52 protein-coding genes and 2 pseudogenes (1 of these 54 running past the window's edge) are annotated in these 57671 nt (G+C 67.1%); 25 read left to right on the top strand and 29 right to left on the bottom strand.

What is annotated here, in order from left to right; genetic code table 11:
* Positions 1-1369, top strand: the 3' portion of a protein-coding gene (locus tag FHN55_RS17100) for a bifunctional diguanylate cyclase/phosphodiesterase (protein ID WP_139713540.1). Its footprint begins 908 nt before the window's first position; the window shows 1369 of its 2277 coding nt (coding positions 909-2277); its start codon lies beyond the left edge, outside the window; it ends in the stop codon at positions 1367-1369.
* Between the two features lie 15 nt (positions 1370-1384).
* Positions 1385-2752, top strand: coding sequence for an APC family permease (locus FHN55_RS17095; protein WP_139713539.1), 1368 nt, complete (start codon positions 1385-1387; stop codon positions 2750-2752).
* Here the strand turns inward: FHN55_RS17095 and FHN55_RS17090 are convergent.
* The gene (locus FHN55_RS17090) at positions 2688-3632 is read right to left on the bottom strand and encodes a LysR family transcriptional regulator (protein ID WP_139713538.1); all 945 of its coding nucleotides are present in this window, start codon (positions 3630-3632) and stop codon (positions 2688-2690) included. The genes FHN55_RS17095 and FHN55_RS17090 overlap by 65 nt on opposite strands.
* Before the next feature lie 72 nt (positions 3633-3704).
* Here FHN55_RS17090 and FHN55_RS17085 point away from each other — a divergent pair, with 72 nt between their 5' ends.
* Positions 3705-4694: an EamA family transporter gene (locus FHN55_RS17085; RefSeq protein WP_139713537.1), complete on the top strand. Its 990-nt coding sequence runs from the start codon at positions 3705-3707 to the stop codon at positions 4692-4694.
* Positions 4695-4719: 25 nt separating this feature from the next.
* On the opposite strand, the gene miaB is transcribed toward FHN55_RS17085, so the two are convergent.
* Positions 4720-6222: a tRNA (N6-isopentenyl adenosine(37)-C2)-methylthiotransferase MiaB gene (miaB, locus tag FHN55_RS17080; RefSeq protein ID WP_218974769.1), complete on the bottom strand. Its 1503-nt coding sequence runs from the start codon at positions 6220-6222 to the stop codon at positions 4720-4722.
* A 71-nt stretch (positions 6223-6293) separates the two neighbouring features.
* Here miaB and FHN55_RS17075 point away from each other — a divergent pair, with 71 nt between their 5' ends.
* A complete protein-coding gene (locus FHN55_RS17075) occupies positions 6294-7055 on the top strand; it encodes a tyrosine-type recombinase/integrase (protein WP_257571093.1) in 762 nt (253 codons plus the stop codon).
* Between the two features lie 96 nt (positions 7056-7151).
* A complete protein-coding gene (locus tag FHN55_RS17070; protein WP_180357913.1) occupies positions 7152-7523 on the top strand; it encodes an Lsr2 family protein in 372 nt (123 codons plus the stop codon).
* 175 nt (positions 7524-7698) lie between these two features.
* Here the strand turns inward: FHN55_RS17070 and FHN55_RS17065 are convergent, their stop codons facing one another.
* The 14 genes from FHN55_RS17065 to FHN55_RS16995 form a co-directional block, all read right to left on the bottom strand.
* Complete coding sequence (locus FHN55_RS17065) at positions 7699-8247, bottom strand: hypothetical protein (protein ID WP_139713534.1); 549 nt, start codon at positions 8245-8247, stop codon at positions 7699-7701.
* Between the two features lie 66 nt (positions 8248-8313).
* Positions 8314-9498 (bottom strand): hypothetical protein, encoded by a 1185-nt coding sequence (locus tag FHN55_RS17060; protein WP_139713533.1) that lies wholly within the window; start codon positions 9496-9498, stop codon positions 8314-8316.
* Positions 9495-11339, bottom strand: a complete 1845-nt coding sequence (locus FHN55_RS17055; protein ID WP_139713532.1) for a hypothetical protein — start codon at positions 11337-11339, stop codon at positions 9495-9497. The genes FHN55_RS17060 and FHN55_RS17055 overlap by 4 nt, the downstream gene beginning before the upstream one ends.
* Positions 11340-11506: 167 nt before the next feature.
* On the bottom strand, positions 11507-11797 hold the full coding sequence (locus FHN55_RS17050) for a hypothetical protein (protein WP_218974767.1): 291 nt from the start codon (positions 11795-11797) through the stop codon (positions 11507-11509).
* Between the two features lie 397 nt (positions 11798-12194).
* A complete protein-coding gene (locus FHN55_RS17045; protein WP_139713530.1) occupies positions 12195-12611 on the bottom strand; it encodes a hypothetical protein in 417 nt (138 codons plus the stop codon).
* A 704-nt stretch (positions 12612-13315) separates the two neighbouring features.
* Positions 13316-14872, bottom strand: a complete 1557-nt coding sequence (locus FHN55_RS17040; protein ID WP_139713529.1) for an HK97 family phage prohead protease — start codon at positions 14870-14872, stop codon at positions 13316-13318.
* Positions 14865-15932 (bottom strand): phage portal protein, encoded by a 1068-nt coding sequence (locus FHN55_RS17035; RefSeq protein WP_180357912.1) that lies wholly within the window; start codon positions 15930-15932, stop codon positions 14865-14867. Before FHN55_RS17035 ends, FHN55_RS17040 begins: the two co-directional genes overlap by 8 nt.
* 193 nt (positions 15933-16125) lie before the next feature.
* The gene (locus FHN55_RS17030) at positions 16126-17583 is read right to left on the bottom strand and encodes a terminase large subunit domain-containing protein (RefSeq protein WP_139713527.1); all 1458 of its coding nucleotides are present in this window, start codon (positions 17581-17583) and stop codon (positions 16126-16128) included.
* Entirely contained in the window at positions 17580-17828 is a 249-nt protein-coding gene (locus FHN55_RS17025; protein ID WP_139713526.1) for a hypothetical protein, read from the bottom strand. The genes FHN55_RS17030 and FHN55_RS17025 overlap by 4 nt, the downstream gene beginning before the upstream one ends.
* Positions 17829-18066: 238 nt before the next feature.
* Positions 18067-18339, bottom strand: coding sequence for an HNH endonuclease (locus FHN55_RS24315; RefSeq protein ID WP_139713525.1), 273 nt, complete (start codon positions 18337-18339; stop codon positions 18067-18069).
* Between the two features lie 85 nt (positions 18340-18424).
* Positions 18425-20695, bottom strand: a complete 2271-nt coding sequence (locus FHN55_RS17015) for a hypothetical protein (RefSeq protein ID WP_180357911.1) — start codon at positions 20693-20695, stop codon at positions 18425-18427.
* Positions 20696-21317: 622 nt separating this feature from the next.
* On the bottom strand, positions 21318-21563 hold the full coding sequence (locus tag FHN55_RS17005) for a hypothetical protein (protein ID WP_139713524.1): 246 nt from the start codon (positions 21561-21563) through the stop codon (positions 21318-21320).
* 317 nt (positions 21564-21880) lie between these two features.
* Complete coding sequence (locus FHN55_RS17000) at positions 21881-22411, bottom strand: hypothetical protein (RefSeq protein WP_139713523.1); 531 nt, start codon at positions 22409-22411, stop codon at positions 21881-21883.
* Positions 22412-23015: 604 nt separating this feature from the next.
* Positions 23016-23342, bottom strand: a complete 327-nt coding sequence (locus FHN55_RS16995) for a hypothetical protein (protein ID WP_139713522.1) — start codon at positions 23340-23342, stop codon at positions 23016-23018.
* Between the two features lie 1378 nt (positions 23343-24720).
* On the opposite strand from FHN55_RS16995, the gene FHN55_RS16990 reads away from it, so the two are divergent.
* On the top strand, positions 24721-25527 hold the full coding sequence (locus FHN55_RS16990; protein WP_257571091.1) for a YqjF family protein: 807 nt from the start codon (positions 24721-24723) through the stop codon (positions 25525-25527).
* Positions 25528-25667: 140 nt separating this feature from the next.
* On the opposite strand, the gene FHN55_RS16985 is transcribed toward FHN55_RS16990, so the two are convergent.
* The 5 genes and pseudogenes from FHN55_RS16985 to FHN55_RS16965 all read right to left on the bottom strand — a co-directional run bounded on the left by FHN55_RS16985 (position 25668) and on the right by FHN55_RS16965 (position 29944).
* Positions 25668-26273 (bottom strand): DNA-3-methyladenine glycosylase I, encoded by a 606-nt coding sequence (locus tag FHN55_RS16985; RefSeq protein ID WP_139713521.1) that lies wholly within the window; start codon positions 26271-26273, stop codon positions 25668-25670.
* Positions 26274-26276: 3 nt separating this feature from the next.
* The gene (locus FHN55_RS16980; RefSeq protein ID WP_218974766.1) at positions 26277-26738 is read right to left on the bottom strand and encodes a regulatory protein RecX; all 462 of its coding nucleotides are present in this window, start codon (positions 26736-26738) and stop codon (positions 26277-26279) included.
* Between the two features lie 90 nt (positions 26739-26828).
* A pseudogene (recA, locus tag FHN55_RS16975) lies at positions 26829-27847 on the bottom strand (recombinase RecA); the annotation flags it as partial.
* 190 nt (positions 27848-28037) lie between these two features.
* Positions 28038-29393, bottom strand: coding sequence for a M20/M25/M40 family metallo-hydrolase (locus FHN55_RS16970; RefSeq protein ID WP_139713518.1), 1356 nt, complete (start codon positions 29391-29393; stop codon positions 28038-28040).
* Entirely contained in the window at positions 29390-29944 is a 555-nt protein-coding gene (locus FHN55_RS16965) for a CGNR zinc finger domain-containing protein (protein ID WP_139713517.1), read from the bottom strand. The genes FHN55_RS16970 and FHN55_RS16965 overlap by 4 nt, the downstream gene beginning before the upstream one ends.
* Positions 29945-30011: 67 nt before the next feature.
* On the opposite strand from FHN55_RS16965, the gene FHN55_RS16960 reads away from it, so the two are divergent.
* Positions 30012-30980: an EamA family transporter gene (locus FHN55_RS16960; protein WP_139713516.1), complete on the top strand. Its 969-nt coding sequence runs from the start codon at positions 30012-30014 to the stop codon at positions 30978-30980.
* Here FHN55_RS16960 and FHN55_RS16955 read toward each other — a convergent pair.
* Together FHN55_RS16955 and FHN55_RS16950 are read right to left on the bottom strand one after the other, a co-directional pair.
* Positions 30966-31649 (bottom strand): serine protease, encoded by a 684-nt coding sequence (locus FHN55_RS16955; protein ID WP_218974765.1) that lies wholly within the window; start codon positions 31647-31649, stop codon positions 30966-30968. The genes FHN55_RS16960 and FHN55_RS16955 overlap by 15 nt on opposite strands.
* A gap of 41 nt (positions 31650-31690) precedes the next feature.
* Positions 31691-32089, bottom strand: a complete 399-nt coding sequence (locus FHN55_RS16950) for a hypothetical protein (RefSeq protein WP_139713514.1) — start codon at positions 32087-32089, stop codon at positions 31691-31693.
* Positions 32090-32265: 176 nt separating this feature from the next.
* On the opposite strand from FHN55_RS16950, the gene FHN55_RS16945 reads away from it, so the two are divergent.
* From FHN55_RS16945 to FHN55_RS16915, 7 genes are read left to right on the top strand one after another with little or no spacing between them, the layout of a single operon-like run.
* Positions 32266-33105, top strand: a complete 840-nt coding sequence (locus FHN55_RS16945; protein WP_139713513.1) for a nitrilase-related carbon-nitrogen hydrolase — start codon at positions 32266-32268, stop codon at positions 33103-33105.
* Positions 33102-34532 (top strand): dihydropyrimidinase, encoded by a 1431-nt coding sequence (gene hydA / locus FHN55_RS16940; RefSeq protein WP_139713512.1) that lies wholly within the window; start codon positions 33102-33104, stop codon positions 34530-34532. Before FHN55_RS16945 ends, hydA begins: the two co-directional genes overlap by 4 nt.
* Before the next feature lie 25 nt (positions 34533-34557).
* Positions 34558-35592 (top strand): TIGR03842 family LLM class F420-dependent oxidoreductase, encoded by a 1035-nt coding sequence (locus FHN55_RS16935; RefSeq protein ID WP_139713511.1) that lies wholly within the window; start codon positions 34558-34560, stop codon positions 35590-35592.
* Positions 35589-36455 (top strand): ABC transporter permease, encoded by an 867-nt coding sequence (locus FHN55_RS16930; protein WP_218974764.1) that lies wholly within the window; start codon positions 35589-35591, stop codon positions 36453-36455. The genes FHN55_RS16935 and FHN55_RS16930 overlap by 4 nt, the downstream gene beginning before the upstream one ends.
* Positions 36456-36463: 8 nt before the next feature.
* Positions 36464-37228 carry an ABC transporter ATP-binding protein gene (locus tag FHN55_RS16925; RefSeq protein ID WP_218974763.1) on the top strand — a complete coding sequence of 255 codons (765 nt, stop codon included), beginning with the start codon at positions 36464-36466 and terminating at the stop codon, positions 37226-37228.
* Complete coding sequence (locus FHN55_RS16920; protein ID WP_139713509.1) at positions 37225-37986, top strand: ABC transporter permease subunit; 762 nt, start codon at positions 37225-37227, stop codon at positions 37984-37986. The genes FHN55_RS16925 and FHN55_RS16920 overlap by 4 nt, the downstream gene beginning before the upstream one ends.
* Positions 37983-39149, top strand: coding sequence for an ABC transporter substrate-binding protein (locus tag FHN55_RS16915; protein WP_139713508.1), 1167 nt, complete (start codon positions 37983-37985; stop codon positions 39147-39149). Before FHN55_RS16920 ends, FHN55_RS16915 begins: the two co-directional genes overlap by 4 nt.
* Positions 39150-39155: 6 nt before the next feature.
* Here the strand turns inward: FHN55_RS16915 and FHN55_RS16910 are convergent, their stop codons facing one another.
* Positions 39156-40115: a GlxA family transcriptional regulator gene (locus tag FHN55_RS16910; protein WP_257571087.1), complete on the bottom strand. Its 960-nt coding sequence runs from the start codon at positions 40113-40115 to the stop codon at positions 39156-39158.
* Positions 40116-40209: 94 nt separating this feature from the next.
* Between FHN55_RS16910 and FHN55_RS22850 the strand changes: the two genes are divergently transcribed.
* A complete protein-coding gene (locus FHN55_RS22850; protein WP_180357910.1) occupies positions 40210-40374 on the top strand; it encodes a hypothetical protein in 165 nt (54 codons plus the stop codon).
* Between the two features lie 5 nt (positions 40375-40379).
* Positions 40380-41234: a bifunctional 2-polyprenyl-6-hydroxyphenol methylase/3-demethylubiquinol 3-O-methyltransferase UbiG gene (locus FHN55_RS16905; protein ID WP_139713507.1), complete on the top strand. Its 855-nt coding sequence runs from the start codon at positions 40380-40382 to the stop codon at positions 41232-41234.
* Here the strand turns inward: FHN55_RS16905 and FHN55_RS16900 are convergent.
* Together FHN55_RS16900 and FHN55_RS16895 are read right to left on the bottom strand one after the other, a co-directional pair.
* Complete coding sequence (locus tag FHN55_RS16900; protein ID WP_139713506.1) at positions 41209-41739, bottom strand: hypothetical protein; 531 nt, start codon at positions 41737-41739, stop codon at positions 41209-41211. The genes FHN55_RS16905 and FHN55_RS16900 overlap by 26 nt on opposite strands.
* Positions 41736-41969: a DUF3046 domain-containing protein gene (locus FHN55_RS16895; RefSeq protein WP_139713505.1), complete on the bottom strand. Its 234-nt coding sequence runs from the start codon at positions 41967-41969 to the stop codon at positions 41736-41738. The genes FHN55_RS16900 and FHN55_RS16895 overlap by 4 nt, the downstream gene beginning before the upstream one ends.
* A gap of 90 nt (positions 41970-42059) precedes the next feature.
* Between FHN55_RS16895 and FHN55_RS16890 the strand changes: the two genes are divergently transcribed.
* From FHN55_RS16890 to FHN55_RS16870, 5 genes are all read left to right on the top strand, one after another.
* Positions 42060-42419, top strand: a complete 360-nt coding sequence (locus FHN55_RS16890; RefSeq protein WP_218974762.1) for a DUF3817 domain-containing protein — start codon at positions 42060-42062, stop codon at positions 42417-42419.
* Positions 42420-42595: 176 nt separating this feature from the next.
* Positions 42596-43456, top strand: a complete 861-nt coding sequence (locus FHN55_RS16885; RefSeq protein ID WP_139713504.1) for an ABC transporter ATP-binding protein — start codon at positions 42596-42598, stop codon at positions 43454-43456.
* Positions 43453-44316 carry an ABC transporter permease gene (locus tag FHN55_RS16880; protein WP_139713503.1) on the top strand — a complete coding sequence of 288 codons (864 nt, stop codon included), beginning with the start codon at positions 43453-43455 and terminating at the stop codon, positions 44314-44316. The genes FHN55_RS16885 and FHN55_RS16880 overlap by 4 nt, the downstream gene beginning before the upstream one ends.
* Complete coding sequence (locus tag FHN55_RS16875) at positions 44274-45503, top strand: sensor histidine kinase (RefSeq protein ID WP_139713502.1); 1230 nt, start codon at positions 44274-44276, stop codon at positions 45501-45503. The genes FHN55_RS16880 and FHN55_RS16875 overlap by 43 nt, the downstream gene beginning before the upstream one ends.
* Positions 45500-46153 carry a response regulator transcription factor gene (locus FHN55_RS16870; protein WP_139713501.1) on the top strand — a complete coding sequence of 218 codons (654 nt, stop codon included), beginning with the start codon at positions 45500-45502 and terminating at the stop codon, positions 46151-46153. The genes FHN55_RS16875 and FHN55_RS16870 overlap by 4 nt, the downstream gene beginning before the upstream one ends.
* Here the strand turns inward: FHN55_RS16870 and FHN55_RS16865 are convergent.
* From FHN55_RS16865 to FHN55_RS16855, 3 genes are read right to left on the bottom strand one after another with little or no spacing between them, the layout of a single operon-like run.
* The gene (locus FHN55_RS16865) at positions 46110-46556 is read right to left on the bottom strand and encodes a hypothetical protein (RefSeq protein WP_139713500.1); all 447 of its coding nucleotides are present in this window, start codon (positions 46554-46556) and stop codon (positions 46110-46112) included. The genes FHN55_RS16870 and FHN55_RS16865 overlap by 44 nt on opposite strands.
* A gap of 5 nt (positions 46557-46561) precedes the next feature.
* Positions 46562-48520 carry a primary-amine oxidase gene (locus FHN55_RS16860; RefSeq protein WP_139713499.1) on the bottom strand — a complete coding sequence of 653 codons (1959 nt, stop codon included), beginning with the start codon at positions 48518-48520 and terminating at the stop codon, positions 46562-46564.
* A gap of 26 nt (positions 48521-48546) precedes the next feature.
* Positions 48547-50025, bottom strand: coding sequence for an APC family permease (locus FHN55_RS16855; RefSeq protein WP_139713498.1), 1479 nt, complete (start codon positions 50023-50025; stop codon positions 48547-48549).
* Between the two features lie 137 nt (positions 50026-50162).
* Here FHN55_RS16855 and FHN55_RS16850 point away from each other — a divergent pair, with 137 nt between their 5' ends.
* From FHN55_RS16850 to FHN55_RS16835, 4 genes and pseudogenes are all read left to right on the top strand, one after another.
* Positions 50163-51611, top strand: a complete 1449-nt coding sequence (locus FHN55_RS16850; protein ID WP_180357908.1) for an APC family permease — start codon at positions 50163-50165, stop codon at positions 51609-51611.
* Entirely contained in the window at positions 51608-52348 is a 741-nt protein-coding gene (locus FHN55_RS16845; protein WP_139713496.1) for an IclR family transcriptional regulator, read from the top strand. Before FHN55_RS16850 ends, FHN55_RS16845 begins: the two co-directional genes overlap by 4 nt.
* 36 nt (positions 52349-52384) lie before the next feature.
* Positions 52385-57268, top strand: coding sequence for an ATP-dependent helicase (locus FHN55_RS16840; RefSeq protein ID WP_139713495.1), 4884 nt, complete (start codon positions 52385-52387; stop codon positions 57266-57268).
* A gap of 71 nt (positions 57269-57339) precedes the next feature.
* Positions 57340-57671: pseudogene (locus tag FHN55_RS16835) on the top strand (hypothetical protein); the annotation flags it as partial.

The raw sequence follows: 57671 nt of genomic DNA, 5'->3' as shown, positions 1-57671 counted from the left end.
CGTGGGGGTGCTCCTGCTCGGCGGCGTCCGGATGACGGTCCTGACCGGTGAGGTGGCCCAGCTCGTGGACGAGCGCCGGCTGGCGGTCACCGACCCGCTGACCGGCCTGCAGAGCCGCCGGGGCCTGCGCGAGGCCCTCGACCACCCCGGCGGGGGGGCGCTGCTGCTGCTCGACCTCGACGGCTTCAAGGAGGTGAACGACCGCTGCGGCCAGGCCGTGGGCGACGAGGTGCTGCGGGTGGTGGCCGACCGGCTCCGCCGCGCCAGCAGCGGCCCGCGGGTGGTGGCGCGCCTGGGGGCCGACGAGTTCGCCCTGCTGCTCCTGGGCGCCGACGCCCCCCGCGCGGCGGAGACCGCCGGACGGGCGCTGGCCGCCGTGACCCTCCCGGTCGTCGTGGGGGACCGCCTGGTGCGCGTCGCGGCGAGCGCCGGCCTCGCGACCCGCGAGCCGGGGCACTCCGCGGAGGAGGTGCTCCGGCGCGCTGACGTCGCGATGCAGCAGGCCAAGCGCTCCGGCGGGGGCCTGGAGCGGTTCGACGAGGCCCTCGACGCCGGCGCGCGGCACCGCGAGCGACTCCTGGACGACCTGCGCGCGCTGCTCGGCGCCCCGGCGTCGCAGACGACGGCGGGACGCGTCGTGGCGCACTACCAGCCGCAGCTCGACGCCGACGGCACCGTCAGCGGCGTGGAGGCGCTGGTGCGCTGGGAGCACCCCGAGCTGGGGCTCCTGCAGCCCGTCGCCTTCATCGACCTGGCCGAGGAGCACGGGCTGCTGCCCGAGCTCACCGAGCGGGTGCTGCGCCAGGCGGTGGCCGAGGCCGCGGCGTGGCGCGCGCAGGGCCACGACCTGCGGGTGGCGGTGAACCTGTCGGCGAGCTGCCTGGACTGGCCGCGCCTGCTCGACGTCGTCGACGACGTGCTCGACTCCCGCCTGGTGCCCGCGGAAGCGCTGGTGCTGGAGGTGACCGAGACCGGCCTGGTCAGCGACGCCGCCCACGGCCTGGAGGTCGCGGCGCAGCTGGTGGAGCGCGGGATCGAGCTGTCCATCGACGACTACGGCACCGGCTACTCCTCCCTGGCCCACCTGAACCACCTGCCCGCGCGCGAGCTGAAGCTGGACCGGGCGTTCACGCGCCGCCTCCTGGAGGACCAGCGGACGGCCACCATCGTGCGCGCCACCATCGACCTCGCCCACGACCTCGGCATGCGCCTGGTGGCCGAGGGCGTGGAGGACGACGCCACGCTCCAGGCCATCACGGCCATCGGCTGCGACGTCACCCAGGGGTACTGGCACAGCCGCCCGCTGCCGGCCTCCGAGCTGACCAGCTGGCTCCACCAGCGCTCCCGGGGGGCGATCACTCGGGCCTGACCCGAGGCTGGACGCATGTCCAGCCGAGCGACGTCCGCGAACGACAGCCAGCTGCGGCGCACCGTCACCGGGCCGCTGCTGTTCCTGTTCATCCTGGGCGACGTGCTCGGCGCAGGCGTGTACGTGCTGGTCGGCGAGGTCGCCGGGGCCGCCGGGGGTGCGGTGTGGGTGCCGCTCGTCGTGGCGCTCTGCCTGGCGCTGCTCACCGCCTCCTCGTACGCCGAGCTGGCCACCAAGCACCCCCGCGCCGGGGGTGCCGCCGTGTACACCACCCGCGCGTTCGGCCCGCTGGTCGGCTTCGTCGTGGGCTTCTGCATGCTCGCCTCCGGCGTGGTGTCGGTGGGGGCGCTGGCCCTGGCGTTCGGCGGCGACTACCTCGCCGCCTTCGTGGACCTGCCGGTGTGGCTCGTCGCCGTCGTCTTCCTGCTGGCCCTGGCGGCCCTGAACGCCCGCGGCATCCGCGACTCCCTGCGCGCCAACGTCGTCATGACGTGCGTCGAGGTGGGCGGGCTCGTGCTGGTCGTCGTCCTCGGGGTGGTGGTGCTCCTGCGCGACGGCGGCGACGCCGCGCGGCTGACCGCGCTGGGGACCGCCGAGCACGGCCCGGCCGCCGCGGTCCTCGCCGGCACGGTGCTGGCCTTCTACTCCTTCGTGGGGTTCGAGACGTCGGTCAACGTGGCCGAGGAGGTGCGCGACCCGCGGCGCTCCTACCCGCGCGCCCTGTTCGGCGCGCTCGCGGTGGCCGGGCTGGTCTACCTGGCCGTGGGGGTGGTGGCGAGCCTCGTGGTCCCCACCGACGTGCTCGCCGGCTCGTCCGGGCCGCTGCTGGAGGTGGTGCGCGAGGCGGGCGTCGTGCCGCTGGTGGTCTTCGCCGCGATCGCGCTGGTGGCGGTCGCCAACGGGGCGCTCCTCACGGGGATCATGAGCTCGCGGCTCGCCTACGGCTTGGCCCGTGACGGCGCGCTGCCCGCCGCCCTCGCGCGGGTCCTCCCGAACCGGCGCACCCCGTGGGTCGCCATCGTCGTCACCACGGCGGCCTCGCTGCTGCTGGCGCTCACCGGCACCGTGGCCGACCTCGCCGCCACGCTGGTGCTGCTGCTGCTGGTCGTCTTCACCGCGGTGAACGCCGCCGTGCTCGTGCTGCGGCGGGAGGGGCCGGGCGAGCGCGAGGACGACCACTTCACCACGCCCACGGTCCTGCCGGTGCTGGGCATCGCGTCGTGCGTGCTGCTCGCCACCCAGGTGGAGGCCGGGGTGTGGCTGCGGGGCGGTGTGCTCCTGGCCGTGGGGGTGCTGCTGGGCGTGCTCTCGACCTCGCTCAGGCGCCGCCAGCGCCGCCAGCCCCACCGGCCAGCTCGGCCGCCAGCGCCGTCAGCTCGGTGAGCACGCGGCGCACCACGGGGCGCTCGGCGGTGTCGGCGCGCACCAGCGCGTCCACCTGCCGTCCGGCGCGCACCCCCAGCAGCGGGAGCAGCCGGACGCCGGGGTGGCGCCCGCAGGTGTAGCGCGGCAGCAGGGAGGCGCCGTGGCGGGCCGCCACCAGCTCCAGCACCACGTGGAAGTCGTTGATGCGCGAGACCACGCGCGACGGCTGCCCGCCCTCGGGTCCCGCTCCCCTGACGGTCCGCAGCACCTCCGCCACGGGGAAGCCCTCCTTGACGGCGATCCAGCGCTGGCCGGCCAGGTCGGCGGGACGCACTCCCCCGTGCTCCGCCGCGACGGCCACCAGCGGGTCGCCCACGGGGACGGCGACGTCGAGGGGCTCGCGCAGCAGCGGCACCACGCGCACGCCGGGGCTGCCCACCCAGGCGCGCTCCCCCTCGGGCCGGTGTGCGATCACCACGTCGATCCGGTCGGTCAGCGGCGCGAAGTCGTCCAGCGGCACGTCCTCGTCGGTGCACTCCACCTCCACGCCGCTGCCGGCCAGCCGCGTGAGCAGGCCGGGCAGCAGCAGCTCGGCACCGGAGGAGAACGCCGAGACGCTCACGGAGCCGGTGGAGGCCTCCTGCGCGTCGCGCACGGCGGTCCGGGCCCGCTCGAGGGCCACCGCCACGTCGTCGGCGGCCCCGGCGAGCGCCAGGCCCGCCGCGGTGAGCCGCAGGCCCCGGCCCGCGCGCTCGGTGAGCGGCACGCCCGCCTGCCGGGTCAGCGAGGCCAGGTGCTGCGAGACCGCTGACGGGGTGAGGTGGAGGACGGCCGCGGCACGCGTCACGCCGCCCTGCGACCTCACCGCCCTCAGCGCTTCCAGCGCCCGCACGTCCATGCAGTCAGACTGCACGCCCGGTGTGCCAGATGTCGATGGACTTCACAGTGGTGTCACCGCCACGGTGGACGGGTGCCGCTCTCCGCCCGCCTCCTCGCCCTGCTCGTCGCCGTGACGTGGGGCCTCAACTTCGTGGCCATCCACCTCTCGCTGGAGCAGTTCCCGCCGCTGGCGTGCGCCGCCCTCCGCTTCGCCGTCATCGCGGTGCCGGTGGTGCTCTTCGTGCCGCGCCCCCGCGGCGTGCCCGTTCGGTGGCTGCTCGCCTACGGCGCGGGCTTCGGGGTGGCGCAGTTCGTCTTCCTCTACACGGCCATGGCGGTCGGGATGCCGGCCGGGCTCGCCTCGCTCGTGCTGCAGTCGTCGGCGCCCTTCACCGTGGTGCTGGCCGGGGTGCTGCTGCGCGAGCGCCTGTCCGGCCGGCAGGTGGCGGGCGTCGTCGTCGCGGTGGCGGGGCTGGGCGGCATCGCCGCCTCCCGGGCCGAGCTCGGAGGGGCGGCGACCCTGCTGCCCGTGCTGCTCACCCTGCTCGGCGGGCTGGGGTGGGCGTTCGGCAACCTCGGCTCCCGGCTGGCCTGGCGGGACCGGGTGGCGCTCGGGCAGCCGCCGTCGGCCACGGAGTCGCTGCGGCTGGTGCTGTGGGTCTCGGTGGTGCCGCCGCTGCCGCTGGCGCTGGCGTCGCTGGTCCTCGAGGGGCCGTCGCGGACCGGCGACGCCTTCACGGGGCTCGGCTCGCCGACCGGGCTGCTCGCCGTCGCCGGGCTGGCGTTCACGGTGCTCGTCGCCACGCTGGTCGGCCAGGTGGTGTGGTCGGCGCTCATGGCCCGCCACCCCTCCAGCTCGGTGGCGCCGTTCTCGATGCTCGTGCCGGTGGTGGGCATGCTCGCCGCGCACGTGCTGCTGGGCGAGGCGACGCCGTGGCGCGAGGTGGCGCTCGGCGCCGTGGTCGTGGGCGGGGTGCTGCTCGGTGCCTCCCGGTCCCGGGGTCGCGCCGTGGCGCCGACCGCCCCCTCCCCCTCGACGGTCAGGGACGTCGAGCTCGCTTCCCGCACGCGACGTCCTTGATCGTCGCGGCGGAGGAGGAGCGGGGTCAGGCGACGGGAACGCGGAGGGTGGGCAGGCCCAGCCCCACCGTGCGGCCACCGGTGCTGGCGCCGCTGCCCTGGGCGGGCACGCCGCAGGAGGCGAGCTGGCGGCGGTCGTACGCGTCACCGCCGCGCGTGCGCCTCACGGCCAGCGGCGTCCCCGCCGGCACGTCGGCGACGAGGTGGTGCGGCGCCGACTGCGTGACCCGGACGGTCACCGCGTCACCGGGACGGGGCCGGTCCGCCTCGGCGAGCCCGTCGGGCAGGCCCACGTGCACGAGCCGGTTGTCCCGGGCGCGGCCCGAGACGCGCTGGCTGGCGCCGTCCTTCTTGCCCTTCGCCTCGGCGACGAGCACCTCGACCTCACGGCCCACCTGGAGCGCCGCCTCGGACTCCGAGATCCGCTCCTGGAGGGCGATGAGCCGCTCGTAGCGCTCCTGCACCACGGCCTTGGGCAGCTGGTCGGGCATCGTGGCGGCCGGCGTGCCGGGCCGCTGGGAGTACTGGAACGTGAACGCGCTGGCGAAGCGGCTCGCCTCGACCACCCGCAGCGTCTCGGCGAAGTCCTCCTCGGTCTCCCCGGGGAAGCCGACGATGACGTCGGTGCTGATGGCCGCGTCGGGGATCTGCGCCCGCACGCGATCAAGGATCCCGAGGAACCTCTCCGACCGGTAGGAGCGGCGCATCGCGCGCAGCACCCGGTCCGACCCGGACTGCAGCGGCATGTGCAGCTGGGGCATCACGGTCGGCGTCTCGGCCATGGCGGTGATGACGTCGTCGGTGAACATCGCCGGGTGGGGGCTGGTGAAGCGCACCCGCTCGATGCCGTCGACCCGGCCGACCGCCCGGAGCAGGTCGGCGAACGCGCTGTTGCCGCGCCCCCGCTCGAGCCCCTCGCCGAAGCCGCCGAGGCCGGTGCCGTAGGAGTTGACGTTCTGCCCGAGCAGCGTCACCTCGACCACGCCGTCGGCCACCAGCGCCTCCACCTCGGCGAGCACGTCGCCGGGGCGGCGGTCCTTCTCCTTGCCGCGCAGCGCCGGCACGATGCAGAACGTGCAGGTGTTGTTGCACCCCACGCTGATGGACACCCACGCGCTGGCGGCGGACTCACGGGCCTGCGGCAGCGTGGAGGGGAAGACCTCCAGCTCCTCCAGCACCTCCACCTGCGCCTCCGCCTGCACGCGGGAGCGCTCCAGCAGCGCGGGCAGGGCGTGGGTGTTGTGGGTGCCGAAGACGACGTCCACCCACGGCGCCTTCGCCAGGATCACGTCGCGGTCCTTCTGGGCCAGGCACCCGCCGACGGCGATCTGCATGCCGGGCCGGCGCGCCTTGACGCTGGCGAGGTGCCCGAGGTTGCCGTAGAGCCGGTTGTCGGCGTTCTCCCGCACCGCGCAGGTGTTGAGGACGACGACGTCGGCCTCGCCCGAGCGCCCCGCCTCGTCGTCGGCGCGGGAGTACCCGGCGTCCTCGAGCAGCCCGGCCAGGCGCTCGGAGTCGTGCGCGTTCATCTGGCACCCGTAGGTCTTCACGCTATAGGTGCGTGGGTTTTCCTCCACCCGCACAGCATACCGGAGGAATCGTGGACACCGTTCTCTCTTATGCCACAGCCGTTCTCAATTCGCGGCTACTGCGGCAGTCAACCGTTGAGTCCTACCTAGAGACTATCAAGTACCTAGGGCTTGAAGACGTGTCCATGAATGATTTCACACCACAGTTACTACACCGAACTCTGCTGTCTGTGACCAATCCTAATTCTAGAAGGAAGCACATCATTGCTCTAAGGTCATTGTTCTCTGACATTGACTGGATTAAGCAGTTTCGCATTCCAAAGGCTACGGCTAGAGTCTATGACCTTCCCTCAGAAGAGACACTACGTTTCACTCTTGCTCTGTGCCCTTATGAACTGTATGGATTGATGATGATGTATGCAGGGTTAAGAAGTGGTGAGGCATGTGCTATCACTCGTAAAGACGTGAAGGGTAATGTGCTCAAGGTGTCCGCACAGCGGTATGACAATGGCACTCTTACTCAAGCAAAGACAACCGGTGAAGTCATCATTCCTAATTGGCTAGCAGACCGTATTAAAGTGATGGAAGAGCGCACTGTCACGAGTGGTCAAATTAGAGAGTCTTTCAGGCGGTATGGTGTGAAGACAGGTATCCACCTCTCCCCGCACATGTTGAGGCATTGGTATGCAACTATGATGGTGAACCGGCGCATCAACCCTGAAATTGCTAGAAGGCAAATGAGGCACAGTGACTTGAAGACCACCCTTAACTTCTACGCACAAGTCTCCAAGAATGACATTGACGATGTTGTCAAAGACTTGTTTGAGCGTTAGTGTATGAGCGGCAAGTCAGGATGGTGTATTGAAGAGTCACACCGTTCGTGCCGATACTTTCCCTGTACCTGTCCCTGTCATAAGGAGCATCCTGTTATGGCTCGTCGCATCGTTCTCACTGATGACCTGACCAACGAAGAGGGCACCGAGGAGAACCCCGTTCTTACGTGGCACTTCTCCTACGGCCCGTCCAACAACCAGAAGCGCTACACCGTGGACCTCACCACTGAGAACTACGGGAAGTTGGAGGATGCCCTCAAGCGCTTCGTGAACGTCGCTACGGAGGTTGAGGACGCTCCCGCTCCCCCGCGCTCTGTGTCTGGTCCCCGTCGCACCACGGGCCGTCCTAGCGCCGACAAGGAGCGTCTGAACTCCATCAGGGAGTGGGCCAACGCCAACGGCTACACCGTGGGTGACCGTGGGCGCATCAAGGCCGAAATCGTGGACGCTTACGACGCTGCCCACTGACTTAGTACAGACAAGCCCCCTAGCAAAACGCTAGGGGGCTTGCTGTTTATTAGGAGGGGTGTAGCAAGGTTAGTCTGTGTAGGACCAACCGATGAGGACACCCGTTAAAAAGCATAGAACAAACCATGCAATCACAAAGGCACCTCTCTTCCTCAACGCTTAATGCGTCAAGTCTTTATGCAATGCGGCGAACTGTCATGCTGGCGCTGACGAAGTTGTGAGTCGCATTGTTGTTCACAACCATTTGCAAGTAGGCACCTGCTGCAAGCGCAAGAGAACCAGTCACCAAGTTACGAACAGTTCCACCGGCAGGTGATGCTTGCTGTGTGCCGTCAAGGAATGCTGATCCTGCAATGCTGACGAACGATGTGTGTGCTGATCCTGACTGCATGGTGCACAGACCCTGGACGGTGTAAATACCAGCAACAGGGACAGTGATTCTGTCTGAGGTCGCAGACAAGCCACCATTGAGTCCAGAGGATGAGAAGTTACCTACGGTGTAGGTACCGGGTGCTAGACCATTGGAAGCACCGGCTGAAACTCCTCCTCGTGGAACGTTGGCATCAAAAGGATCAAATCCAATGACTGCCCAGTTTCCTGCCGAGTTACGGCCATACAGGTTGCCGTTGTACCACGCTACCTTGGTTTCAGCGGGTAGTGAATTGAGTTCTGACTCAGAAGAGGTGAACACAACAACTGCCTGATTCATAAGGTAGGTGTTCACGTCACTGGCTGTCAGGATTGAGTTGTCAGCGAAGGTCTTTCTAATTATTGCCATAGTTGTTTCTCCTTAGTTTCCCCTTATGTAAGGTATGAGTTGGAGTGTTGTTCTCCACTTCTGAGGTGTGACCTTGTGGTCGATGCTGATGATTTGGTACTCACCAACAAGAGAGAATGACTGGTTGTAGTAACTGATCCTGATAACTTGATACAGGTCGATCAGTGCTTTGCTCAGTTGCTTCGTGCAGTCAATGCTTACCGACTTAACCTCTGGTAAGGCGATAGCGTACTTATCAGCCATTGCTTGTGCCGCCGCTTGTGCATCAGCAGTGAAACGGAAGTTTGTCTCCACGTCTGCTTCTGCTAATCCATTACGTCCGATGCTTGCTCCGTTCTGGTACGGACCAATGGTTGTTTCTGTGGACCCAATGGTGTTCTTGAAAATGATGCTGTTGAAGAGGGCTTGAGAGTCATACCCCACTTCTAACGGCATTAAGAATGATCCGTCTGTGAGGTCAAGGGACACTGGCAATGTCTTTGTCGTATCAAAGTTGCCCCCGCGTACCTGTAAATTACCGGCACGGTTGACGAACATGTAGCCACCGTCAGTGTTCAATGCTCGCTGTAAGTGATTAAGAACGCTGTCCTCTTTGGCGTAGTCTCCTAATTGCTTTGCGCTTCCTGTCACGGCGTATTGAATACCTAGAGAAGCAAGCAAGTCATCGACTCGTGGACCAAAACCTTGTTGTAACAAGTTACTCTTACGGGTTTGGCTCAACTTGTTCACTACGTCCACAGCATTAATGGTTACTCTTGGTCTACCGCTCCAATCGTATGACGACTGAGCAGTCCAAATGTTGCCCACGAAGACCACACTGTTTTGCAAGAGCACTCTGATAGGTACTCCACGGTGAATGTAGTTGTTGATAGCGGGGTCATAGTTAGGACCAATAAGTGATACCGCCATTGTTCCTACTTCTAACTCTTCACCCGGCTGATTACCACGCTTTGCGCCTCTGTGTGCATTAAGGCTTGTGGCATCACTTGCTAGGTCTACCCATTGGCTGTTGGCGTCATAGCCACCACTAGGCGACAGGATGCCTTGATTAAGGCGTGACTGACCTAGGACGAAATACTTGTTAGTACCTGACTCATAATTACCAAGTCTTCCCTGTCCTAGTCGAGACTCACCTAGAACGAAGTAGGCGGTATCGACTAGGGACACCTGGATTTTCAGTTGGTTTGTTGTAATCATCGACCGTTTGCTCTCTCAAACTCTTCTAATGCGCCTCTGGTGAAGCGGGCGTACTCCATAGGGTCACCGGCGACAACTCCCTCAAATGAGAGGTTGTAGGTGTTACCCCCACGCATAGAGCCTGACCCATCAAAGCCTGCACCAGACAATGACAACTTAGGCTCAAAGCCACCACTGACAACATTAGCCATGTTGGCGGCAGCCTTTCTCAATCCACCAACCTGATTGAGCCCTTGCTCTAGACCTTGAACGGTGTACTTACCGATGGTCTTAAAGACTCTGGAAGGTGAACGAATACCAAGAGCAGACTTAGCACCTGAGACAACGTTTCCTACAGCGTTCTTCACTGCTGATACGGCTGCACCTACTTTGTCTTGGATACCTCCGATGAATCCTTGGATCAATTGACCACCGGCTGAACGCAAGCGTCCACCTAGGTCACCCATTGCTGAGACGATTCTTCCTGGGATTTCACGGACAACACCGATGATTTGTGCGATTTTGCTGACGATGATTGCATTTGCCTGCTGGAAGGCGTCTTGGAAGCGGTTCTTGATTTCGATGACTCTCGCCACAGTTGTGAGAACGTTGACGATAGCGCTAGCGATGAACGACTTGATCGAATTAAAGACACTCATAGTGACTGAGACGATGGAAGTCCATGCAGAAACGATGAAGTTCTTTACAGCATTGAAGGTTGCTGATGTAGCGCTCTTCAACCAGTTCCATACACCGTTGACGATGTTACGGAAAGTCTCACTGTTTCTGTACGCCAGAACGAACGCTGCAACTAGCGCCGCGATTGCCACAACCACCAGACCAATGGGGTTGGCAGCCATAGCAGCGTTCAAGAGCCACTGGACGGCTGTGTAGGCCGCTACAGCGGTTCTAGCGAGGGTGGTGGCCCTCAGCCACGCCAACATGCCTCCGGCAGCCTGTACGGCCATTACAGCGCTGTGTGCGGCCATGATGAGAGTCAGTGCTCCCACGGCTGCGCCGAACGCCAGGATCGGAGTCTTGTTGTCAGCCAGGAACGAACCGAACGACTTGATAGCCGGTAGGCCGCTGCTGTTGAGGAACGACACGAACCCCGTCAAGGCCGGTAGCAAGCCCTGGCCTAGTGCTGTCTTGGTGTTCTCCCACTCAGCAGCGAGGATTCTCTGTTGGTTGGCTAGTCCCCCACTGGTGCGCTCAAAGTCTCCCTGAGCGTCACTGGTCTGCTTGAGGATGGCTGACTGAGCCGCTAGCACCTTCTGCTGTGGTGTTAATGCTTCCTTAGTGGTCCTGATCAGACCTAGGGCCATTGCTTCTTGTCTTAATGTGGCGTCATCAAGGAGGACACCGTACTGACGCATAGGCTCCGCCTCACCACGGAAAGCAGCACCTAGAGCCTCAATGGCTTGTTCTGGTGTGGTGTTGTTGAAGGAAGCAAGGTCGGTTGCTAACTGAGTGTTCTGTGTAGCGAATGCTGCTAGGTCTGTCCCGGCCAGTCCTGCTGCCTTACCGAAAGTAGCGAAGGTGGCTGAGGCATCAAGGGCTTGTTGCTTGCTTTGACCTAGTGATGTGGCTGCTGTCTCAGCGAACTGCATAACAGCATTAGCACCATCAGTGCCTAGGATTTGTTGTGTCTTAGCGACTGTCTCATTAAGGTCTGATGCACCTGTTACAGCATCCTTGAAGAATGTTGCTACTCCCCCACCGGCTGCTAATGCGATACCACCGGCAAGAGCGCCCTTGAGTGTGTCTCCTACTTTGCTTGCAGCAGTAGAGAAACCACTCAGTTGAGTGTTTACATCATCAATGCCACGTCTTATGTTCTGAACGTCTGCTACAACGTTCACTGAAATTGTATTTGCCAACCAACCTTGCCTCCCTTACTTTTTCTTGTTCATTTCTTTCCATACCTGCACTCCTATGTTGTGTTCCAGTACGGTCAAGTTGTCGTATTCCTCTAGTGGTCGTCCTGTTGCGAAACAGAACTTCCACCGTTCTCTGATGTACTGCTCTTCTACTGCTTGCTCGCTTTTGGGTCTGCGTCCTCTGTGTCGTCGGTGTAGTTCAATGCGTCTAACGTTTCAGTTAGAAGAGCACCGGCTTCATCAAGAGTCAGGTCACATGCGTCATCGAATGAGTAGGTCTTGCCTAGACGCTTTTGACCAATCCATACCAATGCGGCTGTGAACTCCGCTTCTGGGCTACCCGCCTGTCCTACCTCGGACATGCCGATACCAGTCTTTCTTTCAATTGCGTTCCACTCGGATAGTTTGAGTGACTTAGAAAACTTCTCCATTTTGTTCATGCTTAACCCCTCCCAGAGTCTTAGTTAATTAAGTCCTAGCGTCTGAATGAGTCTTTGCAACTCAGCCTCTAAGGTGTCTGCTAGGTCACCTTGCTTATTACCTAATGCATCCGTAAGGAAGGGGTGAGGCTCAATGTTGTTGTAACCTCCATAGTGGATAACTCCCGCGTATGGGAGCCTCCCCCCTGCCCTTACGATGCTTTTGTTCTTTGTGTTGCTTGGTTTGATAGTTGCAGCCAAAGCACCTGACTTCTTAGGGGCTAGAACCTTGGCCTCATCGGCAACCATGCCACCTATTTTCTTGAATGATGATTTCAAGTCAGAGACTTCAACACCAAACTTCTCTAGGCTCTTGATGGTTTCCTTAAGACCTTTGACCTCTAACCCGGTAGGCATGTCAGGCAGTAACCTTTGTTGGTTCTGCGTCTAACTTGATTTCGATTTCGTAGGTCCAAGTTGTGTCTGCGTCTCCACCGATGCTTGGCTTACGTCCAAGAGACACTGTGCCTGTGTAGTGAGGCTTGGTGACTGTTGGTGTTGCATTACCGTGAGGTCCGTAGACGAAAGCGATGTTGGTTGCTCCCGCATTGGCCCAAAGGTAGGTGTGCAGAGACGAAGTAGCGGCGTCTGTTGACTGAACAGCCTCACCACGGAAGTACCAGTCTGTTGCTCCACCAGCAGCAGCGTCAGCAAAAGTAGTTACGTCTGCGTCTGCTTCTTCTGATTCAAGAGTCAGAGTTGTTAAGTCCTGTGAGTAGTCAGTGTTCGCCAATTTGAATACAAGGGCCTTACCCTTAATTCTTGCGTTAGGCATTATTCATTTCCTCCAATGTGTATTGTTGTACTGATGCTTACTGTTGCTGTTAGGAACGTATTTGACCCTTGAGTTTGCAGGGTCGGAGCGCTAACACCATCAATGTTCCAGTCCCCTAGTTCATAAAGGACTGTCTCAACCATGTCCTCTAACTTGTCTAAGTTAGAGGCTGTTAAGTTACCTGCGATGCACAGCACTTCTAATGAATAGGTGAATGCTGTTGCGTCATACCCCGGCACCTTGCTTAGTTGTGGGTCAACACTGACTAAGACGACTACCGGAGGGTGTACCTGATCGGGTACTGAGTACTTCACTGACAACCCCGCGTTTTGCAGGGTTTCAGCGACCTCTTTTCTTGCTGTGGTTGTGGCAGCCATGTCAGAAAGGCACCACGTACATAGCAAGGATCGGACGTACCTGTGTGAGTGGGTCGCGTGGACCCCTGACGGGAATGGACCCACCCTCAAAGGCTACGAACTGGCTGTTGCCACTAGGAGCACTGCGGCGGTTGAACAACTCATTGCCAACTTCTAATGTCATCCTGTCCATGATGTTCTGAGGCACAGGGCGGAACGCTCTTGCTGTTGCTAGTTCAAGCATGACAAGAGCGTCATCCCATGCACTTTCAATAAGGTCATCATGGTCTTCTGAGTCAACGCCCATGTAGTTTTTTAGGTCGGTCCATTCCATGTCAGTTACCTACCTCAGAGTGTTACGTCTGCCTTTACGATTGCTGATGGGTTAGAAACACCTACAGCAAGGTATCCGTAAAGGGAGAAGTCTTTGGTTAGGTTAATAACGTTTTCATCGCTTAGGCGAACTGGTGCGCCTGGTTGTTCGAAAACAGTGATTGCGTCAGTACCGGCGATGACACAAGTACCGCTTGCAGCAACGTCATCGATGACAACAGGAAGACCAGCGATAGAACCTGTGACAGTTGCAAGAGACGCAGAACCAACAGTGTTAGAACCGTCACCATTGATAGAGAACAGTGGGCGACCACCAGCGTCTACCAAAGTGAAAAGACGGTCATACACGTCAGCAGAAACAAGAACGAAAGCCGCTGTGCTGTTTCCACCTGTCTTGATTGCTCTACGAGCAGCGAGAATCATGCGTAGCCAGCCCTGTGCGTTGTCATTGGCAAGAGTGGCTGTCTGTCCTGTAGCAGCGGCTAGAGCGGCACGTACAGCACCGTTAGTGGCCTTCGCGTAAGACTGAGCCTGTACCTGTAGAACGGTGTCTAGGTAGGCAACGTCAGAACGCTCAATGGCCTGACGGCTGAGGCTTGAGTATCCACCGTAAGTCTTGACGGAAGCGGTTTGTGTACCAACTTCAACTTCGATGTACGCAAGGTCTGCGCCTTCTGTTGCTTGTAGAGCAACGTCACCAGTGTGACCAACGAATACAGGGTATTCAATGGTGTTACCAGTTGCAGGAAGTGGGCTCTTGTTCCAAAGGTTAAGAACGTCACGATTCTCTTCAACTACCTTGAGTGCTCTGTTGACCCATGTAGTTCCTGAACCTGCATTAGCGTCAGCAGTAGTAGCACCTGTGTAGGCGCGGAACTCTGCCTTTGCTGACTCTTCTCCACTAGCAAGAGCCTTAAGGAATTCTCCACCAGAGCGGAAGTGTGAACCGCTTACTTCTGGCTTGTTGTTTGATCCTAGTACTGCGAATTTACGCTCAAGGTCGCTGAAGCCTTCTCTTAATTCAGCAACTTCCGAAGCGATTGTGTCTGTGTCAGACATAGTTGTTTCCTCCGATTTATTATTAGTTTCAGCACGTACTTCAGCGACGGCTGCATTGCTATAGGCAGGACGTGGAACAACGGATACCTCAAGTAAACGTGCCTTTGTTCTGACTATTACCCCATCAGGGTCAGTTCTGTGTTTGAGTGATTCAAACCCTGCTGAGAAACTCTTGAGTACCTTGTCTTTAAGCAATTGGTAGACTTCTCTACCTTTGTCTGTCTTGCTAATCAAGGCACGGATGAATAGACCATCATCAGTTTCTTCAACCTCTGTGATGGTTCCAATGGGAGTAGCACTTCTGTTGAGTGTCTTATCCGCATTGACGTATTCGTGATTGTAGAAGAGTGGGTCACCGGCTTCTGTGTCCGAGAAAGCCCCACGCTCAAAGCGTTCCTTGTAACTACCAATGTTGACTGTCTGATTAAACGGAACAGCAAGACCGGTAACGACGTATTGGTCTTCTACTTCTTCTGCTGACCTAATTTCAAAGTCGATTGCTCTGTCAGCCATTGTCTTCTGTTGATTCCTCCTGTACCGGCATCCCAGGTGCAGGAGTCGGCTTCATGTTTTTTAGTTCGTCAGGCATTGGTCCCCAACCCTCACTGATACGAATTTCCTCAGTGGTTAGGACACCCATGTTTTTGTACTTCTCATGTACGTCAGCGCGTGTTCTGTCGTCTGCACGTAAGAAGCCCTGTACTTTGAACCGCGCTCTTTGGCCTCTTGGTAGTACGTCAGTAAATGCTTCCTCAATTTCTCTGAGGTAGGCAGTTAGTGTGTACTTCAAGAATGCTGTGTCTACTTGCTCCATGTTTTGATACGTCATGGCATTACCGTTGATTTCAGCAAGTAGGTAATTAGCAGGAATACCAAAGAGTCTTGCGATTTGTGTGATAGTGAATGCTTGGTTCTCTAGGAACTGTGCGTCTGCTGGGGATAGAAGGATGGGGCTGTATGTCATCCCATTTCCTAGTACCGCAACCCCGCGCTTTGCCTGGTTCGCTTCCCAACGCTTGCGATACTCGTCGGCTTGCTCTCCGTCGATGTAATCCTTAGCGGCTAATACACCGGTTGGAATTGAGCCTTCTGTGAACCAGTTGTCTGCGTACTTACGCATTTCTAGAGCGCCGCGTAGTTCAACACGTACCGCTTGGATGGGGCCTAGCCCATAGTCACTACCGAACACCTCCATTAACTTGAGGTGTTTGATTTCCCATGCTTGGAAGGTGACAGGCTTTGTGTAGCCGCTGTAGTGGTAGACCTTCTTACCGTCTTCGTAACCGATGACGATTGAGGAAGGATTAAGAACCTCAATGTTCTGTACTGGTGCGCCTGCGTCGTCTTTGAGCAGTCTCCAATAAGCGTTACCGTTACCGGCAAGGCTCATCACCGTACGCTTGAGGAAGGATGACAATGAAAGGTTTACGTCAGGTCTAGCAACAACGGCAGGAACGTTCTTCAGTTCACTGATACCGCGCCATACACCTAGTTCTAGTTGACTGACTGATGTGCAAAGAATGTCTACCGAACGGTAAACCGCACTCATAGACAGTGCTGTCTCTACAGACACGTCTTGGCTTGCTGGGACTGGTGGCGGTACTACGCCAGGAAGGGGTGAGTCTCCCCCTGCTGATCCCACAGAGCCCTGAGAACGGACGCTGCTGGTGTTCCAGTCTTCTCCGTTGATCCAGTCTAAGGATTTCTTCCAGAAACTTCTTTCGTCATTAGCCATTTTGTTTAATGTAACATAACTATTCTTTATGTCAAACGAATAGTTGAATGTCCTCTCCCTTTTGAATTTCGGCTACATGGACCGACATAACCGTTGCTATGAGAGCATCAATTTCACTTGATGAGTCCGCTCTACTGATACGCCAGGCATCCCCAACGTTCTTTCTTACCCCGCGTGGTACCTGTTGCTTGAGGATGTCCTCATTGCGGGTGTTCAACTGTCCTCTACTGATTAGGCGGTAAGCAGTGATACATGCTTGTGCGAACTCACTTGGAGACAAAATGTAAGCCTTCATACCGCGCTCTTTGAGTGCTTCACCTAATCGTCTGAGGGTGTAACCGTCTACGACGAAGGTGCAGGAACCGTACCTTCTTAATTCTAAGCAGCGCTTTAACAGTTGCTCGTGGGTAGGCTTAACGAAGCACGCAATGATGCTTGTATTTACCTTGTCGCCCTTCTTTTGACTAACACTGATGGTCGCGTACTCCATGTTGGCGCTGGCATCAATGGCATAGACGTAGGGACCACCTAGGTTTCTGTCCACTCCCCCGCCGACACAGCCATGCCACAGGTTCATGGGTAGCCAGGAGTTGACTGACGCCACGAAGCGGTTGAGGACGTAGCGCTGACGGTCAACCTCTGGGTAGTCCCTCGCAAGGGTCTTGATGAGGCTCACAGGGGTACGTCCTGACGCCACAGCGGGGTTGGCTGCTCTGATGGCGTCGTCGTCCTCTAGAGACGAACCCTCCGGGGCCTCCCAGACGAAGCCACCGAACCTTTGTAGGTCAGGGTCATCAGGCTTGAGCAGAGCGTCGTTCAACGTCTCGTAGTGCTTCTTCAACAGTTCTGAGTTGTCATCACCGGCTGTAGTGATGCCAATGATGATGCCGTCTTTCTTGGTCTTAGTGCCTTCCATAGCAGCAGACCACAGTTTGACGGGAGTGATGTGTACCTCGTCGTACAGGCACATGGTGATAGGGAATCCTTGAATCGCCTTATCACTGGCAGGCTTGACGATGTACTTACCGGGACCGTCAACACGGCTAATGCCACTAGTCTTGGTGACCTTGACCTTGCTCTTGAACTGCTTGACGTTATTAAGGGTGAAACCAACCCTGTTGTAAATAACCTTGGCTGTCTCAACGCTGTAGGCCAGGGATACGACTCTTGGTGAGTATTCGTGGAACAACAATCCATACACACCGAAAATGGCACCTAGAACGCTCTTACCGTTTTGTCTACCCATGCTGATGATGACTTGACGGAAACGTAGGCGTCCCCTCAGTTCCTCTACCGGCCAGTCATCGGGGTAACGCTCCAACACATGACGAATGAGCCACTTCTGCCAATCGTCTAAGTGGAACTTGCCTTCAACCTCTTCTTCTTTCCAGTACTTTTCAACAATGCGAATGAGGCGGTCACCATCAGTGACGAAATCCTCAGTACCAGTTAGAGAAGGTGTAAAGCGTGTAGGTGTCCATACGTTCATGAGAAGAGAAGGTCATCGTCCTCTTCTGCAACGTCGTCCTTAGTTGCCTTTGGAGCCTTCAACCGGCCCCATGTAACGCCAAACGTATTGGCTAGAGCGCTTTGAACCGCTCCGTCTTGCTCTAATTGCTTATCGAGGCTCTGAGCAATGGTCTTGAGGTGGATAACCATCGGGTCATCAGCGTCAGTCAACCATGTTGCTGTCTTTAGGAAGCGTTTTACGCTCTTTTCGTAAGGTCCAACCACTTTTCCATCAAAATCCTTTCAAATGTTTGTATTTATTGTAACCCTAAAAGGGTCATTGAGGCGGGGTGTGCAGGTCTTTCTCAAAGGAATGACTTTCGATCCGAATGTTGCGATGTGATCGAAATTAGTTTGAGAGTTGAGGCGGGGTGTGCAGGTCTTTCTCAAAGGAATGACTTTCGATCCGAATGTTGCGATGTGATCGAAATTAGTTTGAGAGTTGAGGCGGGATTACTTCTGGTCAGTGTATGCCGTTTGGGAACCACTTTGTGTCATACCAGTTCTTACGTATCAATACATGATTACTCTTACGGCCATTACATGTACGACAAGCGGTGATGAGGTTCCACTCATCATCAGTACCGCCATTGTCTAGTGCTGTGATGTGATCGACTGTTAGGTCTTTGTCGTATGTGCAACCACCGAAGTTGTATTGACATGTATTACCATCCCTATCCTTAATGGACTGTGCTAGGGCTACCCACTCTTTACCCCGCCTGCTTTGGTTGCTCATGGGGCACCCCTCTTTCTAGAGGTACCCCCCAGTGCTTTCTGTATTAGACGTAGTAGGTGTATTGCTATACGTACCCCCGCCAGTCTCATGACAGTCTCACGATTTGCATACTTGCTCTCTCTAATGTGCAAGCAGCATCCCCGTAGTAGACGAACAGCCTCAATTGATCCCCCGCGTTGAAGCGCGCCATGCGTCTGTAGTCGATGTAACGACGTTGGCTGGCAGGGATGATTGTCCATTTGAAGTGAGGTCCATCCTCTGCGGCAGTGTGGATGCCGATGCCTACAGACGCCCCTGTAGTTCCTTCGTCATCCCTGAGGCGGAAGTCACCAAGGCACATGTACAGTCCCGAAGTTGGCACTGTGTAGAGGTACGTTGTCGCGTCATAGTTGTTGCCAACGTCTGATACCTCATTGTTGAGAGGTAGCACAGCAAACCCATTGTTGGGGAAAGCAGTTGTCGTTACTCTATTGACGTCTACAAAGGTGTTTGCGTAATCACTTCCTGTACCCGCCGGTCCTTGGACACCTTGAGCACCCGTCATACCTGTGACTGAGAGAGTCCATGCTGTGAAGGTGCCCGAACCACCAGCCTCAGTCACGTTGATGGTGATCGAGGTACCTGACAGAGCGGTTACTTGCCCTCTCATGAAGTTGGCAGGTGTTCCCGTGTTAGTAATGAGAACCCATTGACCTACCGTTGCTCCTGTCATTGCGGCAGCAGTGGTGAATGTCTTTGATCCTGTACCAATGGCATTCGATGTTGACGATGTTGATGTGAGTACTGTTCCAGCACTGCCCGTTGACCCGGCAGCACCCTTGGCCCCGGTGAGGCCGATGGTCCAACTACCTAGCGTTCCTGTTCCACTTGTCTCAACAACGTTGATGACCAACGATGTACCTGAGTAGGACGTAACGTTTCCTGCCATGTAGGTAGTGGCATTGGCTGTTGATTGCACTCTTACGTAGTTTCCCGCAGCAAAAGCCAAACCGGATGCTACGGTGAACGTTTTTGAGCCTGTACCGATAGTCACGCTCGATGATGATGTGGCGTTGTAATTGAGCGCAGCGGCTGTGTTAGAACCTACATCGATGACTGTTCCGTCAGGTTGACGGTATTTCAGTACACCGGCATCGGAGTAGACGATCACTCCCCCGGTTGGATTTGTTGTAGGCACTGTGTTGGCATTCTTAAGACCAATGACACCGTTACCGCCTCCAAAGTCAGTTGAGGTACCGACTACTTGGAGGTTCTGTAGGTAAGCCTGTCCACGAACAACTAGGTCACCTGTGCGGTTGATGTTTGTTCTCAATGCTCCTGAGTTGTTCTTGAACTGCAACAGGTCAGCACTTGTTGTGCTGTTGGCTTGAATCACGACACCTGGCAATGAGTCGTCTGTTTGACGTACTTCTAACTTTCCACCCGGTGTGTTGAGCCCTGTACCAATACCCATTTTTCCATCAGACTTGACGGTTACGAGGAAGGCACCGTTGTTTCTCAGTTTGAGTAAGTCACCTGTAGTACCGCCTTCTGTGGCATCGATGACAATTCCTTGTGCTGCTGTGCCTGTTCCCTTGAGGTCGATGCTCAATGCTGCTGCATTAGCGTCACTGGTACCTGATGCTGGCTTGACGTGACTGACCTTGATGGTTCCTGTGTCGATTTCTCTACCGGTGACTTGCATGGATGAGAACTGTTCGTTGATTGATGACACATTAAGGGCACTGATGTTGTCCCCGGCTGTGGCGTTCTGTATTGCAGCGATGGTGTGGTCACCTGATGCTGTACCTGTGTAAACGGCATTGAGTTTGCTTGACCATGTTGTCGCATAGTTTGTTGAGGATGACTTGATGAGGAACTGATTTGTCGTCCCCCCGGCTGCTACGCCTGGCCCTGCTGGACCGGTATCACCTGTGTCACCCTTGGCACCGGCTGTTCCGGTGTCCCCCTTGATGCCCTGGTCACCCTTTGGCCCTTGTGAGCCTGTGTCACCTTTCGGTCCCTGAGCACCTGTAGCGCCTGTGTCTCCCTTAGCGCCTGCTGGCCCCTGCTCGCCTGGTGTGCCTGGAAGCCCCTGTAGGCCGCGCTCACCTGTCAGACCCTGTGGTCCAGTGTCTCCGGTGTCTCCCTTGGGTCCAGTGGCTCCTGTGTTGCCTGTAGGGCCTTGTGGACCAACTGGTCCTGGCTCCCCCTGGTCACCCTTTGGTCCGGGTAGGCCAACACTGTCACCGGGATCACCCTTGAGCCCTTGACGGCCGGTAGGGCTGAGGCTGTAGGTGCTTGAGGCTCCACCTGTTGCATAGTCAATGTCGATGGATAGTGCTGTTCCATCGTTGTCAGTGACTGTTCCTGTCATGTAGCGGTTTGACGCTGCTGTTGATGTTAGACGTACATAGTCACCCACTGAGTAAGCGCTTGGACCTACGAAGAGTGTTCTGACTACCCCTGATCCATTGCCTACGGTGTTTGTTGATGTGACGTTGTATGAGAGAGCGCTTTCGCCCTTTGTTCCCGCCGGACCGGCTGGCCCTGGGATTCCTTGAACGCCTTGTGGCCCTGTTGATGTGATGTTAACTATGGGTCTGTTGTCTTGGAATACTAGTGTGTAGTCGCTCATACTGAGTACCCGCTTCTGACGTTTAATTCACCGAAGAGCAAGCGAGTGGTGTTGAGTAGTGCGTCCTTGATTTCTAGTGTGTATGCGCTCTTGCCTAGAGGCCATGTGACGTTTGATGTAGGTGGAATGTTGAAGGTGATCCATCCGTCAACGCCCGGCGCTCTGGTGGAAGTAAGACGAACCTGTCCGCTTCCTCTTTCCAGAACTGAGAGCACTGCTGTAAATGTTGTGAGGTCTACTGGATTACCTAGGTTGTCTAGGTATTGAACTGCAAGGTTGAAATTGGTCCCTGCGTCGTGTACTAAGTCTTTTCTTTGTGCTGGCATTTCTCTTCCTTAACCCCGGCCCCCTTCGTGGCCTGTCAGGCTTTCTTGTATCGGTGGTTCTTTGCAGCCTGTAGGGCTGCTTCTAATGATTCTTGCTTTCTTAGTTGTTCGAGTTCTATGGCTAACAGCCAACTCTTAATGTCAATAGTAGCAGTTTGCTCTTGTTGCTTAAGCCACTCTCTGCGCTCTTTCTCATTGCGCGCTGCGGCTCCCTGTATGACTTTCTGATTCTTTTCAATGTATTGACGTACAGCGTCTGCTGCACCAGGAAAGCCGCTCATAGAGCGGCCTTCTGCTTCTGTGTCTCACAGTAAGCGTGGAATGCTTCTGTGTCCTTACGCCATGTGTAATTGTTGTACGCTTCCTTAGCCTTGCTGCCTACTACTGCTCCCGCACCGACAATCACCATGCCTAGCGCGTATGCTCCAATCACTACCACGTTGCTTCCTCCTAATGTTCAAAGGTTTCCCTCTTAATGGTTCTATTATGGCACTATCACTTTCTAATGCAAATTATCGTCTGTCTTGTTTGATTTGTTTGATGAGCATCCATGCAAACACTAGGTTCATGAACACCGCCAGGAAGACCAATACTTCAATCATGCTGCCTCCCCAACAAAGAAACTATTCATGGGTCTTTTCTCAAGGGCCACCATGCTGCTACCGTTGGACCACCACGGTTTTGTTGTTTCGTCATCCCATCGTGCCCACCCCAACAATTGAACTTCTCTGCCGACGCGGATTAAGCCGGTTTCAGAGTGTTGTTCGTAGGGGATGAAGGGCTGAACGACGATGTAACCCTGATCCTTCTTACGTAGTGGGATGGGCGATACTTCTTTGTTCGCCCGGCGGACCTCAATGTCCATGCCTTGCCACTGTATGTCTGGTCTACCTTTTAACTTGCTGTACTCACTGCGTGGAACGAAATCAATCCATACGTCTCTGTCATTGTAGGGGGCACCTAACCATTTAAGTACCGCCATTTCTGCCAGTACCCCTAGCCTGTTGGCCTGTTCTGTTGAGAGGTTGAATGCTTGCTGTCTGTACTCTGCGATGTGATGCCCGTTCTTGTTTTCTTCTGTTCTCTTGGTTCCGATGAGTGCTGCTAATGCTAGTTCTTCCTTGTTCATTGAAATTATCATGGTAACGCTCCGTAATAAATTTCAAGGGTCCACCGCCAAGCATCCCCTTGATGAGTTCATTATGAAGCATCACTTGTTAAAAAGCATAATTTTTACCAGCGAACGAAACCAGTCCATGTTGTTTCGTGATTGTGGGTCCGGTCTGTGAGGCGCTGGCACTGTGTGCAGAAGTGCTCTTCGATGTGTCTGTCTATCAACATGTGTGATCCTCTCTAATAGAAAAAGGACCAGGTGGCTAGCCTGGCCCTTGATCGGCGGTGTAATACGGAGCAATGACTGATACTTTCTTTGCTACGACTTAGTGTATACCCTTTCTTCTTCTATCACAAACAACCGCCTTCGTTACGTTGGTATTGCTGTACGCCACACAGGGCACCGTTTAATAAACTTTGGGAAGGAGGGTGCCAACCTTTTTAGTTGAGCCTCTGAGCGGCCTTCTAGGGCCTCTGGTGGCATGTTCTGCTTCATGTCCTCTACCTCTCTCCACAGCAAGTAGTCCTCTTCACTCTTGAACGTCATCCACTCTCCATGAGTTACGTACTCTCGGACGGTGTATGACCCTCCCCCATGACCTACGCACATGCTGCCTCCCTTAGTCTGGTAACTCTTGCAACCTTTCTCTTAGACCCGCATCGGGGTGTACCGCTTCTGATACCTCTCCAATTGTTCTAACCTTCTCATTAATGAGCAACTGTCCTGTCTTCAGTTCCCAATACCGTTCTTCCCACAGTTCCGAACGTTCCCGCTCCTCTTTCAACTGCTGTCTAAGGTCTTTCATGTCCTCTCTTAGTTCATCCCTTAGTTCTGATGCTAGGTCTGTCTTTGCTTTCTTCTTACCTAACCAGTGTTCGATTATTTTAAGTCCTACCCCGCCGAACACCGTACCTAGTACTGCTAATACTGCTGGCTCCACTCTCATTTACACCCCCTATAACCGTCTACTTAGTATTCTAAGCGACTATTCCAGGAAGGTATTTAGGCACAGTTGTCCATTAATTCTTACACCAACCACTATTGCAACCTATTATTCAATACACCCCAACTAGGGTTGCGAAGCAACCAATTTGATGAAGTGAGAGTGTGTGTGAGAAGAGAGTGAGAGAGAATTTAAGAGAGAGTAAGAGGTAATGTTTTAAGAGAGTAAGAGAGAGTATTTGATTTTAGGCATAATTCAATCCCCCCCCAGCGTGCCTAGAGAGGATACATAGAAAGAAACCGCGAAAAACGCGGGATCAAAACCATGTATCAGTATCCTCTCGTAACTGAGTAGACCAATGCCGCTGTAAGTGCCTCGTTATCACACGCGCTTACACTCTGGTGCCAACACTTTGGTGTGTTGATTCTTCTAATGTTGTTCAAGTTAGTGCATGGGATTTATTGATGTGACCCGTCTAACTACTGGCTGGCTGATCAGTACGTCATTGTCTGTCAGTAACGTTCAAGTCCGTGTTAGAAGAAGGGTAAGAAGACCACTTAAATGAGTGAGACATTGGCATCACTCAAGTCTGGACTTGAACCCACCCTGTTGTTGACCGGTTCAGGGGCCGGAATACTTCAACACCGTTTGTCATCCATTGGGCTAGGGTCACATTATTTCAGTGAAACAGTGGTCTTGCTATGACACTAAGTATACGAGCACCGATTTTAGGTGTCAACTAATTAGGCATGAAAAACCCCCACGGTCCCTAGCCCAAAAGTTACCCGTGGGGGCTGGTACTAAGTATAGCACCAAACTTGCGAAATCCTCCCCGGCTATGCTTTCCCACGAACCGGGGGGACTTCTAATGTTAATGATACCCGTAGTATTATTATGTGTACATCACACTTAAGGAGTTATTATGTTATCCACAAGAGAAGAATCATACTTCCACTACACACACGCATTAGAGAACACAGACCTCACACCTACACAAAGAATGCTAGGTGTGGCCCTTGCAAGACGCTTCTACATCACCGGAAACAATGCACCCAGCATCGAAGAACTAGGTAATGCAGTAGGAGTGAAGAACCTAGCCGTTCATAGGGCAAAAAGTGTCCTAGAGGCTCAAGGTTGGATCACTGTCACCAGACGGGGGCTCACTCTAACTAACGAATACACATGCCACATTCCAAATAACTAACACACGCGGCTAAATCCGGCAGTCAATACCTTGTGTTAGGATCGGTACGATCCACAGGAGGAAAACACACGATCCAGGCGCTCGGAGTCGTGCGCGTTCATCTGGCACCCGTAGGTGCGGACGGCGTACGTGCGCTCGGCAGGCTGAAGCAGGACCACCCGTCGAGGATAGGTCGCTGTGAGCAGCACCCCGACGCCTCCGACCGAGGCGGTCGCCGACGCCCCCGCCCTGCACGGCCCGGTGATGATGGAGCAGGCCTGGCGGGACGCCGCCTTCCTCCACTGGGCGGTGCCGCCGGAGCGCGTCGCGCACCTCATGCCACCGGGCGTGCGCCCCGACACCCACCCGTCCTCGCCCGGCGCGACCTACGTGGCGCTCGTGCCGTTCCGCATGGTCGGCGCCGGCCTCGGGCCGCGGGAGGTCGGGCCCGCGGTGCCGTGGGCGGGCACGTTCCTCGAGACCAACGTGCGCCTGTACTCGGTCGACGACACCGGCCGCCGCGGCATCGTCTTCGTCACCCTGGAGTGCTCGCGGCTGGTGGTGGTCGCCGGCGCGCGGGCGGCGTTCGGACTGCCCTACCGGTGGTCGTCCATGGCGTTCGGGCGCAGGACCGACGGCGGCGAGCAGCGCGTCGCCTACGCGCTGCGGGGCCGGGGACGCCGCTCGGGGGTGCACCAGCGGCTCGAGCTGTCGCTCGGCCCGCAGCTCTCCCCCTCCGACGCCCACGACGACGACGGGCTCCCGCGCTTCCTGACCGCTCGCTGGGGCCTGCACCAGCGGCACGTCGGCCGCACCTGGTACGTCCCCAACGAGCACGGCGCGTGGCCGCTGCGCACGGCGTCCGTGGAGGCCTTCGAGGACTCGCTCCTGGCCGACCTGGGTCTCGCCGACCTCGCCGGGCGCGAGCCGGACTCCGTGCTCTTCTCCTCCGGCGTGGTGACGCGCTTCGGGCTGCCCGGGTCGGCGCGGACGCCGCGTCGCTGACCCGGGCAGGTCACGGCTCGGTCACGCGGTGGTCTAGATCCTGCTGTGCGTGGTCCTCGACCGCCTCGCCGTGTGGACGGAGCGGCGGCTCTCGCGGTCGCGCAGGACGGCGGAGCGCGTCGCGCCCGCCGAGGAGGCCGTCACGAGGGTCTGACGAAGGCGCGGCGTGCGAGGTCGACCTCCTCGCGCGCCGCGCAGCCCGGTGCGTGGTCGTTGACCAGGCCCATCGCCTGGTGGAACGCGTAGGCGGTGGTGGGCCCGACGAACCGCCAGCCGCGCTTCTTGAGGTCCTTGCTCATCGCCGTCGACTCGGGTGACGTGGCGCGCACCTCGAAGGAACGCCCTCCGCCATCCGACGGCTCCCAGCTCCAGACGTAGGCGGCGATGCTGCCGTGCTCGGCCACCAGCTCCCGGGCCCGCGCCGCGTTGTTGACCGCCGCCTCGATCTTCCCGCGGTGCCTCACGATGCCGGCGTCACCGAGGAGCCGCTGGACGTCCTGCTCGTCGAACTCGGCGACCACCTCGTGGTCGAAGCCCGCGAAGGCGGCGCGGAACGCCTCGCGCTTGCGCAGGATGGTCAGCCAGCTCAGACCGGACTGGAAGCCCTCCAGGCAGACCTTCTCGAAGAGGCGCCGGTCGTCGCGGACCGGGAAGCCCCACTCGGTGTCGTGGTACGCCGCGTAGTCCGGCGTGGAGGCGCCCCACGAGCAACGGGGCACCCCGTCGGCGCCGACGACCACGTCCACCGCTCAGTCCTCCTGCTCGAGCTGCTCCGACTCCGAGCGCACGGCCTCGCGCACCACCCTCATCACCAGGCCCTGCGGGTACCCCTTGCGGGCCAGCATCCCGGCGAGGCGCCGGGTCTGGACCTCGGGGGCCAGCGAGCTCATCGACCGCAGCCGCCGCTCGACGAGCCCCCGCGCCGAGGCCTCCTCGGCCTCGTCGTCGACCTGCTCCAGCGCTGCTGCCGCGGTGGCGTCGTCGACGCCCTTGGCGCGCAGCTCGTGCGCGAGGCCTCGCCGGCCCAGGCCCCGGGTGAGGCGCTGGGACCTGACGAGGACCTCGGCGTACGCGGCGTCGTCGACGAGGCCCACCTCGGTGAACCTGTCGAGCACCTGCCCGGCGGCCTCCTCCGGGACGCCCTTCTCGGCCAGCTTCTGCTCCAGCTGCGCCCGGCTCCGGGGAGCAGCGGTGAGCTGGCGGAGCACCACGTCCCGGGCGACGGCGACGGGATCGCCGCCGCCGCCCTGACGCGTGCTCAGAAGTCGACCTTGGCCTCGGCCGGCAGCTCGACGGTGTCGGTCACCGCGGCCTGGCCGATGCCGAGCTTCTCCTTGATCTTGCGCTCGATCTCGTCACCGAGGTCGGGGTTGTCGCGCAGGAAGGTGCGGGCGTTCTCCTTGCCCTGCCCGAGCTGGTCGCCCTCGTAGGTGTACCAGGCGCCGGACTTGCGGATGAAGCCGTGCTCCACGCCCATGTCGATGAGGCCGCCCTCGCGGGAGATGCCCACGCCGTAGAGGATGTCGAACTCGGCCTGCTTGAAGGGCGGGCTGACCTTGTTCTTGACGACCTTGACGCGGGTGCGGTTGCCGACGGGCTCGTTGCCGTCCTTCAGCGTCTCGATGCGGCGCACGTCGAGGCGGACGGAGGCGTAGAACTTCAGCGCCTTCCCACCCGTCGTGGTCTCGGGCGAGCCGAACATCACGCCGATCTTCTCGCGCAGCTGGTTGATGAAGATGGCCGTGGTGCCCGCGCTGTTCAGCGCACCGGTCATCTTGCGCAGCGCCTGCGACATGAGGCGTGCCTGGAGGCCGACGTGGCTGTCGCCCATCTCGCCCTCGATCTCGGCGCGGGGCACGAGGGCCGCCACGGAGTCGATGACGAGGATGTCGAGGGCCCCGGAGCGCACGAGCATGTCGGCGATCTCGAGGGCCTGCTCACCGGTGTCGGGCTGGGAGACCAGCAGGGCGTCGGTGTCGACGCCGAGCTTCTTGGCGTACTCCGGGTCGAGCGCGTGCTCGGCGTCGATGAACGCGGCGATGCCGCCGGCCTTCTGGGCGTTGGCGACCGCGTGCAGGGCGACGGTGGTCTTACCGCTGGACTCCGGGCCGTAGATCTCCACCACGCGGCCGCGGGGCAGGCCCCCGATGCCGAGCGCGACGTCGAGCGCCGTCGACCCGGTGGGGATGAACTTCATCGGCTCGCGGACCTCGTCGCCGAGGCGCATCACGGTGTTCTTGCCGAACTGCTTGTCGATCTGCGCGAGCGCGAACTCGAGCGACTTCGACTTGTCGTTGGTCTTGGTGGCGGGTGCGGCCACGAGGATCACCCCTGTCGACGGGCACCCGGACCGGCCGGGCGCTGCTGCGGTGCGTTCGGGGACGACGCTAGGCGCCACCACCGACAGTCCGTCGCCGCGAGGCCGCGCCCTGTGGACGGACGGCCCTCCGCTGCGATCACAGGGCCCACCCTACTCCCGCGGACCGAACGGGCGTTCGACATCGACGCGCTCACGGCAGGCCGCGCAGCAGCGCCGTGGTCCACGCCACCCCGTCGTGGAGGTCGGCGGCGGCGACGTGCTCGTCCACGCCGTGGATCGACGCCCGCTGCGCCCGGCTCATGCGCAGCGGGGTGAACCGGTAGACGCGCTCGCTCACCGCGGTGAACGCCCGGGAGTCGGTGGCCGCCATGACGACGTAGGGCGAGCTCACCGCGTCCGGGTAGACCTCGGCCGTGCACCGCTCGAGCAGCGCGAAGGCCTCGTCGTCGTCCTGGCCCGTCGAGAAGGGCGAGGTGGGGCTGGGCTCGCCGGGCTCGACGACCTCCACGTCCACGCCGCAGCCCGCCACGACCCGGCGCACCCTCTCCACCACCGCACCGACGGAGTCCCCGCTCATGATGCGGGCGTTGACGCCGACCCAGGCCTCGTCGGGGACGGCGTTGACGGCGTCGGAGCCGCGCATCGCGGTGAAGGCGAGGGTGGTGCGGACCATGGCGGCGCTCTCCGGCCCGGCGAGGACGAGCAGGCGGCCCACCGCCACCGGGAACCGGGCCGCCAGGGCGCCCAGCGGCTGCGGCAGCACCCGGCGGAGCAGCTCCCGCGTCGCCGCGGGCAGCTCGACGGGCCCGAGCACCGCGCGCCGCTCGGCGCGCTCCAGCGCGACCACCGCCCGGGCCAGCCGCGCCACCGGGCCACCGCGGGCGGGCGTCGAGGCGTGCCCGCCCCGCCCGCGGGCCACGAGCCGCAGCACCGTGCTGCCCTTCTCGGTCACCCCCACCACGGCCAGCGGTGCCCTCACGCCCGGCAGCGCTCCCCCGGCGACGGCGCCTCCCTCGTCGAGCACCGCCCACGGGCGGACGCCGCGCTCGCGCAGCACCTCGACGGCGGCGACCGCCGAGGCGCCACCGGTCTCCTCGTCGGACCCGGAGGAGAGCCACACGTCGCGCGCAGGCACGAAGCCCTCGGCCAGGAGGGCCTCGACCGCGGCGAGCACCACGACCAGCGGGCCCTTGTCGTCGAGGGTGCCTCGGCCCCAGACGGACTCACCCTCGGCCGACGGTGCGAGCACCCCGGCGAAGGGCGGGTGCGTCCAGGCCCCCTCCGCCCCGGCGGGCACGACGTCCTGGTGGGCCATGAGCACGAGCGGCGCCGCCTGGCCCGCGGCGCCCCCGGCTCCAGACCAGTGCAGCAGCAGCGCCCACGGCGCCCCGGGCACCGCCACCCGCTCCAGCTGCGCGAACACGCGCGGGAAGCTCGTGGCCAGCGACTCGTGCAGCGCCGCGAAGGCGGCCCGCTCCCCCGCCGTCGTCCTGGCGCGCACCGCCTCCTGGAGCGCGTGGACCGGGTCGACGACGGCGCCGCTCACGCCCGCATCCTGGCCCGGTAGGCGGCGACGGCGGCGCGGTTGCCGCACGAGCCGTCGCAGAAGCGGCGGGAGCGGTTCTTGGACAGGTCGACGAAGACGTCGGAGCAGTCCTCGCCGGCGCAGCGCTGCAGCCGGCCGAGCTCGCCGCGGCGCACCACCTCGACCATCGCCATGCCGGCCTCCACGGCCATGCGGCGGTCCAGCGGGGCGTCGTCGGGCGTGGCGTGCAGGTGCCAGTCCCAGCCGTCGTGGCGGACCAGCTGGGGCAGGGCGCGCCCCTCGGACAGCAGGGTGTTGACGAGGTCGACGAAGCGCTCCTCCTCCCCGGCCAGGGCGAGGTCCCACAGCGCGAGCAGCCGCGGGCGCAGCGACCTGACGGCCTCGAGCTCGGCGAGGTCGTGGTCGCGCCGGCCGCTCCAGCGGTGCTCCTCGCAGAAGGCGTCCAGCGCCGCGACGTCGGGCAGGCCCTCCTCGCCGGAGACGGGGCCGAGCGTGTTGACCATGGCGACGAGCGCGGTGAGCTCGCGCTCGGTGTCATGAGCGAAAAGCATCTTGACTCCTTTCACGGCGCACCACTAGCGTCGGCCCCGGCGTCACAAGCGTAGAGGGGTTTGACTCATGACAGCAGCACCGGTGGCCGCCGTCCCGGCATCGTCCACCCTGCCGGCCCAGAGCGGGCTGCTCTTCGCTCTCGCCTCCGCCGCCGCGTTCGGCACGTCCGGCATCTTCGCCAACGCGCTGCTCGCCGCCGGGTGGACGCCCGGCTCCGCGGTCATCGTGCGCATGCTCGGCGCGTCCCTGGTCCTCGCACCCCTCGCCCTCGCCCAGCTCCGCGGCCGCTGGCACCTGCTGCGGAGGGCCCGCTGGCGGGCCCTCCCCTTCGGCGTCTTCGGCATGGCCGGCTGCCAGCTGGGGTTCTTCGCCGCCGTCGAGACGGTGCCGGTCTCGACGGCCCTGCTCATCGAGTACTCCGGCGTCCTGCTGGTGGTCGCCTGGGCCTGGGCGTTCGGCGGCCAGCGCCCCCGCCTGCGCACCGCCCTCGGCGGCCTGGGCGCCCTCGCCGGCCTCTCCCTGGTGCTCGGCGTGGGCGGCGACGGCTTCACCGGAGGCAGCGGCCTGGTGTGGGCGGGCGTCGCCGGTGTCTGCCTGGCCGTGTACTTCGTGCTCGCCGCGCACGACGGGGGCGGCGTCCCCGCCCTCGCCCTCTCCTGGGTGGGCATGCTCGTCGGCGCAGCGCTGCTGGGCGCCGCCGCGCTCGTCGGGCTGCTGCCGATGGGGTTCAGCACGGCTGACGCCACCCTCGCCGGCTCGGCCGTCCCGTGGTGGTCGGTGGTGCTCGGCATGGTGGCCATCGCCACCGCGTTCGCCTACAGCACCGGCATCGCCGCCGCGCGGCGGCTGTCCGCGGCACCGGCGTCGTTCGTGGCACTCACCGAGGTGCTCTTCGCCGCCGCGTGGGCGTGGGTGCTCCTGGGCCAGCACCTGAGCACCGTCCAGCTGGTCGGAGGGGCGGTGGTGCTCGCGGGCGTCGTCGTCGTCCGCAGCGACCGCCGAGCCGGAGCCTCGGCGGCGTCAGCAGCGGGCTGAGGCGTCCAGCGGTCCCCGCGCCGCCAGCGCGGCCCGCAGCGTGCTGACCGGCACCGCGTAGGCGTCCTCACCCGTGGTCGCACCCGCGTAGACGACGCCGACCACCGACCCGCTGCCGTCCACCACCGCCGACCCCGAGCTGCCCGGCGCCACCGGCGCCTCCAGCTGCAGCACCGCGGCCGCCGCGGCCTGCAGCGGGTCCTCGGCGGGACCGGTCACCGTGCCGGTGGCCCGGGCGAGCGCCTCGCCGTGCGGGTACCCGACCACCGTGACGGCCTCGCCGCCGCTGGGGTCGGCGCCCGCCAGCGGCACGCTGGCCGGCAGCTCCTCGCGGGTCCTCACCACGGCGAGGTCGGCCACGGTGGCCGTCACCGACCCGGTCACCGCCAGCTGGTGCCCGTCCCACGTGTCCACCTGCAGCTGCTCCGCGCCCGCCACCACGTGGGCGTTGGTGACCAGGGTGTGCGCGTCCACGGCGAACCCCGAGCCCGTCCTCACGCTCGTGCAGCCGACCGTCCGCACGCGCACCGACGCGCGCACCGCGGTCCGCAGCACGTCAGCGGCCTCGGCGCTCGCGACGGCGCCGGCCGCTGCCCCCGCCGGGTCGGCCGCCACCGCGTCCACCGGCGGCAGCGGCGGCACCGCCCCGCACGCCGCCGTCCCCAGCACACCGAGCAGGACGACGACGGCCCCACCGACGGCGCTGCGCCTCAGCGGTCCGCCGCTTCGCGCAGGTCCGTCGCCCGGGCCTTCTCGGCGGCCAGCTGCTCCACGCGAGCGTCGGAGGCGGCGAGGTCAGCCTGCAGCGCGTCGACCCGCTGCTGCAGCTGCTCCGACGTGCCCACCAGCGCAGCGCGCTCCGCGTCGCCGGTCTCCGCGCGCTGCTGCCAGGCGTCGCCGACCACCCACAGGTAGGCGGCCAGGCCCAGCGCCACCACCAGCGCCACCACCAGGGCCACCACCAGGGCGCCGACGCCGAGCGCACCGCCCGAGCGCCGCTCGCGCCGGCGCGGGCGCTCGCGCAGCAGCGGAGCCAGCTCCTCGGCCTGAGGCCGCGACCGCTGCGCCGGCACCAGCGCGGGCCGCGCCACGGTGGGTAGCTGGGTCACCCACCCATCGTGACCGCTGGGCGTGCCGCGCGCGGCGGGTTCGACGAGAAACACCGGCGCCGCGCCCCGCGACCATCCGTCACAGGGGCGAAACGCGGCGCAACGCCGCTGACGCATCCGGTGCGTACCCATGCCTCCTCCCGTTCCGCAGCACCCCACGCACCACCGGAGGCCGCATGCCGCGCACCGTCCGCGCCGCCCTGGTCCAGACCACCTGGACCGGCGACAAGGAGTCGATGATCAAGGCCCACGAGGACTACCTCGTCCAGGCCGCGGGCCAGGGCGCGCAGGTGATCTGCTTCCAGGAGCTCTTCTACGGCCCGTACTTCTGCCAGGTGCAGGACCCGCAGTACTACGCCTACGCCGAGTCCGTCCCCGGTCCGACGGTGGAGCGGTTCCAGGCGCTGGCCCGCGAGCACTCCATCGTCGTCGTCCTGCCCGTGTACGAGCAGGAGCAGCCCGGCGTCCTCTACAACACCGCCGCCGTCATCGACGCCGACGGCACCTACCTCGGCAAGTACCGCAAGAACCACATCCCACAGGTCAAGGGGTTCTGGGAGAAGTTCTACTTCCGCCCGGGCAACCTGGGGTACCCCGTCTTCGACACCGCCGTCGGCAGGGTGGGCGTCTACATCTGCTACGACCGCCACTTCCCCGAGGGCTGGCGCGCGCTGGGCCTGAACGGCGCCGAGATCGTCTTCAACCCCTCCGCCACCAGCCGCGGCCTGTCCAACTACCTGTGGAAGCTGGAGCAGTCCGCCGCGGCCGTGGCCAACGAGTACTACGTCGGCGCCATCAACCGGGTGGGCGTCGAGGACCTCGGCGACGACGACTTCTACGGCACCAGCTACTTCGCCGACCCCGAGGGCAAGCCGGTCGGCGAGTACGCCTCCGCCCACGAGGCCGAGCTCGTGGTCCGCGACCTCGACATGGACCTGCTCACCGCCGTCCGCGACCGGTGGGCGTTCTACCGGGACCGCCGCCCCGACTCCTACGGCCCGCTGGTCACGCCATGACGCTCACCCTCGTCCACGGCGGCACCGTCGTCAGCACCACCGGCGCCGCGCCCATGGACGTGCTGGTCGACGGTGAGGTCATCGCCAGCCTGCACGTCCCCGGCGGCGCCGACGCGGTCGTCGGGCCCGACACCAGGCGCATCGACGCGACCGGCTGCTACGTCGTGCCCGGCGGCGTGGACGTCCACACCCACATGCGCCTGCCCTTCGGCGGCACCGAGGCCTCCGACGACTTCACCACCGGCACCGTCGCGGCCGCCTGGGGCGGCACCACGACCATCGTCGACTTCGCCGTGCAGACCGCCGGGCAGGACGTCGAGGAGGGCCTCGCCGCCTGGCACGCCAAGGCCGAGGGGAAGACCGCCATCGACTACGGCTTCCACATGATCGTGGGAGGGGTCGACGACGCAGCGCTCGCGGCCATGGACCGGCTGGTCACCAGCGAGGGCGTCACGAGCTTCAAGCTGTTCACCGCCTACCCCGGCGTCTTCTACAGCGACGACGGCCAGGTGCTGCGCGCCATGCAGAAGGCACGCGACAACGGCGCGCTGATCATGATGCACGCCGAGAACGGCATCGCCATCGACGTGCTCGCCGCCCAGGCCGCCGCCCGCGGCGACACCACCCCGGTGTGGCACGGGCTGACCCGACCGCCGGTCCTCGAGGGCGAGGCCACCCACCGCTGCATCGCCCTGGCCGAGGTGGCCGGCGGCACGCCGCTGTACTTCGTGCACCTCTCGGCGTCACAGGCGCTCGGGCACGTCGCCGCCGCCCGCGACGCCGGCCGCAACGTCTTCGCCGAGACCTGCCCGCAGTACCTCTACCTGACCCTCGAGGACCAGCTCGGCGCCGTCTCCGCCGACGGCGACCCGTTCGAGGGCGCCAAGTGGGTGGCCTCCCCGCCGCTGCGCAGCAAGCACGAGGGCCACCACGCCGACCTGTGGAAGGGCCTGCGCACCGACGACCTCGCCGTCGTCTCCACCGACCACTGCCCCTTCTGCTTCAAGGACCAGAAGGAGCTGGGCCGCGGCGACTTCCGCAGGATCCCCAACGGGATGGGCACGGTGGAGCACCGCATGGACCTCGTCCACCAGGGCGTCGTCGCCGGGCAGATCAGCCTGGAGCGGTGGGTGGAGACCTGCTCCACCACGCCGGCGCGGATGTTCGGGCTCTACCCGCAGAAGGGCGTCATCGCCCCGGGCTCCGACGCCGACGTCGTGATCTACGACCCGCAGCGCCAGCACGTGCTGTCCAAGGACACCCACCACATGAACCTCGACCACTCCGCGTGGGAGGGGTTCGCCGTGACGGGTGGCGTGAAGACGGTGCTGTCGCGCGGCTCGGTGGTGCTCGACGACGGCGTGTGGACCGGCCGTGCGGGCCACGGCCGCTTCGTGCGCCGCGGCCTGTCGAGCTACCTGCGATGACGAGGAGCAGCGGGATGGACGCGTCATGGATGTAGGGGTCGTCTACCAGACGGACCCACCCGCACGCGCCGTGGTCGCCGCCACGGTCCGCGCCGAGCAGGCGGGCTTCTCCCACGCGTGGACCTTCGACTCCCACGTGCTGTGGCAGGAGCCGTACGTCATCCAGGCGACGATGCTCGAGGCCACCGACCGGATCGTCGTCGGGCCGATGGTCACCAACCCCGCCACCCGCGACTCGACCGTCACCGCGAGCACGTTCGCGACGCTGGCGGAGATGCACGGGCCGCGGGTGGTCTGCGGCATCGGCCGCGGCGACTCCGCCGTCCGCACGCTCAAGGGCCAGCCGGTGACGCTCGCCGGGCTGCGGGAGTCGGTGCAGACCATCCGCACCCTCACCGGCGGCGGCGCCGTCACGCGCGGTGAGGGCGAGGGCACCACGTCGGTGAGCTTCCCGTGGGTCCCCGAGGGCACCCCACCGGTGGAGGTCTGGGTGGCCGCCTACGGGCCGAAGGCGCTGCAGCTCACCGGGGAGGTGGCCGACGGCTTCATCCTCCAGCTGGCCGACCCGGCCATCGCCGCGTGGACCATCGCCAAGGTGCGGGAGGCCGCCGAGGCCGCCGGGCGCGACCCCGGCTCCATCCGCTTCTGCGTGGCCGCCCCCGCCTACGTCACCGACGGCTCCGCCGCCCAGCTCGCGCACGCCCGCGAGCAGACCCGCTGGTTCGGGGGGATGGTCGGGAACCACGTCGCGGACATCGTCGCCAAGTACGGCGGTGACGGTGCGGGCGTTCCGAAGGCGCTCAGCGACTACATCGCCGCCCGGCAGGGGTACGACTACGCCCAGCACGGCCGCGCCGGCAACACCCACGCCGCCTTCGTGCCCGACGACGTCGTGGACAGGTTCTGCGTGCTCGGGTCGCCGGCCGCCCAGCTGGAGCGGCTCGCGGAGCTCGCCGAGCTGGGCTGCGACCAGTTCGCCCTCTACGCCCAGCACGACGCCGCCGACGCCGTGGTCGACGCCTACGGCAACCACGTCCTCCCCTCAGCGGGCGCCCTGTGACGCGAGCAGTGCGTTCAGCGGGGGCGGTGCTGGCCGCGCTCGTCGTCCTGGCCGTCCTGTGGGAGACCTACAAGGCGCTCGGGCCGGCGAACGGCGCCTCCATCGGCACCACCCGGCTGCTCCCCCGCACCGACGACCGCGCGATGCCGCACCTGTGGACCGTGGTCACCACCCTCGGCTCCCCCGAGGTGTCGGGCGTGGCGGGCTCGCGGTCCGTGGGTGCGGCCGTCCTCTCCGGTGCGCTCACCTCGCTGCGCCTGGCGCTGCTGGGGCTGCTGCTCGGCGGGCTCGTCGGGGCGGTGCTGGCCCTGCTCATGCAGCGGCTGCGCCTGCTGGAGGCCGGGCTGCTGCCGTGGGTGGTGCTGAGCCAGACGGTGCCGATCATCGCCCTGGCCCCGCTCGTGGCCGGGTGGGGCGGGGTGCTGCGCCTCGGGTCGTGGGCGTGGTCGCCGGAGGCGTCCGTCGTCGTCATCAGCGCCTTCCTGTCCTTCTCCCCGGTCGCCGTGGGGCTGCTTCGCGGCCTGCACGCCGCCAGTGCCACCGAGCAGGAGCTGTTCGCCTCCTGCGCCGCGAGCTGGCGTCAGGAGCTCGTGCACCTGCGCCTGCCCGCCTCGGTGCCCTTCGTGGTGCCCTCGCTGCGGCTGGCCGCGGCCGGCGCGGTGGTCGGCGCGATCGTCGCGGAGATCTCCACCGGCACCCGCGGCGGCATCGGCCGGCTGATCATCGAGTACGCCCAGCAGGCGACCTCCTCCCCCGCCCGGGTCTACGCCGCGGTGCTCGGCGCCGCGGCACTGGGTCTGGTGGCGGCCGGGTTGGTCGCTGTGCTCGACGCCGCGGTGCTGCGCCGGGGGCGTCTGGCATGAGCGGGTCCATGATCGAGGTCAGCGGCGTCACCCAGCGGTTCGGGACGACGACGGCGCTCGACGACGTCTCCCTCACCGTGGCCGCCGGCGAGTTCGTCACGCTCATCGGCCCCAGCGGCTGCGGCAAGTCGACCCTGCTGCGCCTGGTCGCCGACCTGCTCACCCCCACGACCGGAACCGTCAGCGTGGCCGGCAAGACCGCGCGCGCCGCTCGTGAGGCGCAGGACTACGGCATCGCCTTCCAGCAGGCCGGCCTGCTCGAGTGGCGCACGGTGGTCCGCAACGTCGAGCTGCCGCTGGAGCTGCACGGCGTCGGCGCCCGCGAGCGCCGCGCCCGGGCGGAGGAGCTGCTCGAGGTGGTGGGCCTGGCCGACGTCGCCGGTCGCCGACCCAGCCAGCTGTCCGGCGGCATGCAGCAGCGGGTGGCCATCGCCCGGGCGCTGGCGCCCCGGCCGGCGCTGCTGCTCATGGACGAGCCCTTCGGGGCGCTGGACGAGATGACCCGCGAGCGCCTGCAGGACGAGCTCCTGAGCATCAGGTCCCGCGAGGGGACGACGGTGCTGCTGGTCACGCACTCCGTCTCGGAGGCGGCGTACCTGTCCGACCGGGTGGTGGTGATGTCGCCGCGGCCGGGCCGGATCGCCGCCGTCGTCGACGTCGACCTGCCGCTGCGGGCCACCGGGTCGCCTACGGACGTGCGCGAGTCACCGGAGTTCTTCGCGGCCACCACGGTGGTCCGCGAGGCGCTGCGCGCGCCCGCGGCGGTCCGGTGAGGCGCCTGCTGGCGCCGGCGGCGCCCGTGGTCGTCGCCGTCGTGGTCCTGGTCGCCTGGCAGGTCCTGGTCACGGTGGGACGGGTGGCGACCTTCGTGCTGCCCGGTCCGCTGGCCATCCTCGAGGCGCTGCAGGCGGTGCTCCCCCAGGTGGTGTCCGCGGCGCTGGCCACCGGCGCCAACGCGCTGTGGGGGCTGGTGGCAGGGACCGTGCTGGCGCTGGTCGCAGCGGCGCTCGCGGCGAGGCTGGGCTGGCTGCGCAGCTCCCTCGTGCCGCTGGCGGCGGTGGCGGCGGCGCTGCCGATCGTGGCGCTGGCCCCGATCTTCGCGACGATGTTCGGGGCGACCAGCGAGCTGCCGCGCCGGCTGGTGGTCACCGTCGTCGTCTTCGTCCCGGTGTTCGTCAACGCCCTGCGCGGGCTGCAGGCCGTGGCCCCCGTGCACGCCGACCTCATGCGGGCGTGCGCGGCCAGCGGCTGGGCCGCCACGCGGACGGTGACCCTGCCGGGGGCCCTGCCGCACGTCTTCACCGGGCTGCGCCTGGCAGCGGCGGGCGCCGTCATCGCCGCGGTCGTCGCCGAGTACTTCGGCGGTCTGCAGTCGGGGCTGGGCTCGCGGATCACCTCCGCCGCGGCCAACAGCGCCTACCCGCGGGCGTGGGCGTACGTCGCCGCTGCCTGCGCCCTCGGCCTGCTCTTCTACGCGGCCGCCCTGGCGGCCGAGCGCCTGACCACCCCCTGGAACCGGAGGACCACATGATCATCACCCGACGCTCCCTGCTCACCGGCGCCCTCGCCGCCGCCGGAGCGGGCGCGCTCGCCTCCTGCGGCACCGCGGACACCGCCGGGACGGGCACCGCCGCCAGCGGGTCCGGCTCCTCCTCGGGGGGCCTGACACCGGTGAAGCTGCAGCTGCAGTGGTTCAAGCAGGCGCAGTTCGCCGGGTACCTGGCCGCGCTCGACCAGGGGTACTACGAGGCCGAGGGCCTCGACGTGACCATCGTCGACGGCGGCACCGACATCGTCCCGCAGACCGTGCTGGCCCAGGGGCAGGTCGACTACGCCATCGCGTGGGTGCCGAAGGCCCTGGCCAGCCGGGAGCAGGGTGCGGGGATCACCAACGTCGCCCAGGTCTTCCAGCGCTCGGGCACGCGGCAGGTGTCCTTCGCCTCGGCCGGCATCACCAGCGTCGCCGACCTGCGCGGCAAGACCGTGGGCAACTGGGGCTTCGGCAACGAGTTCGAGCTGTTCGCCGCCATGACGCAGGCCGGGCTGGACCCCGCGACGGACGTGACGCTGGTGCAGCAGCAGTTCGACATGAACGCCTTCATCGCCGGCGACATCGCCGCGGCCCAGGCCATGACCTACAACGAGTACGCGCAGGTGCTCGAAGCGGTCAACCCCGCCACGGGACAGCTGTTCCAGCCCAGCGACCTCACCACGCTGGACTGGAACGAGGTGGGCACCGCGATGCTGCAGGACGCGATCTGGGCCAACACCGAGAAGCTGTCCGACAGCGCCTACGCCGACCAGACCACCGCCTTCGTCAAGGCCTCCCTCAAAGGCTGGGTCTTCGCCCGCGACAACCCCGAGAAGGCCCGTGACATCACGGTGGCCGCAGGCTCCACGCTCGGCGCCAGCCACCAGCTGTGGCAGGTCAACGAGGTGAACAAGCTGATCTGGCCCAGCCCGTCGGCGGGTGTGGGCTCCTTCGACACGGCCCTGTGGGACCAGACGGTGCAGGTGGCGCTGCAGACCAAGAACGCCGACGGGGCGACGGTCATCACCAAGGAGCCCGACAGCGACGCGTACACCGACGAGCACGTCAGCGCAGCACTGGAGGCGCTGGAGGGCGAGGGGGTCGACGTGGTCGGCTCGTCCTTCGCGCCGACCACCGTGACCCTCACCGAGGGCGGCGCCTGAGCACGCTCAGCGGGCTCCGGCGAAGGTGCGGCGGTAGGCCAGCGGGGTCGTCCCCAGGCGGCTGAAGTGGTGCCGCAGCACCGCGCCGGAGCCCCACCCGACGGCCGCGGCGACCTCGTCGACGGGAAGGTCGGTGGTCTCGAGCAGCTCCTGCGCGCGCTGCAGGCGCATCCGCGCCACCCAGGCCGCGGGTGAGGTGCCGGAGGCGTCGGTGAAGCGGCGCGCCAGGGTGCGCGGTGACATCCGCGCGTGCGCGGCGAGGCGCTCCACCGACAGGTCCTCGTCGAGGTGCTCCAGGGCCCACACGTGGAGGGCGGCGAGGTCGTCGTCGGAGCACGCCTCCGGCGGCAGCACGGCCGCGGGCACGTACTGGGCCTGCCCGCCGTCGCGGTGGGGCGGCACGACCATGCGCCGGGCGATCTTCGCGACGGCGGCAGCGCCCAGCTCGCGGCGCAGCAGGTGCAGCCCGGCGTCGATGGCGGCGGCGGAGCCGGCGCTGGAGATGACGGGTCCGTCCTCGACGTAGAGGACGTCGCAGTCGACCGTCGCCTGCGGGAACTGGGCGGCGAAGTGGTCGACGTACTTCCAGTGCGTGGTGCAGCGCCGCCCGTCGAGCAGCCCGGCGTCCGCCAGCACGTAGGTGCCGCTGCAGGCGCCGAGGAACTGCGCGCCGCGCTCGTGCGCCGCGCGCAGCGCCGCGACGACGGCGGGGCTCGCCGTCGTCCCCCGGGGCACCGGGGTGGTGACCACGAGGTCGGCGGAGGCGATGCGCTCGAGCCCGTGCTCCACGCCCACGGTGAAGCCCTGGTTGGTCCGCACGGGTCCGGGGTGCTCGGTGACCAGGGCGAACTCGTAGACGGGCAGGCCGTCGTCGCTGCGGTCGAGGCCGAAGAGCTCGCAGACGATGCCCAGCTCGAAGGGGGCGACCCCGGGCAGGACGAGGACGGCGACGTCGTGGATCGGCACGGGCCCAGCCTGCCACGGGACGTGGCAGGAAGTCGATGAGGCATGGCATCTCTGCCACTGGTGGCCGAACATCGACGGGCGCCAACATCGAGACATGGAGATCCTCGTGGCCCTGGCCGCCACCGTCCCGGTGCTCGTCGTCGTCGCCGTCCTCCTGCTCGCCGTGCGCGGCGACGGGTACGGGCGCCGCACGCCTCCCGCCTCCCACGCCGACTGGAGCGCCGAGCACCTGCCGTCCCGGGCCTACCGGGAAGGATGAGCGGCGTGGACGAGCGCGCAGCGGTGGACCTGAACCTCGCGAACTGGGACGAGCGCGCCGCCGCGCACGCCGCCCCCGGCACCGGCTACGTGCTGGAGGCCTACGTCGAGGACCCGCACAAGATCTCCGACGTCGTGGCCTTCGACCGGCCGCGGCTCGGGGACCTCCGCGGAACCCGCGGCGTCCACCTGCAGTGCCACCTCGGCACCGACACGCTCTCCCTGGCCCGGCTCGGCGCGCGGATGACCGGGGTCGACTTCTCCCCCGGCGCCCTGCACCACGCGAGCGCCCTCGCCTCCCGGGCCGGGGCTGAGATCGACTACCACCGCGCCGACGTCAGCGACGGCGAAGCGGTGCTGGCCGCGGTGGGCGCGGCCCGCTACGACCTGGTCTACACGGGCATCGGCGCGCTGTGCTGGCTGCCGCGCATCGCCGACTGGGCCCGGCTGGTGGCCGACCTGCTGGTCCCCGGCGGCCGGCTCCTGGTGCGCGACGGGCACCCCGCGCTGCTCGCCCTCGACCAGGACCGCACCGACGGCGAGCTGGTGCTGGCCTTCCCGTACTTCGAGCGGCCCGAGCCGACGGTGTGGGACGAGCCCGGCACCTACGTCGAGACCGACCACGTCTTCACCCACACCCGCAGCGCCGAGTGGAACCACGGCCTCGGCGAGCTGGTCACGGCCGTGCTGGACGCCGGGCTGCAGGTCACCGGCCTGGCCGAGCACCGCAGCATCCCCTGGCAGGCGATGGCGCACATGGTCGAGGTGCCCTCTGCCGACGGTGCCGGGGAGTGGGCGCTGCCCGGCGAGGCCGCCGACCGGGTGCCGCTGAGCTTCACCCTGCAGGCGACGAAGCCCTGACCCACACCTCCTCGACCGCAGTCCGCTGCGCCGGCTCGTCGAGCCCGGTGACGTCCAGGACGACGTCGGCCGGCGGCGGCGCGGCGAGGTCGCGGGCGTGCAGCCCGAGGAACTCCTCCTCGGTGATGCACACCGGCCGCGTGGCGGCGCGCCGCTGCGCCTCGACGAGGTCCACCACGAGGTGGACCACCAGCGCGCCGGGCAGACCCACCCGGTAGACCGCGGCCGTGGCCGGGGTGAGCACGTCAGCGACGACGACGTCGAAGCCCGCCTCCACGAACCCCCGGCCCAGCGCGCACGCGCCCGAAGCACCGAGCAGCGCCTGGGCAGCGCCCTCCGCGCCGCGCCACGGCGGCTGGCCGCCGGAGACGACCAGCTGGCGCAGGTCGTCGACGTCGACGTACGCCGCGCGGTCCCTCGCCTCGGCGAGCGCCCGGCCCGTCGTCGTCTTCCCGACCGCCGGCGGCCCGGTGAGGACCAGCGGGCGCCGGACCGCTGCGGTCACCGGGACCGGCGGCGGTTGGCCTCGCGGGTGTCGAGCCAGCGCCGGTCCTCCGGGACGTCCTGCGCGTCGCACAGCGCCACCCAGACGTCGCGCGGCGGGACGCCGTCGTCGAGGGCCTGCACCGGGGAGCGGCCCCCGAGGTCGCTGAGCACGATGTCGGAGGCGAGGGAGCGGGCGTACTCCGGGCCGAAGACCGCGTCGGCCAGCTGCCAGAACTCGCTGTGGCGCACCCCCCGATCCTCCCCTCGCCGTGGTGAGGCTCGCCACGCGGGCCGTGGCACGCGTCCCGTCACCCCCCTCCGGGGTGGTGTGATCGGGAGGTGCCTGCGACCGACGCCCTGACGAACCGCCAGCGCTTGGTCCTGCGGGCCTTCACCACCGTCGCCGTCGTCGAGGCCTTCACGTGGGTCGGCCTCCTCACCGGCATGTACTTCAAGTACCTGGCCGCGGACACCACCGAGGTGGGCGTCAAGGTGTTCGGCCCGCTCCACGGCGCCGCGTTCGTCGCCTACCTCGTCCTGTCGGTCCTCGCCTGGCGGGTGCTGCGCTGGCACTGGCTGACCGGGCTCGCTGCGCTCGTGTGCAGCGTCCCGCCGCTGTTCACCGTCGTCTTCGAGGTCTGGGCCGCCCGCACCGGCCGCCTCACCCCCAGCCGCTCCCGCGAGCGCGTCCTCGTCTGACCCCATCCCCTTCCCGCACTCGCGCACCCGAGTGCTGCTTCGGCGCCCCGTCATGCAGCACTGGGGTGCGCGAGTGCGGGAAGGGGGCAGCGGCGGGGCCTCCACCGGTCGGTGGAGGGCACGACCCACCGGCGGCCGCTGCCCCACCACGCCCCGCAGGGGGCAGGCTCCTCACCATGAGCGATGAGCCGGCCGTGCGGGTCACCGAGCTCCACAAGCACTACGGCGCCAAGCGCGCCGTCGACGGGGTCTCCTTCGAGGTGCCGACCGGGCAGGTGTTCGCGCTGCTCGGCCCCAACGGGGCGGGCAAGTCGACCACCGTGGAGGTGCTCGAGGGCTACCGCGCCCGCACGTCCGGCCAGGTCAGCGTGCTGGGTGCCGACCCCGGCCACCCGACGCCCGCCTGGCGCAGCCGGATCGGGATCGTCGCGCAGTCGACCAAGGACCTGTCCGACCTCACGGTCACCGAGGTGGTGCGGCAGTTCGCCACCTTCTACCCCTCCCCGCGGCGCCCGGAGGAGGTCGTCGAGCAGGTCGGGCTCGCCGACGACGCCCGCACCCGCGCGAGCGCGCTGTCGGGCGGCCGGCGCCGGCGCCTCGACGTCGCCCTGGGGATCGTCGGAGACCCGGAGCTGCTCTTCCTGGACGAGCCGACCACGGGCTTCGACCCGGAGGCCCGCCGCGAGTTCTGGGCGCTCGTGCAGCTGCTCGCGGCCGACGGCACGACGATCCTGCTGACCACCCACTACCTCGACGAGGTGGAGGTGCTCGCCGACGCGCTCGCCGTCATCGACGGCGGCCGCATCGTCGCCACCGGAACGCCCGCCACCCTGGGCGGGCGCGACACCGCCCCCGCCACCGTCCGCTGGCGCGGCCACGGCGGGACCTGGCGCACCGAGCTGACCCGCGAGCCGGCAGCGCTGGTGGCGCGCCTGCACGCCCAGGTCGGCGAGCTCGACGGCCTCAGCGTCCACCGGCCCACCCTGGAAGACGCGTACCTGTCCCTGCTCAGCCCGACCAGCGAGGCGACCCGATGAGCTCGACGACGACGACGCGCGCCGCGCGCACCCGCCCCACCGCCGACCCGTCGGCCTTCCGCTCCCCCGCGTTCCTGCTGCGCACCTCGCTGGCGCGGACCGCGGTGGAGCTCAAGGAGCTGTCGCGCTCCTGGGACGCGCTCATCTTCAACGTCTTCTTCCCGATCATCTTCCTGTTCATCTTCGGGTCCGTCTTCTCCGGAGACGTCGCCCCCGGCGTGAGCTTCACGCAGTACTTCACCGCCGGCATGGCGGCCTCCGGAGTGCTGCTGGTGAGCTTCCAGTCCCTCGCCATCTCCATCGCGGTGGAGCGCGACGACGGCCTGCTCAAGCGCCTGGAGGGCACGCCCATGCCGCCGGCGGCGTACTTCCTCGGCAAGGTGGGGCTCGTCGTCGTCACCGGGGCGGTGCAGATGGCGGTGCTCCTGGCCGCAGCGCACCTGCTCTTCGACGTCGACCTGCCCGCCGGGCCGCAGCAGTGGCTGACGCTGGCGTGGGTGACGGTGCTCGGGGCGGCCGCTGGGACCCTGCTCGGCATCGCCTACTCGAGCATCCCCCGCACCGGCCGGTCGGCGAGCGCGGTGACCGCGCCGGTCGTGCTGGTCCTGCAGTTCATCTCGGGGGTCTTCTTCGTCTACAGCCAGCTGCCGGGGTGGATGCAGGACGTCGCCGCCGTGTTCCCGCTGAAGTGGATGGCGCAGGGCTTCCGCGCGGCGCTGCTGCCGGACACGATGGCGGCGGCAGAGCCCGCCGGCTCCTGGCAGCTGGGCCTCATCGCCCTCGTCCTGGCGGGCTGGACGGTGGTCGGCCTGGTGCTGTGCCGCACCACCTTCCGCTGGCGCCGTCGCGGGGACGGCTGACGCAGCTCATGGACTTCTGGGAGCGCAGCCGGGTCGGCTGGCACGCCGCCTGGTACGGCGTGCTGGCCGTCACCGCGGTGGCGGTGCTCGCCCTCAGCAGCGCTCCGCTGGCCGCCCGGCTCACCGGGGTGGCCGCGCTGGCGGCAGCGGCGGCGCTGTACCTCGTCGTCGGCACGCGCCTCCTCGGCGAACGGTGCTCGCTCGCCCGCTACGCGCTCTACACCGCGGGCACCACGGCCTGCCTGGTGGTCCTCGCGCTGGTCCTGGGCCCGGGCGTGGCCCTCGCCCCCCTGTTCGTCTTCTTCCCGCAGGCGTGGGCGATGACGCCGAGCCGCACGCCTGCCGTCGTCGTCGTCATCGCCACCCCGGCGGCCCTGGGACTGGCGCAGCTGGCCGGGAACGGCTGGGCGGCCGCCTCGGTGCCGGACGCGGTGGCGACGGCGTTCCTCCAGGCGGCGGCCGCCATCGTGCTGGGGCTGTGGATCACCGGGCTGGTGCGCGAGAGCGAGTCGCGGGCGCTGCTGGTGGCCGAGCTGACCGCCACCCGCGCGGAGCTGGCGTCCGCCGAGCACGCCCGCGGGGTGCTCGCCGAGCGCGAGCGGATGGCCGGGGAGATCCACGACACCCTCGCCCAGGGGTTCCTCAGCATCGTGGCGCTGGCGCAGGCCGCCCAGGACGGCGACACCCGAGAGCGCCTGGCCCTCATCGAGTCCACCGCCCGCGCCAACCTCGCCGAGGCGCGGGCCATCGTGGCGGCGCACGCCCCGCCGGACCTCGCCGCCGGCAAGGAGGCAGACCGGCTGCTCGCCGCCCTGGAGCGCCTCGCGGCGCGCACGTCCGCCGTCGAGGGCACCGCGGTGGAGCTCGACCTGCCCGCTGCGCTCCCCCCGCTGACCAGCGAGGCGGAGGTGGTGCTGCTGCGCGCGGCCCAGGAGGGCCTGGGCAACGCCCGCCGCCACGGCGGTGCCACTCGCGTCGTCCTGGCGCTGGCGGTCGACGTCGAGGGCGTCGAGCTGACCGTCACCGACGACGGCACCGGGCTGGCCGCGGTCCCCGCCGGCACGAGCACCGGCTACGGGCTGACCGCGATGGCCGCCCGCGCGGCCCAGGTCGGCGGGTCCGCCGCACTGGCCGACCGCACCGACGGTGGCGCCGGGTGCGTCCTGCGCGTCAGGGTGCCCGCATGACCGCCGCCGCCGGACAGCAGCCGCTGCGCCTCGTCGTCGTCGACGACCACCCCGTGGTCCGCGCCGGCATCGTGGCGCTGCTGTCCGCGGAGGCGGACCTGCAGGTCACCGCGGAGGTCGACGACGGCGCCGGCGTGCTCGCCGCGTACGAGCAGCACCGCCCCGACGTCGTCCTCATGGACCTGCGGATGCCGGGCGTGGACGGCGTGGCCGCCACCGCGCGCCTCAAGGCCGCCCACCCCGGCGCCCACGTCCTGGTGCTCACCACCTACGACACCGACGCCGACATCCTGCGCGCCGTCGAGGCCGGCGCCACCGGCTACCTGCTCAAGGACGCCCCCCGGGCCGCCCTGACCGACGCCGTGCGCCGTGCCGCCCGCGGGGAGACCGTGCTCGCCCCGCCGGTGGCTGCCAGGCTGCTGACGCGGATGCGCGAGCCCGCCACCGAGCGCCTCACGGCGCGCGAGACGGAGGTGCTGGCGTGCGTCGCGCGGGGCCTGAGCAACCCCGCCATCGCCTCCGAGCTGTTCATCGGCGAGGCGACGGTGAAGAGCCACCTGCTGCGCGTCTTCACCAAGCTCGGCGTGGACGACCGGACCGCCGCCGTCACCGTGGCGATGTCGCGAGGCCTGCTGCCCCCGCCCGCCTGACGCCCCCCGCCCGCAGGAGGGAGGCGAGGAGGACGACGACGGCGAGGGCCAGCTGGGCGACCACCAGGGCCTCGGCCACGGCCATGAGCCCGTGCGCCCGGCCCACCGTCGCCGTGGTGCCGGGCAGCAGCGACACGGCGTGACCGCCGTGGTGGCCCGCGCCCACCACCGGGCCGGTGGCCGCCGCCACGTGGTCGAGCAGCATGAGCCCGAGCATCGCCGCGTCGAGCACGGCGCACCCCGCCCACGAGAGGGCTCGCTCCAGGTGCCGGGCGCAGAGCAGGCACCCCGCCGCCAGCGGCAGCATCGCCAGCGCGACCGCGCTCGGCGACGCCACCGCGAGCGCGCCGTGGACCACCGCGGCGGCGACCGCGAGGACCAGGCCCACGGCGCGCACGCTCACCTCCCTCAGCGCCCGGAGGAGCAGTGGGAGCGCCCGCTGGTCAGCACCGCGGGCACTCCCAGCGCCGGGTTCCTGTCGAAGAACCCGTGGGGCTTGAGCTGGAAGCCGGTGTAGTCGGTGGGCATGACCGGCCAGTCCTCCGGGCGCGGGAAGTGGGTGAGGCCGAAGGTGTGCCAGAGCACCACGTCGGTGTCCTCCACGGACCGGTCCGCCGCCGTGTACGCGGGCAGGCCGGCGCCGCCGGGGTGCTGGTTCACGAGGTCGCCGGCGGCGTACCGCTGCGCCGGGTCGTGCGGGGTGACCCACAGGTGCTTGGTGGAGAACGCCGCGCGGGAGGCCACCACGGACTCCGGGTCGGCCAGCAGCGCAGGGCTGGCCTGGGGGTACAGGGCGTAGCCGACGGGCTCCCCGAGCCGGTTGGTCACCGACGGGTTGGTCACCACCCAGGTCCGCCCCACCGTCGCATCCGTCATCCGCTGTGCCTCCCCCTCGCTGGTCAGCGGGGTGGTCGCGCGCGTGAACGCGTTGCCGTAGGGGTTGCCCGGCCCCACCGGCACGCGGGCGGCGTCGACCTCGAGCACGGTGTTGCCGGTCCACCCGCCGTGATCGTCGGGGCGCTGGTCCACGGCCATGTCGAGCCGCGCGGCGAACAGGTGCTGGTGGAACGGAGCGCCCAGCCCCGGGGCCATCTGCGTGGCGTACGGGTGCTCCTCGCCGCGGTAGGCGGAGGTGAAGACGATGCCGGTGGCCTTGGCCTCCAGCTCGATGCGGCCGTCGGTGTAGAGGTACCAGTAGAAGCCGTAGTCGTAGTTGCCGATGGTGGTGAAGAAGCTGATGACCATGCGGCGCGAGCGGCGGGTGTCGGAGGCGCCGGTGAACATGTCGGAGTGCTTCCAGCCGACGCCGTAGTCCTCCTCGTGCAGGCAGATCGCGTTGCGGATGGTGCGCGGGGTGCCGTCCTCGGCGGCGATGACGGCGTCCAGGTAGGTGATGTCGCCCAGGCAGTCGCAGCCGAGCTCGAGGCTGTTGGTGTAGCGGGCGAACAGGTACTCGCCGGTGTCGAAGTAGTTCTGCCAGAACCTCACCGGTGAGGGGTCGGCGTAGGGCACGACCATCTCCGAGATCGACGCGCGGTGCAGCACCGAGCGCCCGTCGATGCCCACCTGGTGCAGCACGAGGCCCTCGCGGGCGTCGAAGCCGATCCGCGCCTCCCAGCCGGCCCAGCGCACGACGTCGTCCTCCACCGTGAACGACGGGCCCTCCGGCTGGGTGATCTCCAGCGGCTTGAGGTCGCGCGCCGGGGAGGTGTGGACGCCGGAGAGCAGGTCGCCGCGCTCGGTCGGCACCTCCAGGTCCACGAGGTCGTGGACGGCGGTGACCTCGCCGGTGGTGATGTCGACGTAGGCGACCACGCCGTCCACCGGGTGGGCCCAGGGCAGGTCGTCGGGGTCGGCCTGGTGGAAGCCGAGCACGCGGACGATCCGGTGGCCGTGCTCCTCGGGGAAGTACGAGCCCGCGGACAGGGGCACGGCGCGGACGTCGGCCACCTCCACGCCGCGCTTGGCGAGGGCGGCGGCCCAGCGCTCGTCGTCGGCGAGCAGGCCCTCGATGACCTCGAACTCGCCGTCGAGGATCGGCATGTGGCCCTCGAGCCCGTCGACGACGGTGCTGGCCGTCACCACCGGCCCGCCGGCGGCGGCGAGGTCGACGTGGGCGTCGGTGCCGGTGCCGGTGGCCCGGTCGAGCAGCATGACGCGCACGGAGCGCGGGACGGCGTCGCCGGGCTTCCAGCTGCGGACGACGTCCTTGTGGGGCTCGTCGGGGCCGGTGTAGACGAACGCGGTGCTCGGCCCGACCAGCCCCGCGGCGCGGACCGCGTCGGCGGCGGCGGTGATCTCGGCGGGCGACAGCCGGGACAGCGGGTGGGCAGCAGTGGTGGTCGTGGGCTCGTCGAGCATGGTCATGGCGGGGGTTCCCTTCGCGCAGGCGGTCAGATCTGGGGCGCGCCCTCGGCGCGCGGGGTGAGGAGCAGCTCGGCGGCGGCGGCCGGTCGTGCGGCGGCGAGCACCCAGCCCGCCCCCAGCGCCACCAGCAGCAGCACCCCGGTGCCGACGCCGAGCGCCACGGACCCGCCCATGAGCAGCGGGAGGTTGACGACGACGAGGGCCAGCGCGCCGCCGAGGCCGAGCAGGCCCAGCGCGGGCGCGACCAGGGTGTTCCAGGGGCGGCGGTCGACGCGGGCGCGGCGGAAGAAGACGAGCACGGCGATGCAGGTCAGGAGCATCAGCGCGATGATCCCGACGGTGGCGACGCCGGAGAGCCAGGTGAAGACCTCCATCACCGGGTCCAGGCCGGCCAGGGCGCAGACGACGAGCACCGCGGCGCCGACGGCGGTCGTGGCGAGCGAGGCGACGTGGGGCGAGCCGTGGCGGGCGTGGCTGGCGCCGGCGGCGGCGGGCAGCACCCGGGCCCTCGCCAGGGAGAAGGCGTACCGGGCGAGCACGTTGTGGAAGGACAGCACCGCGGCGAAGAGGCTCGTGAGCAGGAGCACCTGCAGGACGTCGGAGGCGGCGGTGCCGAGGTAGCGCTGCGCGGCGACCGCCACCATGGAGCCGGGGTCGGCGGTGGCCACCTGCACGGCCTCGGCGTCGCCGAACGCCGACACCACGGCCCACGCCGACAGCGTGTAGAAGACGCCGATCAGCGCGAGCGCCACGTAGGTGGCCACCGGGATGGTCCGGTCGGGGTCGCGGGCCTCGTCGCGGAAGACGGCGGTGGCCTCGAAGCCGATGAACCCGGCGACGGCGAACATCAGGCCCAGCCCGGGCGCGCCCGAGAGCAGCTGGGAGGGCTCGACGAGCGCGGTCGAGAGGCCTGCTCCCTCCGCCCCACCGCGCAGGACGACGGCGGCGTCGAGCGCCAGGACGATGCCGATCTCCGCGAGCAGCAGCACGCCGAGCACGCGGCCGGACAGCTCGATGTGGCGGAAGCCGAGCCAGCCGGCCACGGCGACGCCGGCCAGCGCCCACGCCCACGCCCACCACGGCAGGGACGCACCCGTCCAGCTGGCCACGAGCTCGCCGGTGGCGTAGCCGAGGTAGGCGTAGACGGCGCACTGGACGGTGACGTAGCTGATGAGCGCGACGAGGGCGCTGCCCAGCCCGGCGCCGCGGCCCAGCCCGACACCGATGTAGGAGTAGAAGGCGCCGGCGTTCGGGACGTGGCGGGTCATGGCGGTGAACCCGACCGCGAAGAGCGCCAGCACCACGGCGGAGACGGCGAACATCGCCGGGTAGGCGGCGCCGTTGCCGTTGGCGATGCCGATGGGCACCGCCCCGGCGACGACGGTCAGCGGCGCCGCGGCGGCGACGACCATGAAGACGACGGCCCCGACGCCGAGGCGCCCGGTCAGCCGTTCGGGGCGTTGAGCGGTGGTGGCCCCGCTCGGCGGGGCGGACGTGGTGGCCATGGGCGGCAACCCTGGGCCGCCCGCGTTGCACCGCCGTTCCGGTCGTGGGTCGGCGGGAGACCGGCGAGCGGGAACGGCCGGCCCGCGTTCTCGTCCGGGGAAACACCGGCGCAACACGCCTGGTCCACCCTCACCCGGTGCCAGCACCCGCCCTCGCCGCGACCTCCCCCGTGGAGGGCCTGCGGCGCCGGCGGCTGGGGTTCCTCGAGGTGCTGGCCCAGTCGGTCGCGGTGCTCGCCCCCACGGCGGCGCTGGTCACGGTGCCCGCCCTGGTCGCCGCGGCGGGCGGCGTGCTGACCGTGCCCGCGTTCGCCGCGGCGGGCGCGCTGGTGGTGCTCGTCGCCTGGAGCGTCCGCCACGCCGCCCGCCGGATGGCCGCCGTCGGCGGGGTCTACAGCTACTGCGCCCGGGGCCTCGGCCCCGTCACCGGCGTCGTGTGCGGGTGGGCGCTGGTGGTCGCCTACGCCGCGCTGGCGGTCTCCTCCTGCACGGGGGCTGCGCTGTACGCCGCGGCGCTGCTGGGGTGGGCCGACGAGCCCGCGGCGGTCGCGCTCGGCGTCGTCGTCGTGGGGGCGGGGGTGGGACTGGTCGCCGCGCGGGGCGTGCAGCTGTCGGCCCGGCTGGTGCTGGCGCTGGAGGCGGTCTCCCTCACCCTCGTGCTGGTGCTGCTGGGGGTGCTGCTCCTGGGCGGCGGGCCGCGGGCCGGAGCCGCCGAGCCGGCCGGCGCCGTGCTCGTCGACGCCGTGCCCACCGCCGGGGGTGCTGCCCTGGCGCTGCTCCTGGCCGTCACCGCCTTCATGGGCTTCGAGAGCTCCTCCGTGCTGGGGGTGGAGTCGCGGCGTCCGCTGCTCTTCGTGCCGCGGGCGGTGCTGTGGACGCCCGCGCTCGGCGGTGTGGTGCTGCTCCTGGGCGCGGCCGCGCAGGTGGTGCTGCTGCGGGAGGCCCCGCTCGCGGTCCTGCTCTCGGGGGCGCCCCTGGACGGGCTGGTGCGGGCCGAGGCCGGCGGCCTCCTGCCGTCCCTGCTCGACGCCGCTGCCGCGGCCGCCTTCGTCGCGTGCACGAGCGGCGCGGTGACGGCGCTGGTGAGGGTGCTGTTCTCGATGGGCCGCGAGGGCGTGCTCCCGTCCGCCCTCGGTGAGGCCCGCGACCGCACCGGGACCCCGGTGCGGGCCCTGCTGGCGGCGCTGCCGCCCGTGGTCCTCGTCCCTGTGGTGGTGCTGCTCACCGGCGCGCCCCCGCGGGCCGTGCTCAGCGGGGCCGTCACCGTGGCCGCGTTCGGCTCGCTGCTGGCGTACGCGCTGGTCAGCGCCGCCGCGCCGGCCCTGCTGCACCGCATCGGCGAGCTCACCCGGCCCGCGCTGGTGGGCGGTGTGGTCGCCTCCGCCTCCTGCGCGGTGCTGCTGGTGGGCGCGGCGGTCGCCGGCCCCTGGGCGGGTGGGCAGTCGATGGCGCTGGTCTTCGCGGCCCTGCTGGTGCCCGGCCTGGTCCGCCTGGTCTGGCTGCGCCGCCGCCACCCCGAGCGGCTCGCACGCGCCGGCGTCTACGACGAGCCGACCCGGCGCAGCCTGCTGCGGACCGGGACGTGACCGACAGGGGGCTCACCGGCCGCCAGCCCGGTGCCGTCCAGAACGCGCTCGCGGTGCTGGAGGTGGTGGCGCACGCGGGCGCCGGGGTGACGGCCAAGGAGGTGGGTGAGCTCGCGCACCTCCCGCCGGCCACCACGTACCGCCTGCTGAACCTGCTGGTCGGCGAGGAGTACCTGGTGCGGATGCCCGACCTGCGGGGGTTCGCGCTGGGCCGCAGGGCGGCCGCCCTGACCGGCGGCGCGCCCGAGACGCGCCTCTCCCGCGCGGCTCGCGACGAGGTGGCCCGGCTGCGGGGCTCGGTGCGCGTGGGCGTGCACCTCGTGGTCTTCGGGCCGACGGTGCTGCGCTGCGCCGACGTCGACCCCGAGCTCCCCCTGCGAGACCCGGCCCTCCTGGAGCGGCACCTGCACGCGGGGGCGGCGGGCCGGCTGCTGCTGGCCGACCAGCCGGACTGGCGCGAGGTGCACCCGCCGTCGCGGCTCGTGCGGCTGACGGCGGACACGGTGGTGCGCCCGCACCAGCTGCAGGCACGGCTGGACGAGACGGCGGAGCGCGGCTGGGCGGCGCAGGCCGGCGAGCTCCACGACGACGTCGCCTGCCTGGCCGCGCCGGTGCGCGGGGCGGACGGGGCGCTGGTCGGGGCCGTCCTGCTCACCGCGCCGCGGCAGCGGCCACCCGTGGACCACCTCGACGCCGCCCGCAGCTGCGCCCGGGCGCTGGAACCGCTGCTCGCCTGAGGAGCCGTTGTCGGTGGTCGGTGCGACGATCCAGAGGTGCCACAGGACGACGTGCTGGAGCGCTTCTCCGCGCCCACCCGGGACTGGTTCCGCGGTGCCTTCGAGAAGCCGACCGCCGCGCAGGAGGGCGCCTGGCGGGCGGTGTCCAGCGGTGACCACGCGCTCGTCGTCGCGCCCACCGGCTCGGGCAAGACGCTGTCGGCGTTCCTGTGGGCGCTGGACCGGCTGGCGGTGCAGGGCCGCCCCGAAGACCCGCTGCGCCGGACCCGCGTCATCTACGTCTCACCGCTGAAGGCCCTCGCCACCGACGTCGAGCGCAACCTGCGCTCCCCCCTGCTGGGCATCGGGTACGCCGCGCAGCGCCAGGGGGCCCCCGTGCCCGAGGTGAGCGTGGCCATCCGCTCCGGCGACACCCCGGCCGACGAGCGCCGCGCCTTCACGCGCCGCCCGCCGGACGTGCTCATCACCACGCCGGAGTCGCTGTTCCTCCTGCTGACGTCCAGGGCGCGCGAGGTGCTGGGCGGGGTCGAGACGGTGATCCTCGACGAGGTGCACGCGGTGGCGGGCACCAAGCGAGGAGCGCACCTGGCCCTGACCCTGGAGCGCCTCGACGCGCTGCTCGAGGCCGGCGGCGGCCAGCCGGCGCAGAGGATCGGGCTGTCGGCCACGGTCCGGCCCGTCGAGGAGGTCGCGCGGTTCCTGTCCGGCGCCCGAGCGATCGGGGAGGACGGCGGGCGCCCCGTCACCATCGTCCAGCCGCCGTCGGCCAAGTCGTGGGACCTCTCGGTGGTCGTGGCGGTGCCCGACATGGGCGAGCTCGGCCAGAAGTCCGAGGAGGACCTCACCGGCCTGGCGGCCGGCGAGCCGCAGCGCCGCTCCATCTGGCCGGCGGTCGAGGAGCGCGTGGTCGACCTCGTGGCCGCTCACCGGTCGACCATCGTCTTCGCCAACTCCCGCCGGGTGGCCGAGCGCCTCACCACCCGCCTCAACGAGGTGTGGGCCGAGCGGAACGCCGTCGACGAAGCAGACCCTGACGCTCAGGTCGAGGATGAGGGTGAGGGTTCCGCCGCAGGTCAGCGGCCTGCTGCCCGGCGCACCCCCGCCGAGGTCATGGCGCAGGCAGGGCAGAGCAAGGGCCTTCCCGTCGACGCGCCCGTGCTCGCCCGGGCGCACCACGGCTCGGTCAGCCGCGAGCAGCGGACCCTCATCGAGGAGGACCTCAAGGCCGGCCGCCTGCCCGCCGTCGTCGCTACCTCCAGCCTCGAGCTGGGCATCGACATGGGCGCGGTCGACCTCGTCGTCCAGGTCGGCTCCCCACCGTCGGTGGCCTCGGGGCTGCAGCGCGTCGGCCGTGCGGGGCACCAGGTCGGTGCCACCAGTCGCGGCGTGCTCTTCCCCCAGCACCGCAGCGACCTGGTCCAGACCGCGGTCGTCACCGAGCGCATGCGCACCGGCGGCATCGAGGCCCTCAAGGTGCCCGCCAGCCCGCTCGACGTCCTCGCCCAGCAGGTGGTGGCGATCACCGCCCTCGACGAGGTCACCGTCGACGAGCTCGAGCGCCTCGTCCGCCGCGCCGCCCCCTTCTCCGGCCTGACGCGCGGGGTGCTGGAGGCGGTGCTCGACATGCTCGCCGGCCGCTACCCCAGCGAGGAGTTCGCCGAGCTGCGCCCGCGCATCGTCTGGGACCGCACCACCGGCGTCCTGACCGGCCGGCCGGGTGCGCAGCGCCTCGCCGTCACCAGCGGCGGGACCATCCCCGACCGCGGCCTCTACGGCGTCTTCCTCGCCTCCGGGGAGGGTCCGGGCCGCCGCGTCGGCGAGCTCGACGAGGAGATGGTCTACGAGTCGCGCGTGGGTGACGTCTTCACGCTCGGCACCTCCACGTGGCGCATCGAGGACATCACCCACGACCGCGTGCTCGTCACCCCCGCCCCCGGCGTGCCCGGCAAGCTGCCGTTCTGGCACGGCGAGGCGGTGGGGCGCCCCTACGAGCTGGGCCGCGCCATCGGCGCCTTCACCCGCGAGGTCGGTGCCCTCGACGACGACGCCGCCCGAGCCCGTTCACAGGCAGCGGGTCTCGACGAGTGGGCCGCCGACAACCTCCACGCCTACCTGACCGAGCAGCGCGAGACCACCGGCCACCTGCCCGACGACCGCACGATCGTCGTCGAGAGGTTCCGAGACGAGCTGGGCGACTGGCGCGTGGTGGTCCACTCCCCCTTCGGCGCCCAGCTGCACGCGCCGTGGGCCCTGGCGCTGGCGGCTCGGCTGCGGGAGCGGTTCGGGCTGGACGCGCAGGCGATGTCGTCCGACGACGGCATCGTGCTGCGCCTTCCTGACCTCGACCTCCTCAGCCCCGACTGGGACGGGGACCTCACCGCCCGCAGCGAGCCGCCGGACGTCCTGGAGGCCGTCCTCGTCGAGCCGGAGGACGTCGAGGCGCTCGTCACCGCGGAGCTGGGCGGCTCCGCGCTGTTCGCGAGCCGGTTCCGCGAGTGCGCGGCGCGCTCGCTGCTGCTCCCCCGTCGTCGTCCCGACCGGCGCACGCCGCTGTGGCAGCAGCGGCAGCGGGCCGCGCAGCTGCTGGAGGTCGCGAGCCGCTACCCGTCGTTCCCCGTGGTCCTGGAGACGGCGCGCGAGGTGCTGTCCGACGTCTTCGACGTGCCGGGCCTGGAGGCGCTGCTGCGCGACCTGCGCTCGGGCGCGGTGCGCGTGGTGCAGGTGACCACGGAGCAGCCGTCGCCGTTCGCGCGGTCGCTGCTGTTCGGGTACGTCGCGCAGTTCCTCTACGAGGGCGACACGCCGCTGGCCGAGAAGCGCGCGGCGGCGCTCTCGCTCGACCCCACCCTCCTCGCCGAGCTGCTGGGTCGCGGCGACGGCGCGTCGCTGGCCGACCTGCTCGACCCCGAGCAGCTCACCCGCACGCAGGCCGAGCTGCAGCGCCTCGCGGAGGACCGCCGCAGCCGCGACGCGGAGGACGTCGCCGACCTGCTGCGGGTGCTCGGGCCGCTGACCACGGGCGAGGTGGCCGCCCGGTCAGCTGTCCCCGACGACGCGGCGGCGTGGCTGGTCGACCTCGAGGCGTCGCGCCGCGTCATCCGGGTGAGGATCGCCGGCGAGGAGCGGTGGGCCGCTGTGGAGGACGCCGGCCGCCTGCGCGACGCCCTCGGCGCGGCCCTGCCCGTCGGGGTGCCGGAGGCATTCACCGCGCCCGTGCCCGACCCGGTCGCCGACCTCGTCTCGCGCTGGGCGCGCTCGCACGTGCCCTTCACCGCCGCCACGGTGGCGGCACGGCTGGGGACGGGCGTGGCCGTCGTCGTCGACGCCCTGCGGCGCCTCTCGGCGTCCGGGCGCGTCGTCTCGGGCGACCTCCTGCCCTCCGAGGTGCGGCTCGCGCTGGACGGCGCCCTGTCGACCGACCCGGGCGGGACGCCGGACTGGTGCGACGCCGAGGTGCTGCGGCTGCTGCGCCGCCGCTCGCTGGCCGCGCTGCGCTCCGAGGTGGAGCCGGTGCCCCCGCGGGACCTCGCGCGGTTCCTGCCCGGGTGGCAGCAGGTGGGCTCCCGGCTGCGCGGCGCCGACGGCGTGCTGCGCGCCGTGGAGCAGCTGGCCGGTGCCGTCGTGCCCGCCAGCGCGCTGGAGTCGCTCGTGCTGCCGGTGCGGGTGGAGCGGTACTCCCGCTCGCTGCTCGACGAGCTCACCGCCGCCGGCGAGGTGGTCTGGCAGGGGCACGGGTCGCTGCCCGGCGACGACGGGTGGGTCTCGCTCCACACCGCTGACGCCGCTCCGGTCACCCTGGCGCTGCCCGACGAGCAGCTCGAGCTCACCGACGTCCACCGCGCGGTGCTCGACGTCCTGGCGTCCGGCGGCGCGCACTTCTTCCGCTCGGTGGCGTCCGCGCTGGACGCGACCGAGGAGGGCGGGGTCGACGACGCCACCCTGGAGCGCGTCCTGTGGGACCTCGCGTGGGCCGGCTACGCCACCAACGACACCCTGGCGCCGCTGCGCGCCCGGCTGGCCGGCGGCAAGACCGCCCACAAGGGTCCGCGGGCCGCGCCGCGGTCCCGCTACGGGCGGACCGGGTCGCGCTACGGCGGGCTGGGCCGCGCCGGCGGCGGGCTGGGACGGCCCGGCAGCGCCGGCGGGGGGTTCGGCGGGGCGCCGCGGACCGGGCCGCCGAGCACGGTGGGCCGGTGGTCGCTCCTCCCGGAGCTCGAGCCCGACCCGACCGTGCGCGCCTCGGTGACCGCCGAGGTGCTGCTCGACCGGCACGGCGTGCTGACCCGCGGGGCCGTGGCGTCCGAGCGGCTGCCCGGCGGTTTCGCCGCGGTCTACCGGGTGCTGGCCGCCATGGAGGAGGCCGGGCGGGTGCGCCGCGGCTACTTCGTGGAGGGGCTGGGCGCCTCGCAGTTCGCCTCGACCGGTGCCGTCGACCGCCTGCGCGCAGCGTCCCGGCCGCTGTCGACCATCGGGCGCGGCGACTGGCAGGGCCGCTCGGTCGCGCCCGGGGCTCCCGGCTCCTCCGAGGCCGACCGGCCGCGGACGGTCGTCCTGGCTGCAGCCGACCCCGCCAACCCCTACGGCGCAGCGCTGCCGTGGCCGGAGCGCGGCGAGGTCGGGGCCTCAGGGCACCGGCCGGGCCGCAAGGCGGGTGCGCTGGTGGTCCTCCTGGACGGCGAGCTGGTCCTCTACGTGGAGCGCGGCGGCCGCACGCTGCTGTCCTTCACCGAGGAGGCCGAAGCCCTTCAGGCGGGGGCCGACGCCCTGGCCCTCGCCGTCCGCGACGGCGCCCTGGGGCGGCTCACCGTGGAGAAGGCCGACGGCGAGGGGGTGCTCTCAGCGGGCTCCTCACCGCTCGCGGCGGCACTGGAGGCAGCTGGGTTCACGGCCACCCCGCGGGGGCTGCGCGTGCGCGCCTGAAGCCGCTGAGGTGCAGGTCAGAGGCTTGCTGAGGTTGCGCTACCGAACGCATGTTCGGTAAGATCACGTCCGTGAGCAGCGGCGAGCGCACCCCCGGAGGCACCCCCTCCCCCGCGCCCGCGCCGCCCCCGCGGCGCCGTCGCCGCCGGGTCCCCGGCGTGCTCACCCCCGACCCGCTGCGCGGACCGCGCCCCGAACGCCACCGCCCCGCCCGCGACGCCATCACCGCCGCCGGGCGCCTGCCCGGCCCTGCTGCCTTCAGCGAGCAGGAGCTGGCGGCGGCCTATGACCACCTCGATGAGGACCTGCGCCCGATCTGCGGTCCCGATGAGGCCACCGACGCCGCCATCTACACCTTCTGCTGCTGGCTGGCCCACCAGGAGCCCAGCACCCGGGAGGCGGT

Origin of the sequence: Streptomyces sp. NP160, from assembly GCF_006335115.1 — a bacterium.
Lineage (GTDB): Bacteria > Actinomycetota > Actinomycetes > Actinomycetales > Quadrisphaeraceae > Quadrisphaera.
The sequence above is the reverse complement of the archived record's forward strand: the minus strand, read 5'-3'. Positions and strand labels throughout refer to the sequence as shown.

Bases quoted from the DNA above. Each gene is read 5' to 3' on its own strand.
- FHN55_RS17095 (WP_139713539.1), top strand. From the start codon at position 1,385: ATGTCCAGCCGAGCGACGTCCGCGAACGACAGCCAGCTGCGGCGCACC.
- hydA (WP_139713512.1), top strand. From the start codon at position 33,102: ATGACGCTCACCCTCGTCCACGGCGGCACCGTCGTCAGCACCACCGGC.
- FHN55_RS17070 (WP_180357913.1), top strand. From the start codon at position 7,152: ATGGCTCGTCGCATCGTTCTCACTGATGACCTGACCAACGAAGAGGGC.
- FHN55_RS16995 (WP_139713522.1), bottom strand. From the start codon at position 23,342: ATGAGAGTGGAGCCAGCAGTATTAGCAGTACTAGGTACGGTGTTCGGC.
- FHN55_RS17050 (WP_218974767.1), bottom strand. From the start codon at position 11,797: ATGAACAAAATGGAGAAGTTTTCTAAGTCACTCAAACTATCCGAGTGG.
- FHN55_RS16885 (WP_139713504.1), top strand. From the start codon at position 42,596: ATGAGCGATGAGCCGGCCGTGCGGGTCACCGAGCTCCACAAGCACTAC.
- FHN55_RS17045 (WP_139713530.1), bottom strand. From the start codon at position 12,611: ATGCCTAACGCAAGAATTAAGGGTAAGGCCCTTGTATTCAAATTGGCG.
- FHN55_RS16945 (WP_139713513.1), top strand. From the start codon at position 32,266: ATGCCGCGCACCGTCCGCGCCGCCCTGGTCCAGACCACCTGGACCGGC.
- FHN55_RS16925 (WP_218974763.1), top strand. From the start codon at position 36,464: ATGATCGAGGTCAGCGGCGTCACCCAGCGGTTCGGGACGACGACGGCG.
- FHN55_RS17030 (WP_139713527.1), bottom strand. From the start codon at position 17,583: ATGAACGTATGGACACCTACACGCTTTACACCTTCTCTAACTGGTACT.
- FHN55_RS16880 (WP_139713503.1), top strand. From the start codon at position 43,453: ATGAGCTCGACGACGACGACGCGCGCCGCGCGCACCCGCCCCACCGCC.
- FHN55_RS16870 (WP_139713501.1), top strand. From the start codon at position 45,500: ATGACCGCCGCCGCCGGACAGCAGCCGCTGCGCCTCGTCGTCGTCGAC.
- FHN55_RS17060 (WP_139713533.1), bottom strand. From the start codon at position 9,498: ATGATTACAACAAACCAACTGAAAATCCAGGTGTCCCTAGTCGATACC.
- miaB (WP_218974769.1), bottom strand. From the start codon at position 6,222: ATGAACGCGCACGACTCCGAGCGCCTGGCCGGGCTGCTCGAGGACGCC.
- FHN55_RS17005 (WP_139713524.1), bottom strand. From the start codon at position 21,563: ATGAGCGGCTTTCCTGGTGCAGCAGACGCTGTACGTCAATACATTGAA.
- FHN55_RS16915 (WP_139713508.1), top strand. From the start codon at position 37,983: ATGATCATCACCCGACGCTCCCTGCTCACCGGCGCCCTCGCCGCCGCC.
- FHN55_RS17040 (WP_139713529.1), bottom strand. From the start codon at position 14,872: ATGGCTGACAGAGCAATCGACTTTGAAATTAGGTCAGCAGAAGAAGTA.
- FHN55_RS22850 (WP_180357910.1), top strand. From the start codon at position 40,210: ATGGAGATCCTCGTGGCCCTGGCCGCCACCGTCCCGGTGCTCGTCGTC.
- FHN55_RS16965 (WP_139713517.1), bottom strand. From the start codon at position 29,944: ATGCTTTTCGCTCATGACACCGAGCGCGAGCTCACCGCGCTCGTCGCC.
- FHN55_RS16935 (WP_139713511.1), top strand. From the start codon at position 34,558: ATGGATGTAGGGGTCGTCTACCAGACGGACCCACCCGCACGCGCCGTG.
- FHN55_RS16860 (WP_139713499.1), bottom strand. From the start codon at position 48,520: ATGACCATGCTCGACGAGCCCACGACCACCACTGCTGCCCACCCGCTG.
- FHN55_RS16960 (WP_139713516.1), top strand. From the start codon at position 30,012: ATGACAGCAGCACCGGTGGCCGCCGTCCCGGCATCGTCCACCCTGCCG.
- FHN55_RS24315 (WP_139713525.1), bottom strand. From the start codon at position 18,339: ATGAGCAACCAAAGCAGGCGGGGTAAAGAGTGGGTAGCCCTAGCACAG.
- FHN55_RS17000 (WP_139713523.1), bottom strand. From the start codon at position 22,411: ATGAACAAGGAAGAACTAGCATTAGCAGCACTCATCGGAACCAAGAGA.
- FHN55_RS16855 (WP_139713498.1), bottom strand. From the start codon at position 50,025: ATGGCCACCACGTCCGCCCCGCCGAGCGGGGCCACCACCGCTCAACGC.
- FHN55_RS17015 (WP_180357911.1), bottom strand. From the start codon at position 20,695: ATGACAGGAACAGTCACTGACAACGATGGAACAGCACTATCCATCGAC.
- FHN55_RS17090 (WP_139713538.1), bottom strand. From the start codon at position 3,632: ATGGACGTGCGGGCGCTGGAAGCGCTGAGGGCGGTGAGGTCGCAGGGC.